The 41,709-nt window shown below is 50.3% G+C and carries 30 protein-coding genes; 13 read left to right on the forward strand and 17 right to left on the reverse strand.

What is annotated here, in order from left to right:
- Positions 1–15: 15 nt before the first annotated feature.
- Entirely contained in the window at positions 16–873 is an 858-nt protein-coding gene (gene ylqF / locus AC2215_RS19755) for a ribosome biogenesis GTPase YlqF (RefSeq protein ID WP_486811752.1), read from the forward strand.
- 1,175 nt (positions 874–2,048) lie between these two features.
- On the opposite strand, the gene AC2215_RS19760 is transcribed toward ylqF, so the two are convergent.
- From AC2215_RS19760 to AC2215_RS19770, 3 genes are all read right to left on the reverse strand, one after another.
- Complete coding sequence (locus tag AC2215_RS19760; RefSeq protein WP_486811723.1) at positions 2,049–7,268, reverse strand: WD40 domain-containing protein; 5,220 nt, start codon at positions 7,266–7,268, stop codon at positions 2,049–2,051.
- A 299-nt stretch (positions 7,269–7,567) separates the two neighbouring features.
- Positions 7,568–7,765: a hypothetical protein gene (locus AC2215_RS19765; RefSeq protein WP_486811724.1), complete on the reverse strand. Its 198-nt coding sequence runs from the start codon at positions 7,763–7,765 to the stop codon at positions 7,568–7,570.
- 202 nt (positions 7,766–7,967) lie between these two features.
- A complete protein-coding gene (locus AC2215_RS19770) occupies positions 7,968–9,389 on the reverse strand; it encodes an ATP-binding protein (protein ID WP_486811725.1) in 1,422 nt (473 codons plus the stop codon).
- 61 nt (positions 9,390–9,450) lie between these two features.
- On the opposite strand from AC2215_RS19770, the gene AC2215_RS19775 reads away from it, so the two are divergent.
- Entirely contained in the window at positions 9,451–9,591 is a 141-nt protein-coding gene (locus tag AC2215_RS19775; RefSeq protein WP_486811726.1) for a hypothetical protein, read from the forward strand.
- A gap of 392 nt (positions 9,592–9,983) precedes the next feature.
- On the opposite strand, the gene AC2215_RS19780 is transcribed toward AC2215_RS19775, so the two are convergent.
- Positions 9,984–10,832: a DUF928 domain-containing protein gene (locus AC2215_RS19780; RefSeq protein WP_486811727.1), complete on the reverse strand. Its 849-nt coding sequence runs from the start codon at positions 10,830–10,832 to the stop codon at positions 9,984–9,986.
- Between the two features lie 739 nt (positions 10,833–11,571).
- Between AC2215_RS19780 and AC2215_RS19785 the strand changes: the two genes are divergently transcribed.
- Positions 11,572–12,027: a Fur family transcriptional regulator gene (locus tag AC2215_RS19785; protein WP_486811728.1), complete on the forward strand. Its 456-nt coding sequence runs from the start codon at positions 11,572–11,574 to the stop codon at positions 12,025–12,027.
- Positions 12,028–12,133: 106 nt separating this feature from the next.
- Here the strand turns inward: AC2215_RS19785 and AC2215_RS19790 are convergent, their stop codons facing one another.
- Both AC2215_RS19790 and AC2215_RS19795 read right to left on the reverse strand, forming a co-directional pair.
- Entirely contained in the window at positions 12,134–13,270 is a 1,137-nt protein-coding gene (locus AC2215_RS19790; protein ID WP_486811729.1) for a peptidoglycan-binding domain-containing protein, read from the reverse strand.
- 87 nt (positions 13,271–13,357) lie between these two features.
- The gene (locus AC2215_RS19795; RefSeq protein ID WP_486811730.1) at positions 13,358–16,747 is read right to left on the reverse strand and encodes a GAF domain-containing sensor histidine kinase; all 3,390 of its coding nucleotides are present in this window, start codon (positions 16,745–16,747) and stop codon (positions 13,358–13,360) included.
- 160 nt (positions 16,748–16,907) lie between these two features.
- Here AC2215_RS19795 and AC2215_RS19800 point away from each other — a divergent pair, with 160 nt between their 5' ends.
- Together AC2215_RS19800 and AC2215_RS19805 are read left to right on the forward strand one after the other, a co-directional pair.
- Entirely contained in the window at positions 16,908–17,417 is a 510-nt protein-coding gene (locus tag AC2215_RS19800) for an orange carotenoid protein N-terminal domain-containing protein (protein WP_486811731.1), read from the forward strand.
- A 57-nt stretch (positions 17,418–17,474) separates the two neighbouring features.
- Positions 17,475–17,888, forward strand: a complete 414-nt coding sequence (locus tag AC2215_RS19805) for a nuclear transport factor 2 family protein (protein ID WP_486811732.1) — start codon at positions 17,475–17,477, stop codon at positions 17,886–17,888.
- 247 nt (positions 17,889–18,135) lie between these two features.
- On the opposite strand, the gene AC2215_RS19810 is transcribed toward AC2215_RS19805, so the two are convergent.
- The 5 genes from AC2215_RS19810 to AC2215_RS19830 form a co-directional block, all read right to left on the reverse strand.
- Positions 18,136–18,570 (reverse strand): hypothetical protein, encoded by a 435-nt coding sequence (locus AC2215_RS19810; RefSeq protein WP_486811733.1) that lies wholly within the window; start codon positions 18,568–18,570, stop codon positions 18,136–18,138.
- 155 nt (positions 18,571–18,725) lie between these two features.
- Entirely contained in the window at positions 18,726–19,256 is a 531-nt protein-coding gene (locus tag AC2215_RS19815; RefSeq protein ID WP_486811734.1) for a cyclic nucleotide-binding domain-containing protein, read from the reverse strand.
- 275 nt (positions 19,257–19,531) lie between these two features.
- Complete coding sequence (locus AC2215_RS19820) at positions 19,532–19,663, reverse strand: hypothetical protein (RefSeq protein ID WP_486811735.1); 132 nt, start codon at positions 19,661–19,663, stop codon at positions 19,532–19,534.
- 328 nt (positions 19,664–19,991) lie between these two features.
- Entirely contained in the window at positions 19,992–20,600 is a 609-nt protein-coding gene (locus tag AC2215_RS19825) for a hypothetical protein (RefSeq protein WP_486811736.1), read from the reverse strand.
- A gap of 285 nt (positions 20,601–20,885) precedes the next feature.
- The gene (locus AC2215_RS19830; protein WP_486811737.1) at positions 20,886–22,313 is read right to left on the reverse strand and encodes an NADP-dependent isocitrate dehydrogenase; all 1,428 of its coding nucleotides are present in this window, start codon (positions 22,311–22,313) and stop codon (positions 20,886–20,888) included.
- A 450-nt stretch (positions 22,314–22,763) separates the two neighbouring features.
- Between AC2215_RS19830 and AC2215_RS19835 the strand changes: the two genes are divergently transcribed.
- On the forward strand, positions 22,764–23,471 hold the full coding sequence (locus tag AC2215_RS19835; RefSeq protein ID WP_486811738.1) for a response regulator transcription factor: 708 nt from the start codon (positions 22,764–22,766) through the stop codon (positions 23,469–23,471).
- A 212-nt stretch (positions 23,472–23,683) separates the two neighbouring features.
- Here AC2215_RS19835 and AC2215_RS19840 read toward each other — a convergent pair whose 3' ends face one another.
- On the reverse strand, positions 23,684–23,869 hold the full coding sequence (locus tag AC2215_RS19840) for a hypothetical protein (RefSeq protein ID WP_486811739.1): 186 nt from the start codon (positions 23,867–23,869) through the stop codon (positions 23,684–23,686).
- A 222-nt stretch (positions 23,870–24,091) separates the two neighbouring features.
- On the opposite strand from AC2215_RS19840, the gene AC2215_RS19845 reads away from it, so the two are divergent.
- From AC2215_RS19845 to AC2215_RS19865, 5 genes are all read left to right on the forward strand, one after another.
- Positions 24,092–24,580: a GUN4 domain-containing protein gene (locus AC2215_RS19845; RefSeq protein ID WP_486811740.1), complete on the forward strand. Its 489-nt coding sequence runs from the start codon at positions 24,092–24,094 to the stop codon at positions 24,578–24,580.
- A gap of 188 nt (positions 24,581–24,768) precedes the next feature.
- Positions 24,769–26,151: a GAF domain-containing sensor histidine kinase gene (locus tag AC2215_RS19850; RefSeq protein ID WP_486811741.1), complete on the forward strand. Its 1,383-nt coding sequence runs from the start codon at positions 24,769–24,771 to the stop codon at positions 26,149–26,151.
- A gap of 78 nt (positions 26,152–26,229) precedes the next feature.
- Positions 26,230–27,678, forward strand: a complete 1,449-nt coding sequence (locus tag AC2215_RS19855; RefSeq protein ID WP_486811742.1) for an IctB family putative bicarbonate transporter — start codon at positions 26,230–26,232, stop codon at positions 27,676–27,678.
- 20 nt (positions 27,679–27,698) lie between these two features.
- The gene (locus tag AC2215_RS19860) at positions 27,699–29,072 is read left to right on the forward strand and encodes an aldehyde dehydrogenase (RefSeq protein ID WP_486811743.1); all 1,374 of its coding nucleotides are present in this window, start codon (positions 27,699–27,701) and stop codon (positions 29,070–29,072) included.
- A 56-nt stretch (positions 29,073–29,128) separates the two neighbouring features.
- Entirely contained in the window at positions 29,129–30,292 is a 1,164-nt protein-coding gene (locus AC2215_RS19865) for a GUN4 domain-containing protein (RefSeq protein ID WP_486811744.1), read from the forward strand.
- Positions 30,293–30,294: 2 nt separating this feature from the next.
- On the opposite strand, the gene AC2215_RS19870 is transcribed toward AC2215_RS19865, so the two are convergent.
- Both AC2215_RS19870 and AC2215_RS19875 read right to left on the reverse strand, forming a co-directional pair.
- On the reverse strand, positions 30,295–32,475 hold the full coding sequence (locus AC2215_RS19870) for an SPFH domain-containing protein (RefSeq protein WP_486811745.1): 2,181 nt from the start codon (positions 32,473–32,475) through the stop codon (positions 30,295–30,297).
- A 77-nt stretch (positions 32,476–32,552) separates the two neighbouring features.
- Positions 32,553–33,665 (reverse strand): TIR domain-containing protein, encoded by a 1,113-nt coding sequence (locus tag AC2215_RS19875; RefSeq protein ID WP_486811746.1) that lies wholly within the window; start codon positions 33,663–33,665, stop codon positions 32,553–32,555.
- Positions 33,666–34,204: 539 nt separating this feature from the next.
- Here AC2215_RS19875 and gghA point away from each other — a divergent pair.
- On the forward strand, positions 34,205–36,703 hold the full coding sequence (gene gghA, locus AC2215_RS19880; RefSeq protein ID WP_486811747.1) for a glucosylglycerol hydrolase: 2,499 nt from the start codon (positions 34,205–34,207) through the stop codon (positions 36,701–36,703).
- 535 nt (positions 36,704–37,238) lie between these two features.
- Here the strand turns inward: gghA and AC2215_RS19885 are convergent.
- The gene (locus AC2215_RS19885; protein ID WP_486811748.1) at positions 37,239–38,609 is read right to left on the reverse strand and encodes an O-antigen ligase family protein; all 1,371 of its coding nucleotides are present in this window, start codon (positions 38,607–38,609) and stop codon (positions 37,239–37,241) included.
- A gap of 407 nt (positions 38,610–39,016) precedes the next feature.
- On the opposite strand from AC2215_RS19885, the gene AC2215_RS19890 reads away from it, so the two are divergent.
- Positions 39,017–39,205 (forward strand): hypothetical protein, encoded by a 189-nt coding sequence (locus AC2215_RS19890; protein WP_486811749.1) that lies wholly within the window; start codon positions 39,017–39,019, stop codon positions 39,203–39,205.
- 96 nt (positions 39,206–39,301) lie between these two features.
- On the opposite strand, the gene AC2215_RS19895 is transcribed toward AC2215_RS19890, so the two are convergent.
- Positions 39,302–40,252 carry an NAD-dependent epimerase/dehydratase family protein gene (locus tag AC2215_RS19895; protein WP_486811750.1) on the reverse strand — a complete coding sequence of 317 codons (951 nt, stop codon included), beginning with the start codon at positions 40,250–40,252 and terminating at the stop codon, positions 39,302–39,304.
- Positions 40,253–40,374: 122 nt separating this feature from the next.
- On the reverse strand, positions 40,375–41,436 hold the full coding sequence (hemE, locus tag AC2215_RS19900) for a uroporphyrinogen decarboxylase (RefSeq protein ID WP_486811751.1): 1,062 nt from the start codon (positions 41,434–41,436) through the stop codon (positions 40,375–40,377).
- Between the last annotated feature and the right edge of the window lie 273 nt (positions 41,437–41,709).

The raw sequence follows: 41,709 nt of genomic DNA on the forward strand, positions 1-41,709 counted from the left end.
CACCCCATCAAAAACATGAACCCCATCCAGTGGTACCCCGGTCACATCGCCAAAGCTGAAAAGCAGCTCAAAGAACAACTCAAGCGAGTTGACGTGGTGCTTGAAGTGCGAGATGCTCGCATTCCCCTTGCCACCCACCATCCCCAACTCTCGGGATGGGTTGGGGAGAAGTCGCGGGTGCTGATTCTCAATCGCATCGATTCGATTTTGCCGGAGGTGCGTCAAGGCTGGGAAGAATGGTTTGCCAAGCGGGGGGAGACGGCACATTTTACCAACGGTCAGCAGGGAACGGGAATTGATGAAGTGGCTAAAGCGGCTCGAAGCACCGGAGAAGCGGTGAACCGTCGGCGCAAAGAGCGAGGGATGCTTCCCCGTCCGGTGCGAGCGGTGGTGATTGGGTTTCCCAACGTCGGGAAGTCTGCCATCATCAACCGGTTGCTGAAACGGCGAGTGGTCAAAAGCGCCCGGTTTCCGGGGGTAACGCGCCAACTGCGCTGGGTGCGAATGTCTGATGAGTTGGAATTGCTCGATTCGCCGGGCATTTTGCCCTGGCGGTTGGATAATCGAGACGATGGGGTAAAACTAGCCATTTGCGACGATATTGGGGAAGCCGCTTACGACAATCAGCGGGTCGCCCACGCTTTTATCGAGTTGGTCGTCGATTTAGATGCGATCGCCCCGGAATGCATCCCAATAAAATTGTGGCGATCGCGCTACAAAATCGATCCGAAGTCGATGACGGGAGAAAGTTACCTCCACGAACTCTCGAAACGCCGTCATAAGGGAGATATGGAGCGCACCGCACGGCAAATCTTAAGCGATTATCGCCGGGGATTTCTCGGACCGCTGCCGTTGGAGTTACCGCCGATGTAGCGATCGCTTGTGGAAAATTGGGGAATAGGGAATAGGGAATGGGGAATGGGGAGTAGAAAAACTTATTAGACTTCTGGTGGAAAAGAGGGAACGGGGAATGGGGAACGGGGAACAGGGGGAATTTGATGGTTTCAAGGGCGAAAATTGATGGCAATTTTCATTTTCGCGCCTATGATTTTTTTTCAATCGTGTAAATAAACCAGCAGGTCGCGCTATTTACGCTATTTATATGGATTCAAAAAAGAGAGATGGGTCAATACAATACTTTGTCAATCCCAGTAAAAGTGCTTAGTCAAAAATTCGCTTTTGGAAGCGATCGCTTTTTGAGGACTAATAGGCTTGATTCAACGAAACGATAGGAGTTACAGCTCGATGAAGGATACGTATAGCTACAGCTTTTAACCTAACTACGTTTAAATAATTGGCAAAATCCTATCATGCCGGTGTAACCCTTGTAAACTCGTCGAAAAATTGACCGGAAATGCGCGATCGAATCCATCCAAGAATTTGGCAATGATGAGGATTTCTCATCAACTTGAGGGAAATCTCGCCACCGAACTTTTCAATCTTCGAGAGACGGGTCAATATGATGCTTTGTCAATCCCAGTAAAAATGCTTAGTCAAAAATTTGCGTTTTGGAGGCGATCGCTTTTTAAGGACTAGTAAGCTTGATTCAACGAAACTATAGGAGTTACAGCTCTATAAAGGATACGTATAGCTACAACTTTTAACCCAACTACGTTTAAATAATTGGCAAAATCCTATCATGCCGGTATAACCCTTGTAAACTCGTTGAGAAATTGACCTAAAATTGATGCTTGAATCTATCAAAGAATTTGGCAACGATTAGGATTTCTCATCAACTTGAGGAGAATCCCGCCACCCAACTTTTCGATCGTCGAGGAACGGGTCTATGCAAAACTTTGTCAATCTCGGTAAAAATGCTTAGTGCAAAATTTGCGTTTTGGAGGCAATCGCTTTTCGAGGACTCATGCACTGAATTCTACGAAACGATGAGAGTTACAGCTAGATGAAGGGAGTTTGTAGCTACAGTTTTTAACCCAACTACGTTTAGATAATTGATGAAATCCTACCACGCCGGTGTAACCCTTGTAAATTCGTGGAGAAATTGACCCAAAATTGATGCTTGAATCTATCCAAGAATCTGGCAACGATTAGGATTTCTCATCAAAAACTCCCTCATTGTCCATTGAAACTGACTCCTCATCGCACACCGATCGAGCCGTTTCATCAAGATTGCGATTGTACTGAAGATAATCCTTCATCCAAACGCAACCCCGTTGTAACAGTTCTTCCAAGCCTAAATTTAAATCTCGCCAGAAAATGACCCGACCCGAGTAGTCTACCGAAATGACAAATTTCCCGTCGGAACTAAATCGCACGTCGGTCACCCAATCTTGATGGCGATCGAAGGTTCGCAACTCTTCTCCCTGTCGATTCCATAATTTAACGGTGCGATCGCGGCTGGCGGTGGCAATCGTTTCCCCATCGGGACTGAAACTCACACTCGTCACCGTCGCCGTATGTCCCCGCAACGTTTGCACCACTTCCCCATCCCGATCCCACAGTTGCACCGTCTTATCGCGACTGGCAGTGGCGATGGTTTGTCCGTCGGGGCTAAAACTCACATCGGTGACATCGGAATCGTGTCCGGCGAGAGTTTGCAGTTCTTTCCCCGCCAGATTCCACAGTTTCGCCGTCCCATCCAAACTCCCTGTAGCGATGGTTTTGCCGTCCGTACTAAAATTCACGCTCGTGACGTGGCTGATATGTCCGTTCAGGGTTTGCTGCAGATTTCCCGTCCGGTCCCACAACTTCACCGTCGTATCCTTACTGGCCGTAGCAATGGTTTGTCCGTCGGGGCTAAAACTCACATCAGTGATGTGGCTGGTATGTCCGAGGAGGGGTAGAATCGCACTGCCATCGCAATTCCACAGTTGTGCCGTGCCATCCCAACTACCACTGGTGAGAATGTCCCCATCGGGACTGAAACTGACGCTGGTGACCACATCATCGTGTCCCCAAATTGTCCGTGCGAGTTGCCCCCGATCGTTCCACAGGCGAATGGTGCGATCGTGACTGGCAGTGGCAAACAGACCCTCGCACTCTCCCGAAGCCGGACTGAAACTGATACTGGTGACGGCATTGTCATGTCCTTGAAATGCCTTCTGGCGATTGTCAATCTGGTTCCATAACTTAATACTTTCCACCTCGCTGCCGCTAGCGAGGGTATGAGAATCCGGACTGAAAGCAAGGCTGCGGACGCCATGGCGATGTCCCCTGAGGGTCTCCACTTCGCGAATCTCAACCGCCGAGACATCCCCTTTCAATTCCCACATCTCAATGGTTTTATCCCAACTCGCAGAGGCGAGGGTCTGGGAATCCGGACTGAAGGCAACGTCGTTCACCCAGTCTTGATGTCCGCTGAGGACTCGCAGTTCTTCACCCCCTCGACTCCAGAGACGAACGGTTTTGTCCCGTCCTCCGGTGGCAACATACTCGCCGTTGGGACTAAAAGCGACGCTGGTCACTTCCCCTTCGTGTCTCGAAAGGGTTTGTCGATTGCGACCTTGCAAATCCCAAAGTTTGACCGTGCCGTCGTAACTGGAACTGGCGAGGGTTTTGCCGTCGGGGCTAAAGGCGAGATCGGTGACTCGTGCGTTGTGTCCGCGAATCGTTCCCAGGAGGGAGACCGAATCTTCCTCCAACTGCCAGAGTTTAATACTCGCATCCAAACTCCCCGTCGCCAGTATCTTACCGTTGGGACTAAAAGCCACGCCGGTCACCCCATCCCCATGTCCGGTCAGGGTTTGCAGTTCGCGGCCCTCTAAGTCCCATAATTTCACCGTACGATCCAAGCTGCCGGTGGCAATCGTATTTTCATCGGGACTGAAAGCCACGCGGGTGACAGCCCCCTCGTGACCGGTGAGGGTTTGTAGGAGTTCCCCCGAAGATCGCCACAGCTTGGCGGTTTTATCCCCACTCCCACTGGCGAGGATGCCGCCGTCGGGACTGAAGGCGAGACTATTGATTTGCCCCTGGTGTCCGTCGAGGCGGTTGCGTTCTTTAACCCAGTAAATCGACTGCTGAAGGGCTTCGACGACTCGCTTGCGGGTTGCGGGGGCGATAGAATACCCAGAGTGGATGAGTTCTCGTCCGAGGTGCAATCCTTCCAAGAGAGCATCAAATTCTCGAGCGTTGGCGGATAAAGCCAGAGAATACTGACTCAGAGAATCCACCAGTCGTTCTTGCACCACTTCCACCCGGCGGGCTTGGGTGCGAGCTTGTCGGGCGGCGTGGCGTGCTTCGATGCTTAACCCGGCCATCACCAAAGCGACAACGATCGAACCCATCACCGTTCCTTTGGCGACCCCACTGAGGCGTTTTTGCGCCCGCCGGCGTTCTTGGCGTTCGACTTCGAGTTCGACAAAGACTTCCGCCCAGCGTTTTGCCCGAATCACCGGCACTAAGTAGTCGTGAACCAGTTGGTAGCGATCGGTGGGTTGGGAGGGCAGCAGCAGTACCAAACCCGATCGCACGAAAATATCTAATACGAGCTCAATTTGACCGGCACGGACTTCGGACTTCAGATTTTCCGAGAAAACTTTGCTCTCTTTTTCCAGTTCGAGACGGGTTTTGAGGGGGCGAAGATTATTCTCATCGGTGAGTAGGTAAAGAACCAAATGGGCGATGCGTTCGTTCCCTTGCCCGCAATTTTCAATCACCTCCGCTAAATAGCGTTCGACCAGCTTTTCTTTAGGACCTTGTTCTCGATAAGCTTGCAGGGTTTTAATGTTTTCGGTTTGTAGCTGAGAACCCACCACTTGTAACTCGATGGGACGCACTTCTCCAATTTCTTGGGATAAGTCTTCGACCAGTTTATCGATGAGCGCCGTCTCTACAGGAAATTGGGCTTGACGGGTTAAACTTTCTAGAATTTCTCGTGCTTCAGAGGGTAAAAAGTTTCCGAGATAGTAGAGAATATTTTTGTCTAAAATATTATGATTGACAACGTCAAAGTCTGGCAGTCGATTGCACTCTAAAAGATAATACAAATCATCTTCCCGAATCGATAAAATAATTTTTGTATAGGGTAACTCTAAACATTGACTGAGAAAGCGGTAAAATTTCAATCTTGACTTCAGGTTTCGATGGGTAAAGAAAAACTCTTCAAACTGGTCGAAAATCAAAACATTTAATCGATTGTTTGTGGTATTATCTTGTAAGTACTCTAAAATTAAATCGAGAGAATCTAAATCTCCCCAATTCTTCGATTGGGGCAAACTCGTCTCGGCACGATCGAGCAAATTAATGGGACCCGAATCTGTTTTTGCCAAACGTTTTCCCAGTTCTTTGACCCAGTCAGCATAGACCTGCTGCAACACCCAAACGACATCCCGAGTCCCCACGGTTTTTCGCTCTAACGTCGGGATTAGCCCCGCTTGAATCAGAGAACTTTTACCCACCCCCGATTGACCGTAAAGAATCGTGAGTTTGCGATCGATGCGACCGATCCGTTCCATCAACCGATTCACATCTTGTTGTCGCCCCGACGCGGTAATTTCTTGGGGGACAATGCCCCCAGAGAGTGAGGAAGCACTCGTCTCAAAAATTGGCAACTCCAGACGCAATCGACTCGCCCCGATAAAGGCTCGAAATCCTAACGACCGCTCGATCGAGCGTCGTTCTAATTTAAACTTAAATGCCTGTAAATAATCGCCGGAACTAAAATACTGTTCTTGCAAGACTTGGAGAATTTTAATGTAGAGTTCCGGTTCGAGATTGGGGGATGTTTTGGAGAGTGCAGCTTCCAAACTTTCCAAGCTTTTGCGAGGTCGTCCTAAATGTTTTTGCGCCCGAGCTAAGGCAAAAAAATACGAGCCTTGATTAAACCATTTTACCCACTCTTCTTGAGTGGTAATGCGGGCATTTGCCGGCGCGTTTAAGGAAATCGAAAGCGATCGTTGTACTGCATCCTCGGCTTTGCGCCAATTGCGAGCGGCTAAGGCGGCTTCGGCAATAAAACTATAGGCGCGAGCCAACCGAAACGGGTTAGGATAAGTTTGGTGAAGTTGCACCGCTCGTTCGGCAACGGCTTCGAGAGCCGATCGCGCTTGAAGTCGTTCGAGAATATCCCCCCAAGCGTTAATAAAATTCGCCACCAAATCTTCCCGACCGGCGCGATCGAACAGTTGAATGCATCGACAAAAATAATCCAGTGCCAACTGACAGGCCGGCTCGTAATAGGCACGATGGAGCAGGGCGTAGGAGCGCCACCACAGCCCCAAACAGTACTGCGCCAACCCCTGACGCTCTAAGTTAGAACTTTGCGCCCACAACGCCGCATTACCCTCGTAATGGGTCAGAGACTCGGCAATAGAATCCGTCGGGTCGGGCCCCAGGAGAAAGTCAAGGCTGGCTTGGCGTTCGAGATCCAGAACGACACCGCGATTTTTCAACTCTTGGCGGGCCGCATCCAGTTCCTGGCGTAACGATCCCGTCGCCCCCATTTTCAAATTCAGGGCGGCATTCCCCGTAAATCGACCGGCCCCCTCCTTTAAATGTCGAGCGAAGAGTTCATCTGCCGCGCGATCGATACATTCGAGCAGTGCCGCCGTCGAGAGGGAAAATTCCACGCCAATGGTCCAGCTTTCGAGATCCGGGGCGAGGCGTTTGAGCTTTTGCAAAATCCGATCGCTCACCCACCACACCATCGGTAAAGGCAAATGGGTGCGAAACTCCTCCCGGACTTGATTGGCCCGAGCGAGCAACCCATCGAGATCTCGCACCCCATCCAATCCCGAAACGATAATCGCTTGGGGGTTGCCAGCCTGGTGGCGAGACTTTCCCACCCACTCTTGAATCCTTTTGTAAAGTTGGGTGGTTTCCGGTTCCAGGGCAACGGACAAAATCTCGACATTGCAGATTTTCTGGAGTCTGGATGCCAATTGCTCCTGCCAAGAAACCACATTACACCGAACTAAAATCAATGAAAATTCCCCCAGACCCGAAGAAATCGCCCAAGCGAGTTCCTCCAGTTCGTCGGTTCCGCTGGGAAATGCATGGACGCTGTCGGGTAAATGCTCGGGAGTTGTCATCGCAATGGCAAGAACGTATCCGATCTCGAATCCGCTTCGATCGGTGTGGGGGAAACTCGGGAGGCAAGGGAAAGGAGGCGTGCCTTCTGGGTTGCGATCGGGACGTGAGACAATTTCGCGCCCCAGATGCGGAAATGGGACATTCCCCGTTGACCCACTTTTACCCACCGGTTTCACATCAACTTTAACTTTATCGGGTGCCGACTTGCAGTTTGAGGGATGAGTGGAGTGGATGAGGAAATGGGGAGTGCCTACAGGTGTAGGTTCCTCCCCCACTTCAAAGATGGGGGCTTCCCTTCGCTAATTTACGTGAAATTGCGATCGTGAATGTTAGCTCGAGAACGAATAATTCTTGCGGACTGGCTCGCTTCCGTCGCAACTCCATCGTGTAGCCCGCGATCGAATTTCGGTGTGTATTGTATTGTTTTGTATCGTTTTGCCTCAGATTCCGAAAAAAAGAAAAGCTGCTTCTGAAACCGATATAGAACCCATTGGGAATCCTTTCGAGTGGGATTGGGCTTTGACAAAAGTCGTTGCCCAGTTGCTTCATCCTCTCCTCAACACAGAACGTTACCCTAAACCACGGCCAGCCGTCCCATACGCAACGCATTGCCCAATTGGGTTATCAACATGCGTTCGCGATCGCTCAACCCGTTCTTGGCAATCGACCAGATTAAGTCCTGGTCCATCTTAGAAATTTTGCCCAGCGCCAGAATTTGATGAATGGCTTGTTCGAGAGTGACCGGTTGAGAGCAAGAAATCATGGCGTACATCGTGGGGGAGTTGCGTGGGATACTTCTATCGTCGAAAATCTCCCTTGAATCGACCGCGATCGTTTTATCCCTACTCCCGTGACGATTTCAGTGCGATCGAGCGATCGGACAGTCGGTTCGGCGCGATCGTCACTCTCACCATCGAGCGATCGTTCTCACAATGCGATCGGGCAGTCGATCGACACGATTGTTCATTGTTCATTCATCCCAACCGACCGGCCGACTCGAGAATAGGATTGACATCGAACCAAGATCCCTCGCTGTCGCGGTACTCGTAGACGAACATACTGCGAATGAGGACTTCGTACCCTTCATCTCCAGTGACTTGTTTGCGCTGTTTGACTTGGCGCAACAACTCCCATTCATCGTCGCTGACGGCAAGGGTCATCTGGTTGCGTCGGGCTTTAATCACCTTCTCCAACCCCTCCGCCGATAGGGGAAACTTGCGGTCTTTTTTAATCCAGTCGTTGAGCAATCGCAAAAATTCTCGCACGTGACCCCCACTAGTGCGGCACAAACGATCGAGGGTTTCGGGTCGATCGAAAATTTCCGGGATGCGCGCCAAACGCGCTTCGGCGGTATCGTCGGGAAAGGCGCGCGCCAGGGCCATCTGTCGCATGAGGACCATCCCTTCGGCGCATTCGCTGCCATCGCGGGTTTCTACGGGAACCATCGGCAGCACTTTGGGATCGACCCCGAAGCGACTGGTGAGGCGGCTGAGGTCGTTGGAAAACAGCAACGACAAGGGCATGGTATAAACAACGTGGCAGTTGAGCTGGCACAACTGCTCGCCGCGATCGACAAATAGATACTCCGGCTGGCTGCGGCCCCAGGGTTTCTGACGGCTTTCGACCCGATCGAGATTATCGACGATCGCCACCAATCCTTCTTTGCCGTGTTGCTTGAGTTTCTCTTTAGCCGGTTCGATGAGTTCTTCGTTAATCGCATCGATCAGGCTAGAGGTGCGGGGTTCGAGATACTCCCGCAGTTTCGATCGCGATTCGGGGCTATTTTTGGCTTTGGCGGTAATCCGGCCAATTCCCAACGCCACCACAGAGACACCGTCGGAGTCGCTAGCGGCCACTTGACCCAACCCCGGCACCCCCACCTCAGCCGAAAAGGAACCATCAGTACTCGCGGCGATTTGACCGATACCGGGGACGGTAGCTTCGGCGGAGAGATCGATTTCCGTTTGCAGCAATCGGGCCGCACCCCGCAGCAAACTTTTCAACCCTCGGGGTTCTTCGAGTTCGATATCGTCGAGTTCTTCGACGCTTTCGCTGACGCGACGGGCGATCGCCAGCAAAATATCCCCCACGTCCACATCTCCCATTTCCAGATCTTGGGAGGACTCGAAATAGACCACGTGAAACCCGGCTTCTTCGAGTTCTGCGGCGAGGCGGCGCAACTCCGTGGATTTACCGCAGCCAATATGACCGGTAAATAACTCGCAGGTGGGTTCGTCTGGGGAAAAAAAGGTAATATTTTGATTCAACTCCTCGATGATTTGTCCCCCCCGCACCGAGGAAAAATCGATATAAAATTTGCGATCTTCTTCGCTATCCGCAGCCAAAGTGCGGCTGGGATTAGTTGCGCGAAAAAATTCTCTTAAATCCACTGCCATAAGCCGTTTCGATCGTCTCTAGTTCTAGCCCAGATGCCACTCTCGCAGACCCAGTACCGGCGTGACCGGCATCTGTTCACCCGATAAGTCACCCGCGAGCGATGTCTTTATCGATGGTAGCGTCGATCGCGATCGCGATGCGATCGGACCCGAGTTGGGGGAGCACTGGGGAAATATAGCGCAACGCAGACTGGTTGATTGACACGAATCGAAGAAATAAATTTTTTTCATGCCCCATTCCCCATTCCCCGCCCTCACCGGAAACAGTCTTATCCAAAACTGACGTTTTCTTACAACGTGGCAACTGCTATACATACAAGAAAAAACCCCACCGTTGGAAGGTCGGGCTTTAAGGACTTGGGTGAAAATCGATATTGCTTTATGGTTACAGTTTAAGGTCAGATGCCTTACAGACAAATCACCCAATCGAAGGATTTTACTGTCACCCAACGGAAGGATCGCTCCCTCACCCGATCGGGTGAGGGAGTTCTGAGGAATATTTGACACCCGACACCCCTTGACAAATGGCACACAAGTTTAACCGTTCACCAGTGCCCTACACCCTACCCCCCACACCCCACACCGGAACTCACCTTACTTTGGCAACGAGCGCCGCGGTCTTCCCTCTCCAAGTCCCCCAATCTGGATCGACTCGTTTCCCAATACCAGTTCCGAGGACACCCCGGGTTCGCCGATTGCCACCCCTAAACCCAGTTCGTTCAAAAGTTCGAGCCATGCCTGGTTCAACGAGCCATTGTCGGGATTGGCGAAATAAAGTTGAGCTAAATGGGCGATTGCGTCGTACCAAATTCCATTATCTCGATAGAGTTGGTATTCCCCCAGGGGGTCTGCTGCCGAGGCTTCCGTTTCCGGCGCATCCAACGCCACTCGCTTAATCCACCCATTGAGAACGAGTTCGGGATCGACACTGCGATCGGGTACGCAATCGAGATTCAGCCGCCAACGGTAGATTTCACCTTCTTCAAGGGCATTTTCGGCATTCGCGGGTAAACTCACTTGAATAATACCGGGGCGATCGCTCAGCCGCAGGTTCGTGCGATAGATCGTCCGGCGTTCGGAGCGATCGAGCAGCAAAAATTCGATCGTGCCGATCTCTTCGGGGGGGTAGGGCACGTAGAACAAAAACGTCGGATATTCCGAGAGGGTAAAATCGCGACCGTTGTTAGCAAATAGGGCCGTCAGGGGTTTGTCTGTTTCTTTGCAGGTGGCTTCGGGACGGGTTCCGCCAACGGTGCGATCGCCTTCTGGGGTGCCCGTATCTGGGGATTCGGGTTCCATCCACGCCATTGAATCCCTTAGGTGCGGGGGGGTTCGCGAGACCCCACGCGCCATCGCCGGCGTTCGATCGAACAAGCCGATACCCACCAACGCGATCGTTAATATGAGTTGAAATCGCAGTTGAGACGGTTTATACATCATCATTTTATTGAAGTCGATAATCTAAAATTCTGTCGGGCGTTCCTCAATTCCCGATGAATGCACCCCATCATGTCTTAACGTCAGTTTTGGATAAGACTGTTTCCGGTGAGGGCGGGGAATGGGGAATGGGGAATGGGGAATGGGGATGGAGTACTTTGCTCCCCAGCAACCAGATGTAGCCAGTGTTGTCGCTTCGCTCATTAAGAGGCAAGACGGCCGCCCGAACGTCACCCAGAGTCGGTATTCCGGCGAGGTAGCTTAACCAAAACTGACGTTGTCTTAGATCGATAGACGATTTCACCGACATTGAAGTTCGCCGGCTTGAGAAATCGATCGCGCAATTCATCTGGGCGAGGACCGCCAGATTTCACCTCAGTATCTCCGATCTCGATTCTCCTGAAGCGAGGAACGGATGACCCCCTTGAATCCAGAGGGCTTGTTGGGGCATTGCCAGCTCGATGGGTCAAAAATGGGAGTGGAACGAACATTCTACGGTTTTGCGAAGTTAAGGTTTTGCGAAGTCGAGATCGATCGCTCCCGTTATGCAACAAAATGTAAAGCTACATCGATGATTGTACTCGCGAAAATCGGTAACGTTTGTAACAGTTCCCGTCCCTCGATTCGATCGTCGCCGGGAAGAGAAAGATTTATTTAAAATCATTCTCAAGTAAGATGACTTATTGACAAAGATACTCGATCGTCTGTATCTTATAAAACATAGGGAAATATATAGAAAGTTATTATGTCTATGTATACTGCGGCCTCACTAAAATCCGAGCTAAACGAGCGAGGCTGGCGGATGACTCCCCAGAGGGAAACGATTCTGCAGATTTTTCAAGACCTTCCCAAGGGAGAGCATTTAAGTGCAGAAGATCTGTACAATCGCTTGCAAAAAATGGGCGAAAAGATTAGTTTGTCAACAATTTATCGCACCCTAAAATTGATGGCACGCATGGGAATTCTGCGGGAACTCGAACTCGGAGAAGACCACAAGCACTATGAAATTAATCAGCCCTATCCCCACCATCACCATCATTTAATTTGCGTTAAATGCAATAAAACGATTGAATTTAAAAGCGATTCAATTTTAAAAGTTGGCTCGAAAACTGCCAACAAAGAAGGCTATCATCTCTTAGATTGCCAGTTAACAATTCATGCGGTTTGTCCGGCGTGCCAGCGCGCGATTGCTCCGTTATAAGACTCTCCATTCTCAGACCGAGAAACCGCATGCTGCCAGAACTTTTTCTCAGGAATCGACGTTGCAATCCCTCGGATTTTAACCCGTTGAACATCCCGACCCACGGCTATCGCCTGCGAGGTAACGGAGTGGTGGGAACCGCCACAGGACCTTGGGAAGGATAGGTTAATCCGTAGGAACTGTAAGAAGAGAAGGGAGTTTGTCCGTCCCGTGCAAAAAACTCTCGATTGGTGAAGTACGCCACGTTCGCTTCGTATCCCCCATCGCGCAATTGTTCGGCAAAATCTTCTGCGAGATCGCAATCCCGGAAAGTGCCTGCATTAATATAAGCTCCGCGATCGAAACTCTCGACTAAAATGGCATCGGGTCTAAACTGGCGAATCCCTTGTAACAGGGCTGGTGCATAAATGCTTTGGCGCACGGGAACGACCACCGCATAAACGTTCGACTCCTGTGCGAGTTGTCCGGGGACAAAAGGTTGGATCGCGTTTGAGTTAAAGGATTGTTGCAACAGGACTTCCGTCTGTGCGTCGACAATCCCCGTTGGCGATAACCCAGTGGCTAATTGGAAATCGATGACCGCAGCTTCTGTCTCGATGCCAAAGGAACCGTCGAGGGGACCTGGGCGAAAGCCCGCACTTTGAAGTAATTGCTGAAGTTGCAAAACCCGATCGCCGTTGTCGCCGCGTTGCAAAACCCGGATGTTACCGGTATTGAACCCAGAACTGGTCGCGACTCCCAAAGCATCCTGAGTCTCGGTACCCACCTCTCCATCGGCAATTAATCCGCGATCGAACTGAAATGCGATCGCAGCCGCTTCCGTACTCTCGTCGAACAAACCCGAAACAGGAACGTTATAGCCGAATCGTTGCAAGCGTTGTTGCAGTTCCAAGACATCCGTTCCCGCCAAGCCGAGTTTGAGGGTGCGGCTGCCAAAGGTAAATTGCGGCAGAGTGGGAGAAAAAATCGATTGTGCGGACGATTCCAAGGGAATTGCCCAACCCCCGAAACTCAACGCAATCGAGACAAGGGCGATCGAAATGCGGCGCGCCATCGATTCGAGCGCAAATCTCCCAATCACTTTATCGAGTGACGGTTCGAGCGGTCTTTTCGGAATTTGTTTTCGACCTCTGCGGGTTGTGCGATCGTGACTTCGATCGTTTCTTGGATTTTGCTCGTCTCGGGTGTGGGGTAATTGAGTGTGAAGATCGGATGGGATTTTGGGAAGCTCGATTTTATCCATCAGTCACTGACCTCAGTCATGGGAACTACTCCTGAAATGATAACCGCGCTCGATAATTTTGCCCTCGATCGCCCCAGTTTTGTGAGGCTAAGAGGCTGCAATCGGAATTTCCACGATAAATTCCGTACCCCCATCCCTCAATGGTTCGCATCGCAGTTGCCCCCCGTGATGTTCGACAATAATTTGGTAGCTGATGGAGAGTCCCAATCCCGTACCTTTGCCCGGTTCCTTCGTCGTGAAAAAGGGATCGAACAGCCGCGATCTCACCGTTTCGGGTATCCCAGAGCCATTATCTGCAATCGCGATCCGGATGCGATCGCCCAGAACCTCCGTGTCAATCTGAATCCGAGGGGCAACGGACATGCGAGCGGTTTGCCGCCGTTTCTCCTCGAGAGCATCGATCGCATTACTCAACAAATTCATCAAAACCTGATTGAGCTGTGCCGCATAGCACTCCACCAGGGGCAGTTCGCCATAATCTTTGACCACCTCGATCGCCTTCAAATCCCCTTTATCTTTTAACTGATACTGCAAAATCAATAACGTACTCTCAATCCCTTCATGCACGTCCACCGGTTTCATCTGAGCCTCGTCAATGCGAGAAAAGGTTCGCAACGAGAGGACGATATCCCGAATGCGATTGGCCCCGAGTTTCATCGAAGCCAGAACTTTAGGTAAATCGGCCGCCAGAAAATCTAACTCCAATTCCTGCAAGCGGTCTCCCAGATCGGGAACGGGCTGTGGATAGTATTGTTGGTAGAGTTCGAGGGCCTCGAATAAATCGTCAATGTACTGACTCATATGGGAGAGGTTACCGAAGATAAAATTCACCGGATTGTTGATTTCGTGAGCCACCCCAGCCACCAACTGCCCCAAACCCGCCATTTTTTCCCCTTGAATCAGTTGAGCTTGAGTGGCTTGCAACTCCGTAAGGGCTTTCGTGAGTTCCTCTTTTTGGGAACGAGTCTGTTCGAGGAGTTCCGCTTGCTGTAAAGCCACTCCCAATTGCACTCCAACTTGAGCGAGCAAGTTGATTTCTTCATCGTCCCAGTACCGGGGCTGAGAATTTTGGTAAGCCACGAGCAAACCCCACAGTTTTTCCCCCTGTAAAATCGGCACGAAGGTTTCGTTGCGGGGATACTGTCCTTCCCGAGCTTGTTCCCAAACCATCGGGTTGGGTATGCTTTGAGCCGTTGCCGTACCCGTCCAACCATCGACGATCGAATCGGCGACAAATCCGCCACTCCAGTCGGGATTGAAGCGATAGATGGCAACGCGCTCCACCCCGAGGAGCTGTCGGACTTCCTGGGTGGTGGTCTCGAAAATTGCTTTAATATCGAGGGACTGACGAATTTTATCGACAGTGGTCGCTAGGGCTTTCTGAAGCTCTGAGGCCCGGGTCAGTTGCAGCGATTGCTCCCGAGTGCGTTGGATGTATTCGGCTTGCTGGAGTGCCACCCCCAAATGCGAGGCAATTTGAGCGAGCAAGTTCACTTCAGATGTTTCCCAAGTCCGGGAAGTCGTATTCTGATAGGTTGCCAAGAGTCCCCACAGATTCTCACCCTGAAAAATGGGTGCGATCGCGTAGGCCTTGGCTTCCAATTCTTCGAGGAGTTGCTGGTGACCCTCTGTTGCTTCGAGGCGATCGCGATCGTGGATGGTTAAAACTTCCGTGCCATCAAACCCACCGTCTCGGGTTTGAGACCCCACTAGATCTTCGAGGGGGGGTTGCATTCCAACCACAGCTCTCCAGCCTTCTGTCATCGACTCCGCGACAAATTTGCCACTGCCATCGGCACTGCAACGATAGATCGCGACTCGATCGACCCCGATCATCTGCAGGACTTCTTGGGTGGAGGTTTGAAAAATTCTTTCGATCTTCAAAGACTGGCGGATGCGATCGATGGTTTTCGAGAGCGCTTTTTGGCGTTCTGCGGCTTTCTGGCGTTCCTGAGCTTGTACCAATTCCGACGACTGAAGGCGAACTCGATCGATATACTCTGCTTGCTGAAGTGCCACCCCCAATTGCTCGGCGATTTGTTGGATAAACTCGACCTCCGATCCGCGCCAAGAACGAGGGCCCTCGCATTGATGGATGCATAACAATCCCCATAGGCTCTCCCCTTTGAGTAAGGGGGCAACGACATTCGCCCGCACTTGAAATTGGGCGAGAATGTCAAGATAACAATCGCTCAATTCTCTTTGATAGATATCGGAAATCGCATTCACCCGACCTTGTTGGTATTGGGGTGCGAAACGCTCGCTAAAGCAGTGGTCGTAAACTGTTTTGGCAATCGCCGAATCCCAGCGAGGGTCGACATCTTCGGCAACAAATTCCCCTTCCCAATCTCGCTCCGGGTAAAAGCGAAACACCCCCACCCGATCGACTTGCAGCAGTTGCCGCACTTGGGTGGCTGTCGTTTGAAAAATGGTCTCGAGATCTAAGGACGCTCGAATTCGACCAATGACCCCCGCGAGGGCTTTTTGCTGCTCCATCCGAGTGCGCGCGCTCGCGAGCAGTTCGATATGTTCGAGGGCCACGCTCAAGTTTTCCGCGATTTGACGGACAAATTCGAGATCCGAGTTCGACCAGTTTCGGGGAGCGCGGCATTGGTGAATGCACAGCAATCCCCACAGTTGGCTCTCTTTAATTAAAGGAGCGACGATATGGGCGCGCACTTGGAACCGCTCGAGAATTTCAACGTGACATGCACTTAGTTCGGCATCGTAGATATCGGCAATTGAACTGATGCGACCTTGCTGGTATTGGGGCACCAATCCCTCGCTAAAGCCGCGATCGTAGCCTTTGGCCGCCATCGCCGAATCCCATCGAGCATCTACATCTTCGGCAATAAATTCCCCTTCCCAATCTCGCCCCGGATCGAAGCGAAAGACTCCCACTCGATCGGCTTGTAGCAGTTGCCGCACTTGGGTCGTGGTGGTTTGAAAAATGGTATCGAGATCTAAGGAGGCTCGAATCCGGGCGATGACCCCGGCGAGGGCTTTTTGCTGCTCCATCCGAGTGCGCGCGCTCGCGAGCAGTTCGATATGTTCGAGGGCAACACCTAAGTTTTCCGCAATTTGACGGACAAATTCGAGATCCGAGTCGGACCAGTTTCGAGGAGTGCGGCATTGGTGAAGACAAAGCAATCCCCAAAGCTGTCCCTGTTGAATCAGGGGGGCAACTAAATTGGCCCGCACTTGGAAACGAGCGAGAATTTCAACGTGACACTCGCTGATTTCGGCCTCGTAGATATCGGCAATCTCACTCATGCGACCTTGCTGGTATTGGGGCGCGAATCGCTCGCCAAAACAATGGTCGTAGACTTTTGCCGCCATGACTGAATCCCATCGCGCATCCACATCTTCGGCAATAAATTCTCCTTCCCAATCTCGCTCGGGGTCGAAGCGAAAGACAGCGACTCGATCGGTCTCTGAAAATCTCAGGAATCGGTCTGACTGTGACCGAGATCGCAACCACCAGCGGATATTTAGTGAAGGCGAGCCTTAGGAACTCGGGGGAGAAGTACTTCACCAATGAATCTATTTTTCGATTTATAACTATAAATAAATTTTAATTGCGAAATTTTAACTTATGTAACAAAATATAAATAGACGAACAACAACGATAGTAACTATGAGTTACGCAACTACATCCGTCGCCACGCCGTCATTCCCGTACCTTGTTGGGCCATCCACAATCGTTTCTGGTGCGATCGCTCAATTCCAAACCCTAAGCACCACTGAAAAACTCGCGGTGCTGCGCTCTATCTATGCTCAAATCGCTCCCGCCACTCCAGAAGTTACCGGAACTGCCCGTTTTCACCTGGCTGGAGGCTTGCTCGCCACAGTTCTACAGATGACCCAAACAGAGCGGAAACAGACGCTGCACGCTCTCGTCGCAAAGGAGAATAACTCGTTCTGTCGTGCCTACGGCTTGCTCGGAACCCGCACCAAATTTGCAGTTTGGGATCAGCTCTGGAAGCAGGTGAATGGAGGTTCCTCTTGCGGAACGACCCGTCACCCTCTGCATTCCGAGACCCTCCAAACCCTCATCGATTCGATCGCCTTCAAGTTCGATCGCGAGCAGAAAATGAATTTTATTCGTCAGGTCGTTGCCGATACGGGTATCGATCCCCTTGCCTAGAGTCACGATCTGCAAATGCAGATCGATGGATGTTCAACCCACAATGGAGATTAAAAAATGCTGGCTGCGCGCACGAACCCATTCGATCGAATTCTAAATTTACGCGAACCGGTGGTGAAAGCTTATTTTGAGACGTTCAACTCGGGAAACTTCGATGCGGTTGCCCGGTTATTTGCCCGAGATGGTATGTTGCAGCCACCTTTTGAGGATGCCATTATCGGAGCGGAGGCGATCGCTGCTTATTTAAAAGCAGAAGCGGATGGCATTCGAGCCATACCGCATCAAGAAAGCCAAAAGCTTCAACGTGCTGCCCATCGTACGATGAAAGTGACCGGAGAAGTTCAAACGCCTCTATTTAGCGTCAATACCAGTTGGACGTTTACCCTCAGTCCCAACTCAGAAATTCTCAATGTCACCATCGAACTCTTGGCATCTCCCCAGGATTTATTCAACCTGCAACAGTTTCGCTAGGGAAGGATGAATCCGTAGCAGTCGTCATGTTCGCGAGGGACGGTGTTGCGAGCTGGGGGAGACTCGGGAGCTAGGGAAGCTCGGGGAGAGTACTTGTTTGAAATCGGACTGTCTGCGCCGGTGGTCGCGATTGCTATACTGTCGCTGGGTTCACAAGCTCGATGAAACTTAAATGGATCAGACCGAAAGGTCACCGAAGTGAGAGACTCTCACCATCGATCGCAACCAAGATATTTAAAATGGGTCTTTAAGCGGCAATGGCTTGCTGCCAAGCCTGTAGGAGTAGCTCCCGCCCCAACTCCAAATCTTTAGGGGCGCACTGCCAATCGGGATGAGCGGTCATCAACAAACTTTCGATGGTTTCTCGATCGAACAAGTGCCAGACGAGCGCTCCACTCACGTCGGTTTCGATGGCGTAGCAGTTGGCACTGATGCAGTGGATCGTAATGTTTTGCGCCGCTCGCTGAATTTCCATCGCGTCTCCAGCTTGCAGGTCTCGAAACTCAAGAATCGCTTGCTTGAATCCATCCATACTCTCAACGGTCAACCCCGGAACGATCGCGACATTCTTTCGATCGCCATTCACATAGACCCAGTAGTGGCGGGCCGGATCTATCCCTTTGAGCCAAACGCACTCATCGTCGAGTCTGTAACGGGGAGCGAGAGGAAAGAGGGGTTTCATAGGATATTAATCGCTTTTGTTAGACATAAAAGATTCTGATAGCTCTTAATATGTCAAGCTCTCCCTAATGAAGTCAATTATTCTTATTTAATCTTAACGAATAGAGATTTTAGTATTGAGTTTTGTTAAGAACGCCGTCGATCGATGACCTGGAGCTATCGGCTAAAGCCCTGCATCAGCCAAGTAAACTTCGCTTGGACTAACGCCAAATCGCGATCGGCATCGGGATAGGCTTCCATTTCTTCGGTTTGGGGATCTTCGACATCGAGTCCGTATCCCAAGCGCAGCACCGTTCCGCGAACCCGATCGGACAAGCAGCGAGAGATACCCCGATAGAATCGCGCGGCAAATCCCATATCCCGTTGCAGTTTGTACGTAAGCCGCAACCGGGGAATTTCGAGGACATCGGACTCTTCGATCGCTTTCACGGTCGCCAGAGGCAGGCGGGTATCGATAAAGGAAATTTCCCCGACCACCTCACCACTAGAGAGTCGAGCTAATTCTTTCTTTAATGACTCGATCGAAACGCTCAAACTCCCGTTCAAGACGATATAAAACGCATTAATTTGTTGACCTTCATAAATTAAGGTTTCATCTGGACTTAGCGTTCGCTTCTTACCTTCTTTAATCATCCAATCGAGATCGTCATTATTCAGTTCGCCTAGAATTAAAAACGCTTTTTTCATTGCGATTTTCGATTGATGGGGTTGATTTAAACTCATCTTTCCGGGCCGATCGCCTCCATAAAATAGCCAGAACTATCATAAGCCATCCATCAGGTTCGGCATCCTCTCCTCCCGACGGCATGACTGAAGCTCGGACGGGTGAGTATCGATCGCCCTTCCGGCGGGATCTCGTTACAAGTTCAACCTCGTTGGGCAGAGGGAGTGGAGAATGCCGGGTTGTATGGATAGCGTCAAGACACAAGCGCAAAAGGCTGTATTTGCCGATCGTACCAAATTCATTTCCAAGCGGCGATCGGTTTCCACACAGGGCGCATCTTTAACATCTCTCGATCGAGACAAATTGAGACCGTTTCGTCGAGGGGTCCGGTGCTGAAGGCGCACAGGGAAGAGGCGATCGCGGATTCCATCGATCGGTCTAGATCTCGATGGAGCCGGCAATCTCAAGACTTGTTGCGATTGACAAACTTTTATTTCTGTGGGGAGCATCAGATCGACACCCGCGAAGAAATAACGCCATGTGCAACTTAATTCTCCAAAATCCTCTCCCACGGGGGGAAGGGGAAAGGGGAAAAGGGGGATCGGTCTACTCGCTCACCATCCAAACGAGCGCAAAAAGAGCGCACACCGCGTAAATAGGTATTTTCTTAACCTTTCACCAATGCCCATTCCCGATGCCCCATTCTCCATTCTGCGAAAATCTGTTACGAAAAGGGTGCGAACTGCGATCGCCTTCGATTATCGATCGACCTGCTCCACGGAGGTGAGAAACTGCTCCAATGGAGAAACTTCAAAAAAGATAATAATCGTTCCCGAGGCTTGCAGTTGTTGAATTTGAAACTGTGCCTGTCCGAAAATCGCCGCGCTCTCGAGGGGGCGATTGCGAGCGGCGAGTAACTGTTTGACGGTACCTTCGCGAAACTTAGGAGCCATGTAGGTAATGCCGCGATCGGTCACATTGGCAATCGAGCCCATCAAACCGTTAAAGAAAATATTACCCACTTCCGAGAGGGTTTGAGTCCGAATCCCATCGAGATCGAGCTGGCGACGCTGTCGGTCGGCGATCGCATCCACCAAAACCGTTGCCGTCTCTTCGGGAAACAACAATTGAGCCACACCGTCGAAATCGCCGCTGTAGGCCAGTTCCATCGCCCCGGCGCGACCCACCCCCACGCAGGAGAGGAGCTTCACTTGTAGTTGCCCAGAGGAGAGAATCTCAACCGGAGACATCCGAGATTGAATCGGCAACTCCGTCAGATAATTCAACATCGTATTCGCGCGACTCACCCCGGCATCGAAAAGTGCTTGCACCAAGGCGAGTTGCTTGGAAGTGGGATTCGGACTCATCTTTCTTATTGTGAGTGAGTTGGAAATACTGTCGGTTGAGATATTGCGATCGGTCATCGGCCAGCAGCCGTTAGCCAAAACCTCTCGATCTCTGACTTGTCCCTCGATTCGGATGTGCGCGCCCGATTTTCAGCGTGGAATACGCGAAGAAACTCGATGGCACTGTTCCTCAATTGACCCCGATGCCGGTTGAGGGGCCGAGATCGATCGTCGCGGACATCGATATTGTAATCGATGGTTGGCGAGCGTCCCGGCACCACTCCAACAAGGGCGCTTAATCGCCGCTTAATCCCCAAAATGTCGGATAATCGCCTCGGCAAATTCCGAACAGCGCAGGGGCGGTTCCACCGGAGGAGACATCAAGCGAGCCAAATCGTAGGTGACCTCGCGATTGGAAATCGCCGCTGCCAAACCGTTTTTAATCAAATCGGCAGCTTCTTGCCAGCCCATATATTCGAGCATCATCACGCTCGATAAAATCACCGAACCGGGGTTGATCCGATCCAAACCCGCATGTTTGGGGGCCGTGCCGTGGGTGGCTTCAAAGATGGCGCATTCATCGCCGATATTCGCCCCCGGTCCCATGCCCAAACCCCCGACAATGGCGGCGGCCGCATCGGAGAGGTAATCTCCGTTGAGGTTCATTGTCGCCAAAATCGAGTATTCTCCCGGACGAGTTTGAATTTGCTGAAAAATGCTATCGGCGATGCGATCGTTGACCATCACCATCTCTTTCCAGCGACCGTTCCCGTGAGTGTCCCAAATCCCATCGAGGGTGGCAGCGACTTCGAGGCAAATCGCCTCTTGTTTATCCGGGGTCATCCCATCGTATCCCGGCTCGATTTTACGGGCGTTCTCTTCGAGGGTGATGTCCGGGTTGGTCTCCCGATTTCCCAGAATCCAGGACTCCCGTTCGGTCACGCAGCAATCGCGAAACTCAGTCGTTGCCAGCTCGTAGCCCCAATTGCGAAATGCTCCTTCGGTGTATTTCATGATATTGCCCTTATGCACCAGGGTCACCTGCTGTTTTTCTTTGGGCAATCGCAGGGCATGCTTGATGGCACGACGCACCAGGCGCTGGGAACCGTTTTTGCTGATGGGCTTGATTCCAATCCCCGCATCGAGGGGAATTTGTTTCTTGCCGTGTTCGGGGGTGGCGGGTATCAACTCGTCATTCAGGAGGTCGATGAGTCGAGAACCCACCTCGCTGCCTTGAGCCCACTCGATTCCCAAATAGATATCTTCGGTGTTTTCTCGATAGACGATGACATCGAGCTGTTCGGGATGGCGGTGGGGCGAAGGAGTGCCGGGGTAGTACTTACAGGGACGAACGCAGGCATAGAGATCGTTAATTTGTCGCAAGGCAACATTCAAAGATCGAATGCCCCCCCCGATGGGAGTCGTTAGAGGACCCTTGATCGCGATACCATATTCTTTAATGGCCTTAAGTGTATCTTCGGGCAGGTACTGATAGGTACCGTACTGTTGACAAGCCTCGTCTCCGGCGTAAATCTTAAACCAGCTAATTTTTCGTCGATCGCCGTAGGCCTCGCGTACGGCTGCATCTACTACTTTCTGGGTAGCTGGCCAAATATCTATCCCGGTACCATCTCCCCGAATAAAGGGCACGATCGGATCGTCGGGAACGATGGGTTCGCCATCTTTAAAAGTGACGCGATTTCCTGTCTTGGGAGGGGTCAGTTTCTCGTACATGGTTTTGGGTCAGTTCAATATGGAGTTTTAGCTCTCGATGGTGACTGTTTGGAAGGCTACCAGATTCCCGAGTCGATATGAAAGTCCCATGCTGCTTTTTCGTCTGGGGATGTTCTGACCCATCAGGCATCCGGGAGTAAACTGTGGTATCGATCTCGATAGCAAAGGATTTCGTCCTGGTGCTCAGGCGAGACACGATCCGAACTTGTTCTTGCTTTGACCCGTGCCCTTGCGCGCACCATCGTCCCTCTTGGGAGGGAGATTCCGTTGGGGGAAATATAATATTCCCAATCGTCTCTCTAAAAAGTTGACAAGGCTCGACTCATCTGTGGGTCGAGCGAAGACGATCGCGTATCGCTGGGGCTAAAACAACTCTTGCATATTGTTTGCACATTCTGTTCACCGAGAATTCACGTCTATTCTGGCGGGAGCCTTCCGAGGGTTTTTAAGATGAAAAGGATTCTTATCGTTGATGACGATAGAACGTTCCGCATGACTTTAACGCGCTATCTGGGAAAAGAAGGATATAGCGTTGAAGCGGTTAATTCTGGCACGGATGCTTTAAGCGTCTTTGAAGACGAACCACCGGATTTGGTGGTATCGGATATTATGATGCCGGAAATGGATGGTTTCGAGTTTTGCCGCCGCTTGAGAGGAACTCAGTCCGGTCAGCTCGTGCCGTTTATCTTTTTATCGAGTTTGGGAGAACTCGACAATCGCATTGAAGGTCATTCCATCGGAGCGGACGACTATCTCATCAAACCTTTTGAACCCCGAGAACTCGTCGCCAAAATTGAAGCGCAATTGGAGCGATCTCGCCGCATTCACCAGGCAATTCTCCGTTTAGTGGAAGAACCGGCCAGTTCTAGGGAAAACTTCAACGATCCTCCCAGTGCGGCATCGCACGAACATCCCGAGCCGGTCAAAACCGCCGCTCCCAAGCCGGAATCGCTGCCCCTGACGCCAGCGGAAGTGCGAGTTTTTTGGGAAGTGATTCAGGGATTTACCAATAAGGAAATTGCCGATCGCCTGTTTGTTAGCCCCCGAACCGTTCAAACCCACCTCAGCCACATTCTCACGAAACTCAATCTTGCCAATCGCTCTCAATTGGTACGCTTTGCCTTTGAAAAAGGCTATCAGCGTCCGACGGAGGAGTAAGAGGTGAAGATGGGACAAGGGGACAAGGGGACAAGGGGAATATGGAGAATCGCCGATTTTTCGTTGTCAATTGTCCATTGTCAATTGTCCATTGTCAATTGTCAATTGTCCATTGTTGAGCTAGCCCACCAGAGCATCCACAAAGGCTAAAGACTTTGGGGAAGGTACTCGTTGTAGGATTAAATAGTGACAGCTCGGTACAAATGCTCAAGCTAGTTCGATCGGGAGATTCTCTGGGTGTCAAGGTGTTCTAGCCTCTCACCGAGAGCGTGCTCGATCGCCTTCAAGTCAATCGATTCGGTGCGGGTCATGTCCACCGATCGTCCCGGTGAGTGCCAATTGAAGATTGCCGATCCGATCGCGGTTTGAGTGGGAAACATTCCAGGGTTGTCACTCACCTCATCAAAGTCGTTCTCGTTCCATGCATATCTGGTTGACTTTGTCAATCATTTTGATGAGTGTCGTCTGAGCTGAGGGTTCGAGCAAACGGGGAACACAATCCTCGTCCATCTCCAAATTTCCACGTCCATTGAGGGCGATCGCCCTCGCGAGCCAGTCAGAGAACGTTTCTCGATCTGATGAATTGTCAAAAACCTAACCCCACCAAGGGCGATAACTTTATGACAGACTCAACTGCCACTAACCTCGTCTGGCCCCACTCAGAACCCAATCTTGACTATACTCCCCTACAACAAGCGCTCTGTGACGAGCGTTTTCAAGAAGCCGATCGACTCACCCAACAACTGTTGTGTCAGCTAGCCGGGGCCGCAGCAGTGGAGCGAAAATGGCTCTATTTTACCGAAGTGAATAATTTTCCCGTGGCGGATATGCAAACCATCGACCGGCTGTGGCGAGAGCAGACCCAAGACCGGTTTGGCTTTTCCGTACAGCGAAAAATCTGGCTGGGGAGTGGGAAAAATTGGGAAAAGTTGTGGGTCGAGCTAGGCTGGAAAAACGGGAAAAATTGGACGCGCTATCCCCAAGAATTTACCTGGGACTTGAGCGCGCCGAAGGGACACCTTCCCCTCTCCAATCAATTACGGGGGGTGCGAGTCATTGCCTCGATTTTCGATCATCCGGCGATTCAGAACTCGCCGAGTCGCGATTGAGGAGAATCCATCTAAAATATTGTTAATTCGCACGCCGCGTGAAACTCAATTCGGAACTTCCCCTTTTCCCCTTGACTGTTTTGGGGCCGATCGAGTTACACGGTCGAGTGCTCGCATTTAGACTCTGAATGCTCTGTAGATCGAGCCTTCCGAAGTCTTTACCCATTCCAATTTCGTCGCAGAACCTTATGAGCCAAACCGATCGAGAACAACAACGCTTACTTGCCTTAGCGGAGTCCGGCTTGCTCGAGACCGAGGATGTATCTGTGTTTGAAGAAGCCACTCAGGCGGTGGCGGAATTTTTAGAAATTCCCATCTGTATCCTCAGCGCGATCGATCGAGATTGGCAATGGATTAAAGCCGAAGTCGGCTGGTCCGATCTCGAACAAATCCAATCTCTGGCCACCGTTCGCCAAATTAAGCGTAGCGAGTGTTTCTGCTCCTACATCGTTGACAGCCAACAGGTTCTGAGCATTCGCGATACCACCACCCATCCCAACTTCGCCCATCGGTTGTTTGTGGGACATTACGGGATTCGGGCCTACATGGGGGTTCCCCTGATGACTGCCACGGGACATTGCCTCGGAACCCTGGCGGTGATGGACTTGGCACCTCGGGCATTTCGACCTAAAGAAATTGAGTTTGTCAAACTCGCCGCGCGCTGGACGATGGCGGAGTTAGAACGGGGGCAACCCCTCTCAGAGCTGTCACCCTCCCCCCGACCTCGCAAATCCGATCGCATACAGTCGGTGGAGGATTTATCAGAAAATGCCCTCTCCACAGACCAGCTGAAAATCGAACTGCTCGATCGCCTCATGCAAGAACTGCGCACGCCGCTGACATCGGTGATGGGGATGACGAGCGTTCTCAGTCGCGAAATTTACGGCCCCTTGCGGCAAAAGCAAAAAGAATATCTCAAAGTCATTCACGATAGCGGTCAATACCTGCTCTCCCTCGTGGAAGAAGTGCTGGCCCTGCGAGAACTCAACGGTACGGCTCCCCTATCGCTCACGTCGGTGGATGTGGAAATGCTCTGCCAGCAAGTCCTCAAAACCCTCGAACCCGTTGCCGAGCGGCGAGAGCAGCAAATTCACATTTCCGTCGAACCCGTTCATCGGATTTGGTTGCTCGATAAGAGTAAAGTCCAGCAATTGCTCTACCACCTCATCTATCGCGTCGTCCACGTGGCAGAGGCAGGGTGCGTGATTCGCGTTCACGTCTCCCGCAAAGTGGATAACTTGAATATCGTGGTTTGGGTGTCCCATCCCTGGCTGGGGGACAGTTTACCCGAAACCGAACTCGAAGCCTGCGGAATTGGCGTCTCCGAAGCGGTACGACCGAGCAGTCCCGAAGCCGTTTCCGAACCGATAGATTTGTCCGACCTCAGACAAGAAACCTCGGTTGTCAAAGTGCTCGATTACGTCGAACAGTGCAAGCTCGATCGCTCGAGCGATCGATTGGGCTTACTCCTGAGTTGTCAGTTGGCTCAAATGCACGGAGGCAATCTCTCGATTCAGGGTTCGGAACAATCGGGTTATCGCTACATCGTCACCCTGCCGGAGAAGCGCTAACAATTGACAAGTGACAATTGACAATTGACAATTAGGGCGACGTGGGATTTTCGCTCGTCCAGGTAGCGCTTGCATTCTATGACAAATCTTGTTTGGCAACAGATGACCTTAAGTGCCCTGCGACCTTCGAGGTGGCGGGGTTCGAGTTTTTTGTATCGCTTGTTGGGTGGTTCCCTGCGCAGTTGGCGACCGGGAAGCTGGTTGATGCTGTGGTCTGAACCCTTGGGCGCTTTGTTGGTGGCCCTTGTATTCGCCCTAGCGCCGTTTTGCTCGACCACCCTGGTGGGGGTGCTGATGATGGCCTGTGGAGCTTTTTGGTTGCTGGTGACGGTATCCGACGATAGCAACTGGGGATTTACGCCGATTCACGTGTTGGTGCTGTTGTACTGGGGCGTGATGACGGTGGCTACAGCACTGTCTCCGGTCAAAGCCGAGGCGTTTTCGGGATGGGTGAAACTGACCTTATTTTTGTTGCTGTTTGCCCTGTGTGCGAAGGTACTGCGATCGCCTCGGTGGCGATCGGGGGTGGTGACGATTTACCTGCACGCGGCCGTGGCGGTGAGTGTCTACGGGATGCGCCAGTGGTACTTCGGTGTTGATGCTTTGGCTACCTGGACCGATCCCACCTCGGAAATGGCCGGCGTTACGCGAGTCTACAGCTATTTGGGCAACCCCAACCTGCTCGCGGGGTACCTAATCCCAGCGGTGGTGTTTAGTATGGCGGCAATCTTTGCGTGGCGGGGGTGGTTGCCGAAAATCCTGGCAGTGGTGATGACGCTCGTGAATTCTGCCTGTTTAGTGGCGACCTTCAGCCGAGGGGGTTGGATCGGGTTGCTCGCGGCGGGATTCGTGATGGTCCTGCTGCTGGTGTATTGGTGGAGTGTCAAACTGCCTGCGAAGGTGAGACCTTTGGCGATGCCGGCAGTGTTGGGCGCGTCGGGATTGATGTTGCTGGTGGCGGTGCTGTTCGTGGAACCGGTACGGATGCGAGTGGCGAGTATGTTTGTCGGTCGAGAAGATAGTAGTAATAACTTCCGGTTGAATGTTTGGGCGGCCGTTTTGGATATGATTCGCGCTCGTCCGGTGTTGGGCATCGGACCGGGAAACGATGCGTTTCGAGAAATTTACGTACAGTTCGCCCGCGCTAAATATCAGGACGCTCTAGGGGCGTATTCTGTCTTTTTGGAGGTTTTAGTCGAAGCCGGGGCGATCGGGCTGGTGAGCTTCCTCTGGCTGCTACTGGTGATATTAAACCAAGGGTGGGTACAGCTCAACCGGCTGCGTTGGACGATGAGTCGGGAAGGATACTGGCTGATGGGGGCGATCGCCTCGATTTGCGGTTTGATGGCCCACGGCTTGGTGGATACGGTGTGGTATCGTCCCCCGGTACAGACGTTGTGGTGGTTGGCGGTGGCGATCGTCGCGAGTTATTTCAACCCATGGGATGAGGCTGGGTTCCCAGAAGAGTCTCCTTTTCCGCCGTTTTCTGAGTTTGAAGAAGCGGAGCAATTAACAATTAATAATTAATAATTAACAATTAATAAATCATGCAAACCCTTTCCCCCGTTGAAAATATCCTCGAAAAACAACGGCAGTTTTTTGCCACGGGAAAAACCAAAGAGATTGCTTTTCGCATCGAACAACTCGAACGCCTCAAACAGGCAATTCTCGATCGCCAACAAGCCATTTGCGATGCGGTGAATGCCGATTTGCGTCGCTCGGAATTTGAAGCCTATTTCGAGATTGCGGCGGTTTCGGAAGTGAAATATGCCCTCAAGCGTCTCAAATCATGGACGAAGCCGAAAAGAGTGGCAATGCCTCTCGACCAATTTCCGGCATCGGCGTGGATTTACCCGGAACCCTTGGGAGTTGTCCTAATTATCGGACCGTGGAATTATCCCTTTCAATTGTTGATTAATCCCCTTGTTGGGGCGATCGCCGCTGGAAATTGCGCTATCCTCAAACCGTCGGAACTTGCCGAGAATACCTCCCGCCTGGTGGCGGATTTGGTGAGGGATACATTCGATCCGGCGTTTGTGGCGGCGATCGAGGGTGGGGTGGAAACCTCGCAACAGTTACTCGCTCAAAAGTTCGATCGCATTTTCTTTACTGGCGGCACGAAAATCGGGCGAATTGTCATGGAAGCGGCGGCGAAAAATTTAACGCCGGTGACGTTGGAGTTGGGCGGAAAAAGCCCCTGTATTGTCGATGCCGATGTCGATCTCGATCTAGCGGCAAAACGGATTACTTGGGGTAAATTTATCAACGCCGGACAAACCTGTATTGCCCCGGATTATCTGTTAGTCGATCGCACGGTGAAATCGGAATTACTCGCGGGGATTAAAAAATATATCGGCGAGTTTTACGGTGATAATCCCGCTCAAAGTCCTGATTTTGCTCGGTTAATCAGTCAGCGGCATTTCGATCGAGTGGCGGAATTTGTCAACGATGGCAAAGTGGTTATCGGCGGCGAAACGAAACCTGAAGAACGCTATATTGCGCCGACGGTTTTAGATGAAATTACCTGGGACGATCCGGTAATGGAAGATGAAATTTTCGGACCGATTTTGCCGGTTTTAGACTATACGAATTTATCCGAGGCGATCGAGCAGATTAACCAACGTCCGAAACCTTTGGCACTGTATATTTTCTCCCGAGATAAGCAAAAACAGCAGCAGGTACTCGATCGCACCTCATCGGGAGGAGTTTGCGTCAACGATACGGTGATGCAAGTGGGCGTTCCCGAGTTGCCCTTCGGCGGCGTGGGGGATAGCGGCATCGGCAGCTATCACGGTAAATCAAGTTTCGATACTTTCTCCCACTACAAAAGCGTCCTCAAACGGGGGTTATGGTTGGATTTAGATTGGCGGTACGCGCCGTATAAGGGCAAGTTGGATTTGCTGAAAAAGTTTATTGGCTAGTTTATTGGCTAGGGGTGTGGAGAAAGCTCTGGGTTTTGGCAAGTTGGTGTAGTTCTGTGGCGCGTTGGCGATCTGCTAATAGTGATGACATTGAGTCAATACTTGAATTTGGAATGATGGAAATTTCATTAGATAGGGGTAAACAAGCTCTTGAACTATTCTTATCCTATGCCAAAAAAGATGAAGATTTAAGAAATGAAATTGCTAATCATCTTCATTCTTTAGAGCGAGAAAATTTGATTTCAATCTGGCATAAACAGCTGATCGATCCGGGTGAAAATAGAGTTGAAAAGCTGAAGAAAAAATTGAATTCTGCTGATATTATTCTTCTGCTCATTAGCTCCGATTATATCAGCTCAGATAGCTGTTGGAATGATGAAATGATTCCCGCCGTCAAACTTCATGATGCTGGAAAAACACTTGTTTTTCCCATCATTTTGAGAGATTGTGATTGGAGAATTTCTCCTTTAAACAAGCTTCAAGGATTGCCTAGAAATGAGAAATCAGTCACTTCCTCTTCTAGAGAAAATCGAGATCGAGTGTTCAATGGTATTGTCTGTGATATAAAAAGAGTCATTCAAAGTAAATTACATCCTCATTCAGAACAAAAAACTCAGGCTCAACCGAAATTTAATTCAAATAGAGAAAATTTGAGAGAGGAAAAGAATCAAGTATCTAAAGAGAGTACTTTAGATCGATTTACAAAAACTAAAAGTTTTGACGAAGAGAAATTTTTTTTTATCCAACCAACTCAGAATCTTAGCTTTGAGAAACTTTCATCTTTTTTAGAGCACCAGCAGTGGAGTCAAGCAGATGTTGAAACATATCAGAAACTTCTCTTATCAGTAGAGCGAATTGAAGAGAATTGGTTGCGAATTCAGGATATACAAAAAATTTCTTGCGAGGTTATACAGGAAATTGACACCCTTTGGAATTTCCATAGTAGAGGTAAATTCGGATTTACTTCGCAAAAAAATATTTGGTGCAAAACCAGTAAAGGTAAAACTGAAAGCGTTAAAGGTAATCTCTTTGAGGAATTTGAGAAGTCAGTTGGATGGATGAAAAATGATACTTCTGTAGTAGAGTATAAAGACTTTACTTTTAGCTTAGGGGCAAATCAAGGTCATCTACCGGCATTGGGTCGAGATCGACTGTTATATACTGAATGGAAGCCTGCTTTTTACAAATTTTTATCACATATATGCAGGTGTTTAACCTGAAATCAATTATCGTTTTTAAGTTCAGAAGATTGAGGAAATTCTTCATGCTGGACATTCAACCTATCAGATGTTTGTAAATCGTCTAGATTACTATCTATGTTTTCTTGTGCAGAGAAGTCATTCGAACTACCTTCACCATCAGGCTTTGCTTTGTCTGATGGTATGCTGATATCGTTTAATTCTTCAGTTTCGGTGTTGCGTGGTTGAAGAAAGCTACCGACTAGCCACTGTAGCAAAGCTGACCCATAGTTATCCTTACTGTCAAAAGATAGTTCTGGAACTAACCGCATCTTATTTTGGCTCATTGTTTCCACGATCTTAACTGCAGCATAATTTTCAGCACCAAATGCTTCAATTTTCTTGCTAAGGAGATCTACCTCTACTCCACCCTTTAGCATCTGAGACTCTGCCTCTAGTTCGGCAATTTTGAGACCTTCTTCTGCTTCAACTAGTTGTTGTTGAATCTCCGTTAGTTCTTTTAAACGGACCAGTTTTTGCCTTGCAATCTCAGCTTCTTGTTGAGCTTCAAAAGTCTCCTTTTGTTGCTCAGCAATTTTTCTTTCTGTCAAAGCTCTCTCTAAGTCAGGTGGCAAATCAATCTCATTCAGATAAGTACCTACCGCTTCAACGCCATATTCTCTAAGTCCTTCTCGTATCGCAATTACAGCTTCTCTTTGACGATCGCTACGTTCATCCAGAAATTCTAACGCTCCATACTGCTGAACCGAATTTCGAAAATGGTTTTCTACCATTGGCTTTAAAACTCTGGTTACAAGATTTTTTATTGACGTGTACTTAGGAGCTGTCGGAGAGCCAGAAATACCATCACTGGGATGACCGTCTATTCCAAATAGAGGCGACCCAATGCGAGATATCATTCTCGGTGCATTTTCTTCTGGTACTTTGATGACCTGAGTTATTTCAATATTAAAAGCAAAGCCATCCTTCGATCTCAAACTTAATGAATTCAAACTAGAATCATAATTTGATGGATTCTTACTCGTATCATTTTTCCAGTCTAAAGTAATTTCATGTGTAGGCACAATCTCAATGCTTACTACTTTAGTATTGATAGGGTGCTTACCGCTTCGCAAAGGTATTTTACAAGCACCTTTAAATCCAGAATCTACAAGATAATCTGAATTATATTCGGAGCCAACATGTGAAATAACAACACCAACACTTCCTGTAGGAATTTCAACGAGTGGAACTTTTTCTACCTCTGCAAACCAGGGATTTAAATCCCAATTTCCTGATGGTAAAATCTCCTGTTGTAATCCTCTAAAACCACCATTATTAATAAATTTTTGCGGATCTTGAAATTTGTTATGTCCTTCAATTATAGAGCCAGCAATCTCTCCTGATTGGATTGGAATTCCGTCGTGAGTTATAACAATTCCTACCTTGTCAGAAGCCACTGTACAATATCGGAGTAACTCTGGTTTCAAGCCATATTTATTTGCATTGTTTACTGTAATAATGGTAAATAGCTTAGTATTTATTCTATATGTTCCTGTCGTTAAAAATTTTAATTGCTGCCCCTTTTCTTCACCATTCTCTAAAAACGATCTAGCATCTTGAAAATCATCACAATCAACGACCTTTCCCAAGGCTTTTCCTGCTTCCATAGGTGCTCCATCTTGAGCAATAACTAAGGCAATTTCTCCCTGGGGAATAACAATAAAATCTTCTTTTAAAATAGTGTATTGCCATATAAAATAGTTACGATGCAGTCCAGGAGGCAGTAAATCCGCTTGAATACCAGGTTCGCCATTAAGAGCTATAATTCGATCGGGTGGTAATTTTTTTGAAAAATCTACTCCTCCTTTTTTGATCGCAATTCCAACTTGCTCTTCTTCTATTTTGACAAATCCTAAAAGAAGAAAATAAATACCCGATAATAATAGTCCGAGTATTAGTAGCACCAAAATCACTAGTGATAAACTTCCTGTTGAAATAGAAGATACTAGCTCGAGTTTATTATTTTTTGTCTCAGCCCACTCATCCACTAACTCTGAATCTAAAACAGAATTATATAAATTGAAGTTTTGAGAAAAACTCGAAGCCGCAGGCTTGCATATCTGAGTTACTTCTTGTTGTTGTGGTTGAGCTTCCGCCGAACAACTGCTAAAGAGTATGATAATTGGAATTATCAACAAACGAGATTCTGTGAAAATTTTCATAGCTACACCCAATATTGACAAATTGCGTAAGATAATAGGAGAATTAAGGACCGTTTCAGTAGCTAATCTAGCACGGGCTACTGTTTTGATAAAGAGTCCACAACTCGACGAATACCCCGTACCACATCGAGCAATGCTTCATCCAAGTTGTCCCAGGTTTTAACGGGTTTTGCATATTTGGGTAAAACCTGGAGTTTGCGAAAGGGCGTACCCTGCCAATCGCAAGGTTTCATAATCACCGGAATCACCCGCGCCGTCCCCTCTTCGTGACGTTCCATCGCCCGTTGCATTTCTTCATCGAAACAGTATTCCGAAGCAATAAAACGGGGGGTAATCAGCAGCAAAATCACCCCAGCCGATTCCAGATGCGCCTTAATTTCGGCATCCCATTCCTCCCCCGCCTCAATTTCCCGATCCTGCCAGGGCTTAATCTTGCCCTGTCGCTTCAAGTTGGCGAGGTGAATGTAGAGTTCGTCCTTTAAATCCTCATCCTTGTGGGAGTAGGAGATAAAAACTTCGATCGGTTCTGGATTCATCGGAGTTGCTGGCTGAGTTGCTGGCTGGGAGGCTGGCATTGGTAACGGGGAGGGTGCGGGGATGTCGGGTTGCGCGGTAGCGGGTTTCTTTAACAGTACCGGGGTCAGATGTTCCGGAATGCCCTCCATGCGAATGGCAACGCAGCCGCTTTTATAGGCAAACTCAATCGGATAACCCGACCCCAATGCATCGTAGAACCCCACGGCAAATTCGATCGCCGCTTTATCCCCGATCGCCTTTTTCATACCAATAACGTAGGGAATATGACGGGCGATCGCTTCGGCTTGCACTTGGGAATAGCAACCATTAAGCACCACGCATTCCAGGGGATTGGGAAATGCTTCCGGATCGGAAAACAACTCAAACAACGCCGCCAGCGCGTCCCCAGAAACCAGTTTGGCTTGACCCACCTCATCCTCAAATGCCAAACCCTCTTCCCCTGCCCCATGACCGGAAAAATGGACGATTTGCGGCGTTTCATCGAGCATCGATCGCTGAATATCGCGGGTGCGAACGGCAAGTTTTTGGATTAACTGGAATTGGTCTCTATGTTTGGCTCTTTGTAGTCCTTCGTCAATATCCCGTAACTCTTCGTCCAATCGTAAGGCTTTCGTATCTTTGGGATTGGCTGCTAGAATCAGAATCTTTCGCATGGGAAATGATGACCGTGCAGGGAGTTTTGGGAATTTAGCATTAATATAGCTTGCATTTGGCCCGATCGCCTTATCCCTACCTCACGGGGAATGATTTCTGACGATCGGGTAATTATCGGTCATATAGCGCTTCGTCATCAGTTTATTTACACGATTGAAGAAATAGGTTTTTTCTATTCCCCATTCCCTATTCCCCGTTCCCTATTCCCCATTCCCCATGACTGAAAATGTGTAACGATACCGGCGCTGCTATAACTGAAACGAAACATCAAGGGTCTTGCTCCCCCAGCCACGCCCGCTCAAATTCACCCAAATGTAAAAAACTTCAACTTGTCAGTAACTTGTCAGTTGACCCCTACCGGGTGAAAAGTCTCAAAGGCGAGCGTTCACTGAGGTTGAACCGCATTCTCACTTTGTTAGTTAACCCATAAAATTAACACTTTGTCAAGACGATCGGATATCCCTGGAAAATTTTCCCGGTTTAGGGGGTCTCAAATCGCCTAGAATTTTATACAGTCTTAATTTTCCAAAACTCCACTGTGACAGTCGAAACTCCAATCTCAACCATCCAACTCATTGAAGACGCAACCCAACAACTCGCCGATCGGGCGATTGCCATCGAACATTCCGATCTGAGCTACTTTGAAAAAGGCCAGCAACTCGCGGAGCTTCTCGGCGCCCACTACCGCTCCGACGGACTGACCGAACTCGGATTTTGGGTGCCCGAACTGATCGGTCAGGTGATGCGCAAACACGAGATTTACCTCGAAGTGCTCACCCCCCTCGATACCATCGACCCCCGTGCCGACAAGCAAACCGTCAAATTCCGGCGCGATCGCCTCAATTTGTATCAGGAAGGGGAGTTTCTCTGGGGAGTGGTTTCGGGCATGGAAGCCGGGAGTCGCGATCGTCTCGGCTCGTTTTACTGGATTCGCTACATCGACCAACAGGGCAAATTGCAAGCCATTCGCGATGTCGTTCCCTACTCTCTCCCCTACGGCGTTTTCGCCCCTGCCGAACTCTACGACATCGACAGCCTTCAGCGCAACCGGGCCGATCTCGACTACTTCGCCCGCACCAGCGCCGTAGAAATGCCCAAGATGTTCGTCAATCCGATGGTAGATTTTGAGACTACCGCGATTCCCCGCATCGGCGCGCCCCACAATATCTTACAACTTCACGTCGGTACTGCCACAGCCGAGGGAACTCTCGAAGGTTTGACTCGCCTGTACCAGCGCATTTCCGACAAACTCGCCGCAGGAGAACCCCTCACTCCCGCCGAAACCAACTACGTCGGCTACGATGCCGTTCAGCTACTACCCACGGAACCGACCATCGAGTTTCGCGACGAATACAGCCCCGAAAGCGAGTTTTTCGCCTTCGTCTCGGAAACCGAAGAGGTTCTCACCATCGAACTGACCAAACCCAATACCCAAGACTGGGGTTACGACGTTCCCATCCTCGGATCGAGTACCACCAATCCCGCCTTCTTGGGCAGTTTGCGCCCCGATGAAACCATCGATTTTATTGCCACCCTCCACAACTTCTCCCAAGGGCCGATTCAGATTATCTACGATTTGGTTTACGGTCACGCGGACAACCAATCGGAGTTGCTGCTGAATCGGGAATACCTCAAAGGGCCGAATATGTACGGTCAGGATTTGAACCACCAACTGCCCACTGTCCGGGCGATTTTCCTGGAAATGCAGCGGCGAAAAAATAATACCGGGGTGGATGGAATTCGCGTCGATGGCGGCCAGGACTTCCGCTTTTTCAACCCCCTCTCCGGATTTGTGGAATACGATGATTCCTACCTACTGGCAATGAGCGATGTGGTGCAGGAAATCGAAGGTCACAAACGGCTGCTGTTTACCATTTTCGAGGACGGTCGTCCCTGGCCTCAAGAGGGATGGGAGGAAACCTCCACCTATTTCGATCTGATCGACAAAATGCCCGAATCCTACCAGTGGGGACCGCTGATTTTCGCCCACAATACTCCTGCCCTCAAAGGCTATTGGGAACGGAAATGGCGGCGGGTGTTCGAGGTGATTCGTCGGGGGAGTAACTGGATTACCGGCTGCGCCAACCACGATACCGTCCGCCGGGGCAATCAAGTGGATCTCGACAAACCCATTAACTGGAATTTAGGGGAAACCCTACCGGAGGTGCTGCACAACGCCTACGACAATCCGGCGGTGACCCTGTGGGTGTACGGGTTCAGCCCCGGTTTGCCCATGGATTTTATTAACGCCACCAGCCACGCACCGTGGATGTTTTTCCGCAATACCGACGAACGCTACGGGGTGAAGGTGGTTGCCGAAGAGATGGGATTTTTGGACTGGCAAATGACCCCCCAAATGTATCAGGCGCCGCAGATGTTCTTGCAGATGAAGGCTCTGGGATTTGACCGGTTGGAGAAGTTGCGGGAGTTCGGCAAGATTTTACAGTACGCCACGATCGAATTAAACTGCGATTTGGCGGAACTGCCCGATGCCCTGAATGCTTGTGTGGGCGAAGATGCCGGGGCTTGCGAAATCGAACCCATCGTCCGCACGACCTCTGAGGAGATGGTGGCTTGGTTGAAAAGTTTGGACGTTCCCAAACTCAAGAAATTTGCGCTGATGTTCATGGAAGATTGCTACCATGCGTGCAACATCGGTCATTATCTCGAGGGGGTCGATCGAGTCCGGGCGGAGTTTAACTTGAGTTTGCGTCGCTTCCGGCAAGACCATTCCTGGCTGGCGCAAAACCTGATCGGGACCGATCGCTTCGATAAGAAAAGCGCAGGGGACAGTACGGTGTTCTACGGCATACGTACCAACCCCAATCACGGTTCCGAGGGGATTGCCATGGTGGCGCACATGGGAGGCGAACCGATGCGCGTTAAGCCCGGAGAATGGCTCGGATTGAACCTCAATCAGTGGCAGGTGGCGATCGCCTCTCCCGGATTGGACGAAGGTGAGAATTTAGCCAATTTGAACGATTTTGAGTTGCGCGATTCCCAGGGCATCTTGATGAAATTTGCCCCCAAGGGTTGAGGAGCCAGTTTTTCGCTCTAGTACTCCGCCACAATGATTTTGGTGGGTCATCAGAGAAGTTCCACTCGGCAGAGGGAACCCACCCCTAACCCCTCGACAGGAGGGGAAGCAATGCGAGTTAGCCCTCAAAATCAGTGTGGTGGAGTACTAGTCTGAATGTCAGGCTAACGGATGAAAAGCCATAGAATCTTATTGGGGTGGGTTCTATAGCTGTATTCAATGAGGTGAGGACAGTCCGACAGCATGAGCGTCTCTTTCTTGATTTGTCTCCCCCCTCTCCCTTGTCTCCCCCCTCTCCCCCGGCTCGCGGTCTCTTGTGTCCTAACCTGGATTATTCATGAGGGTTGACGGAAATTGCCCCAAGCTTTACCCAGCAAGCATATTGGCAACTTAGCTGAAAAACAGACTGTTTGCGTGAGATTCGCTCGAGTTCGGGATGACAGCGTTTGGTGAATCATCCAGGCTAACACGACTGCATATAGCTATACGACCCACCCTTCCATCTCCAAGAAGCGATCGTATTCCCGGATAATCGCTATACGGGAGGCTCGGTTTGAGTTTGAGACCCGCGCACCAAACCCCAAATTGCCGCGAGTAACAGCCACCCGAGCAAGTTAATCCGGGAGTCGAATAAGGTGACATCAACCAGGTGAAAGAGGGTCATTGCCCCAAAGGCAACGAGATAGCTAAATAACAGGAGGCGATCGGACTTGGAAGGGGTCGAGATTTCCGTGTCTTCTTCTGAGGTAATTTCCGGCAGCGAATGCCAACCCATCAACAGCCGAACGCCGCGAAACATTACCCAACCCACCAAGCCAAACAATAGCAGCGTCGCCGGAATCCCGGTTTCTGCCGACATCATCAAAGCCAAGTTGTGGGGGTGTCCCAACCACAATTGTTTTTGCGCTTCGTAGAGGGCGGTAAAACTGCGCAAACCCCAACCCGTCCAGGGTCGTTCTCGGGTCAGATTGCCGGCAAATTCCCACTGCGTCACCCGCATCAACGCCTCGGGTCGATCGGCATACAGGCGATCGCTCAATCGCATCCAAACCGAGGCGGGGACAAATGGCTGCAACCAGGATTGCAGGGGAGGGGGGGCAAAGGAAGCACCTAATATCACCCCCCCGTAGGCGGTGACACCCAGTACCAGCGATCGCCAACCCAGGTAAATGCCGTAAGCCAAACAACCCAACACCGTCACCCCCCAGGCATTGCGAGAGGAGGTGAGGGCAATGGCGATCGCGTGGGCGACAAGCAAACCGGTGAGGAACCGCCAGCGCAACCGCACCCCTCGGGCATAGCGCATCTCCTTTTGGGCTGGGGTTAGCTCTCGTAACTGCCTATGGGTTTCGATCCACAATCCCAGTGCCAAAAGAAAGACGATCGCGCTGTAGTTAGCCAGAACGTTCGCATAATCGAACACTGAAGCCATCCGTCCCGGCGGCGTACCGTTCGCATCGAGGGGCCAATTCACCACCATGCCCAAATCGATGGGCCCCGTCCATCCCGAGAACATCTGCCCGATGCCAATCAGGGCAACCGGTGCGGAGGCGATCGTCAGAATCCAGGCAACGCGCCGCAATCGATCGGGGGTTTCGAGTAGCAAACAAAGGGCGACAAATATGACGATAAACGGCCAAAAGTTAAACAAGCCCAAAAATGCCGATTCGGGATCGATCGCCGTACTGGCAGATAAAACGAGCAACCCCAGGAATAGCGCCAACCCTCGATTGAGACCAGAGCGAACGATATCCTTGAAGCGTTCCTTCCAAGTCCAAACCGTGGCAATGACAATCCCCACCCCACCCAAAGACGGACTCAGGGGTAAAAAGAGCAGTCCGATTTGGAGATAGTTCCAGGGTTTTTGGGAATAGGAAGGAGAATCTGATGTCGGTAATTGGGGCATGGAAGCTGGAAAAGCCGGTGTAATTCGCCCGCTCGATCGACTCAGGGACGATCGAGCGGGCGAATAGATCTATTTTGACACTCTCTCGCTCTGAAATCGGCAAGATTCTGAGGGATTGCGATTCTAGGCAACTCTTGGAAATCTCGTTCGTGTCAGATCTGGATAATTGACCGTAATATGCCAATGTCACAATCAGATCGATCGGGACTTTCCTCTATTGATATTTTATAAAAAAATCGCAATCCTTGAGAGATAGCAATTCTCGTCTCTTATGAGGTACACCCAAATTCTATTTCCCATTCCCCATTTCCTGTTCCCTGTTCCCTAAAACCAGAAACTCTGTACCTCATGAGGCGCAAGAACCGCTATTTTAGCTGATTTATTATGCTTTCAATGCTCAAATTATCATGAAAAGCATCAATCAAAGAATAATGCATAATTTAGGAATTGGTTTTGCGAACGAATCTAATCAACAGATTCTTATCGTTCTATCTAAATCAAATACTTTAAACTATTTTTATTTAATGCAGTTTGGAATTTTTCCAGAAAAAGCTCATGTGTTTAATATCAATTTTATAGAACGTTTAGAAAATTAAATCGATCCAATTGTTGAACTCATCTCAACTTTACAACTGAATTCTAGATTGGAAAACGAATGAGCTTTAGGTGACTGACAAACTTCAGTATGTCATTCACCCCCGAGGCACCCCACTTACGCGCAGCGCATCCGTCATCGTCTCGCAATAAGGCATTAATCCCAAGGTTTTGGGATTCACCGGATTGTCATAGGTAAAATGCCGATACTCCAAACAAAACCGATCCCAGGATGCCATCTGGATTCTAAAGGCAACGATGAAAAAATTGATGAGTTGGGGGAATAGGGGAATGCGCAAATAAATCGATTTGCGTAAATAGGCACAAACTTCTGCGATCGCCCGATCGACCGTATAAGCCTGATTTCCCAACACCCATTGCTGCGATTCGCCAGGGGGATGTTCCACCAGATAGCGCACCACTTCCGCAATATCTCGGCCGTGAATGAAGTGGAAACTGCCATCAGCTTTGAAAAACCGAATCAGATTTATCCATTTCACCACTTCCGGAATCCCAGAGGAAAGGTGAGAAGTGGGTTTGGTGTCATCGCCACCGAGAACTAACGTCGGATACAGAGTCGTGATGCGGGAATAAATCGGCAGGCGCGGCAGTTGTTTGACGCAATCGTACTTAGAACGAATATAGTCGGTTCCCAAACGCGCTGCTTCCGGCAGAAGTTGATTTTGCCGACCCAGCAAACTCGCCGTCGAAAAATAGATAACCTGCTCGCAGCGCGCCGGATCGAGATATTCGAGAACTTTGCAGGTTTTGGCAACGTTGATATCGAAGCATTCCGTCGCACCTCCCCAGGCCGCCGCCGCGAGAATCGCACAATCCATCGTTCCCAGAAAGTCTGCCATGCGATCGACTTCTCGCAAATCTCCCGGCAGAACGGTTACGCCCGATCGCACCTCAAAATCGAACATCAATTTATCCGGATCGCGCACGAGAAAAAATAACTCGTGTTGGGTATTCCGAATCAGCGTTTCGGCAATATAGTGACCGATACAGCCACTACCACCGGTAATGAAGATGCGTTTACGGGCCATATGAATTCGGAATTCGGAAATCGGAATTCGGAATTGAATGAGATGAGAAATGGGGGGACCGGAAATGTAAATTAAATGTTTAGTTTTTAACGTTTAATTTTGCATTCCGACCCCAACTTTCCTCAAACAGTTGTTAACAGCTGGTCGGCTTGCTTGGCGGTTTCAAAGAAGAACGCGGCATTTTCCTCGGGGGTGGTGGGGAGGATACCGTGACCGAGATTGAGGATGTGACCGCTATTTCCAGCTTTGCGAATCGTATCGAGGATGCGATCGCGAATAAAGGCCTTAGAACCGAACAGCACACCCGGATCGATATTCCCCTGAACTTTCATATCCGGTCCCAAACGCTTGCGGGCATCGGCCATATCCACCGACCAATCGACGCTGACGATATCGACACCGGATTGTCCCATCCGTTCGAGAACCCCTGCGCCACCGCTAACGAGGAGGATTAATGGGGTGTCGGGGTGGGTTTCTCTGACTTGCCGCACCACTTGCTGCTGGTAAGGTAGGGCAAAGGTATCGTAATCTTGGGGACTCAGTTGACCGGCCCAGGAATCGAACATCTGCACCACCTGCGCCCCGCAATCGATTTGATGGCGAACGTAAATGGCGATCGAATCGGCGAGTTTACTCAGCAGTTGATGTAACATCGTCGGTTCCGAAAACGCCATTCCTTTAATATTGGAATAGGTTTTCGAGCCTTTGCCTTCAATGGCGTAAGCCGCCAGAGTCCAGGGTGCGCCCACAAAGCCCAGCACCGCAGCACTATTACCCACTTCCTGTCGCAGGGCACCTAAAATCGTGCGGATAAACGGTAAAGATTCGTCGGGTTCGAGGGGACGTAACTCATCCACCTGTTTCTGAGTGCGGATGGGGGGATCGATAATCGGTCCCTTCCCTTCGGCAATATCCATATTGATGCCCATGCCGGGAAGGGGGGTAACGATATCGGAAAAGAGAATCACGCCGTCGGGTCCGAACGCTCTCCAGGGCTGGAGGGAAACTTCGATCGCCACTTCCGGGATTTCCGATCGCTCTCGAAAACTGGGATACTTCTCTCGCAAGTCTCGATAGGCCTTCATGTAGCGACCCGCCTGACGCATCATCCAGACAGGAGGTCGATCGAGCTTTTCGCCCCGTGCAGCCCTTAATAGATAGGGAACTTCGGTTGAACCCGCCATCAAACTTTACCTTTTTCTTTAATGGTTTTTTAATGCCATCGTTCAGCTTACCATAGCGTCCGACCCCCTTCGACGGGGCTGTTTCGTTTAGTTACACAAGGGGACAAGGGGACAAGGAGACAAGGGGACAAGGGGACAAGGGGACAAGGGGACAAGGGGACAAGGGGACAAGGGGACAAGGGGACAAGGAGACAAGGGAGATAAGGGGACAAGGGAGACAAGGAGACAAGGGGACAAGGGGACAAGGGGACAAGGGGACAAGGGGACAAGGGG

It is taken from the genome of Zarconia sp., assembly GCF_057467645.1.

Coding starts and splice junctions, on each gene's coding strand:
- AC2215_RS19820 (WP_486811735.1), bottom strand. CDS start 19,663: ATGGAATCCGCGATCGCCTCTTCCCTGTGCGCCTTCAGCACCGGACCC.
- AC2215_RS19845 (WP_486811740.1), top strand. CDS start 24,092: ATGACAGACTCAACTGCCACTAACCTCGTCTGGCCCCACTCAGAACCC.
- AC2215_RS19770 (WP_486811725.1), bottom strand. CDS start 9,389: ATGGCAGTGGATTTAAGAGAATTTTTTCGCGCAACTAATCCCAGCCGC.
- AC2215_RS19835 (WP_486811738.1), top strand. CDS start 22,764: ATGAAAAGGATTCTTATCGTTGATGACGATAGAACGTTCCGCATGACT.
- AC2215_RS19875 (WP_486811746.1), bottom strand. CDS start 33,665: ATGCGAAAGATTCTGATTCTAGCAGCCAATCCCAAAGATACGAAAGCC.
- AC2215_RS19860 (WP_486811743.1), top strand. CDS start 27,699: ATGCAAACCCTTTCCCCCGTTGAAAATATCCTCGAAAAACAACGGCAG.
- AC2215_RS19870 (WP_486811745.1), bottom strand. CDS start 32,475: ATGAAAATTTTCACAGAATCTCGTTTGTTGATAATTCCAATTATCATA.
- AC2215_RS19850 (WP_486811741.1), top strand. CDS start 24,769: ATGAGCCAAACCGATCGAGAACAACAACGCTTACTTGCCTTAGCGGAG.
- AC2215_RS19825 (WP_486811736.1), bottom strand. CDS start 20,600: ATGAGTCCGAATCCCACTTCCAAGCAACTCGCCTTGGTGCAAGCACTT.
- AC2215_RS19890 (WP_486811749.1), top strand. CDS start 39,017: ATGAAAAGCATCAATCAAAGAATAATGCATAATTTAGGAATTGGTTTT.
- AC2215_RS19805 (WP_486811732.1), top strand. CDS start 17,475: ATGCTGGCTGCGCGCACGAACCCATTCGATCGAATTCTAAATTTACGC.
- ylqF (WP_486811752.1), top strand. CDS start 16: ATGAACCCCATCCAGTGGTACCCCGGTCACATCGCCAAAGCTGAAAAG.
- AC2215_RS19855 (WP_486811742.1), top strand. CDS start 26,230: ATGACAAATCTTGTTTGGCAACAGATGACCTTAAGTGCCCTGCGACCT.
- hemE (WP_486811751.1), bottom strand. CDS start 41,436: ATGGCGGGTTCAACCGAAGTTCCCTATCTATTAAGGGCTGCACGGGGC.
- AC2215_RS19810 (WP_486811733.1), bottom strand. CDS start 18,570: ATGAAACCCCTCTTTCCTCTCGCTCCCCGTTACAGACTCGACGATGAG.
- AC2215_RS19830 (WP_486811737.1), bottom strand. CDS start 22,313: ATGTACGAGAAACTGACCCCTCCCAAGACAGGAAATCGCGTCACTTTT.
- AC2215_RS19765 (WP_486811724.1), bottom strand. CDS start 7,765: ATGTACGCCATGATTTCTTGCTCTCAACCGGTCACTCTCGAACAAGCC.
- AC2215_RS19895 (WP_486811750.1), bottom strand. CDS start 40,252: ATGGCCCGTAAACGCATCTTCATTACCGGTGGTAGTGGCTGTATCGGT.
- AC2215_RS19790 (WP_486811729.1), bottom strand. CDS start 13,270: ATGGATAAAATCGAGCTTCCCAAAATCCCATCCGATCTTCACACTCAA.
- AC2215_RS19785 (WP_486811728.1), top strand. CDS start 11,572: ATGTCTATGTATACTGCGGCCTCACTAAAATCCGAGCTAAACGAGCGA.
- AC2215_RS19815 (WP_486811734.1), bottom strand. CDS start 19,256: ATGAAAAAAGCGTTTTTAATTCTAGGCGAACTGAATAATGACGATCTC.
- AC2215_RS19780 (WP_486811727.1), bottom strand. CDS start 10,832: ATGATGATGTATAAACCGTCTCAACTGCGATTTCAACTCATATTAACG.
- AC2215_RS19800 (WP_486811731.1), top strand. CDS start 16,908: ATGAGTTACGCAACTACATCCGTCGCCACGCCGTCATTCCCGTACCTT.
- AC2215_RS19885 (WP_486811748.1), bottom strand. CDS start 38,609: ATGCCCCAATTACCGACATCAGATTCTCCTTCCTATTCCCAAAAACCC.